Origin of the sequence: Planomonospora sp. ID91781, from assembly GCF_015711595.1 — a bacterium.
In the GTDB taxonomy this organism is placed as follows: Bacteria; Actinomycetota; Actinomycetes; order Streptosporangiales; family Streptosporangiaceae; genus Planomonospora; species Planomonospora parontospora.
The window spans coordinates 1-57013 of record NZ_JABTEY010000004.1; the positions used below are offsets into that span (position 1 = coordinate 1).

54 protein-coding genes (1 of these 54 cut by a window edge) are annotated in these 57013 nt (G+C 71.3%); 29 read left to right on the top strand and 25 right to left on the bottom strand.

The window, feature by feature from the left end; all coding sequences use genetic code 11:
- Positions 1-556 precede the first annotated feature (556 nt).
- A complete protein-coding gene (gene mobF, locus HS048_RS33955; protein WP_196469952.1) occupies positions 557-2089 on the bottom strand; it encodes a MobF family relaxase in 1533 nt (510 codons plus the stop codon).
- A gap of 17 nt (positions 2090-2106) precedes the next feature.
- Positions 2107-2964, bottom strand: coding sequence for a hypothetical protein (locus tag HS048_RS33960; RefSeq protein ID WP_196469953.1), 858 nt, complete (start codon positions 2962-2964; stop codon positions 2107-2109).
- Between the two features lie 849 nt (positions 2965-3813).
- Here HS048_RS33960 and dhbA point away from each other — a divergent pair.
- The 4 genes from dhbA to fxlM all read left to right on the top strand — a co-directional run bounded on the left by dhbA (position 3814) and on the right by fxlM (position 8109).
- Positions 3814-4608: a 2,3-dihydro-2,3-dihydroxybenzoate dehydrogenase gene (dhbA, locus tag HS048_RS33965; protein WP_196469954.1), complete on the top strand. Its 795-nt coding sequence runs from the start codon at positions 3814-3816 to the stop codon at positions 4606-4608.
- An 86-nt stretch (positions 4609-4694) separates the two neighbouring features.
- Positions 4695-5858 (top strand): isochorismate synthase, encoded by a 1164-nt coding sequence (locus HS048_RS33970; protein WP_196469955.1) that lies wholly within the window; start codon positions 4695-4697, stop codon positions 5856-5858.
- Positions 5859-5952: 94 nt separating this feature from the next.
- On the top strand, positions 5953-6594 hold the full coding sequence (locus HS048_RS33975) for an isochorismatase family protein (protein ID WP_196469956.1): 642 nt from the start codon (positions 5953-5955) through the stop codon (positions 6592-6594).
- A gap of 315 nt (positions 6595-6909) precedes the next feature.
- Entirely contained in the window at positions 6910-8109 is a 1200-nt protein-coding gene (fxlM, locus tag HS048_RS33980; RefSeq protein WP_196469957.1) for a methyltransferase, FxLD system, read from the top strand.
- A 136-nt stretch (positions 8110-8245) separates the two neighbouring features.
- Here fxlM and HS048_RS33985 read toward each other — a convergent pair whose 3' ends face one another.
- The 8 genes from HS048_RS33985 to HS048_RS34015 form a co-directional block, all read right to left on the bottom strand.
- On the bottom strand, positions 8246-9400 hold the full coding sequence (locus HS048_RS33985; protein WP_307832758.1) for a cytochrome P450: 1155 nt from the start codon (positions 9398-9400) through the stop codon (positions 8246-8248).
- On the bottom strand, positions 9364-10791 hold the full coding sequence (locus tag HS048_RS37820; RefSeq protein WP_230882568.1) for a cytochrome P450: 1428 nt from the start codon (positions 10789-10791) through the stop codon (positions 9364-9366). Before HS048_RS37820 ends, HS048_RS33985 begins: the two co-directional genes overlap by 37 nt.
- Entirely contained in the window at positions 10788-11399 is a 612-nt protein-coding gene (locus HS048_RS33990; RefSeq protein ID WP_196469959.1) for an ATP/GTP-binding protein, read from the bottom strand. Before HS048_RS33990 ends, HS048_RS37820 begins: the two co-directional genes overlap by 4 nt.
- Positions 11374-11742, bottom strand: a complete 369-nt coding sequence (locus HS048_RS33995) for a DUF742 domain-containing protein (RefSeq protein ID WP_196469960.1) — start codon at positions 11740-11742, stop codon at positions 11374-11376. The genes HS048_RS33990 and HS048_RS33995 overlap by 26 nt, the downstream gene beginning before the upstream one ends.
- The gene (locus tag HS048_RS34000) at positions 11739-12137 is read right to left on the bottom strand and encodes a roadblock/LC7 domain-containing protein (protein ID WP_196469961.1); all 399 of its coding nucleotides are present in this window, start codon (positions 12135-12137) and stop codon (positions 11739-11741) included. The genes HS048_RS33995 and HS048_RS34000 overlap by 4 nt, the downstream gene beginning before the upstream one ends.
- Positions 12134-13375, bottom strand: a complete 1242-nt coding sequence (locus HS048_RS34005; protein ID WP_196469962.1) for an ATP-binding protein — start codon at positions 13373-13375, stop codon at positions 12134-12136. Before HS048_RS34005 ends, HS048_RS34000 begins: the two co-directional genes overlap by 4 nt.
- 963 nt (positions 13376-14338) lie before the next feature.
- Positions 14339-15154 carry a hypothetical protein gene (locus HS048_RS34010; RefSeq protein WP_196469963.1) on the bottom strand — a complete coding sequence of 272 codons (816 nt, stop codon included), beginning with the start codon at positions 15152-15154 and terminating at the stop codon, positions 14339-14341.
- Positions 15155-15170: 16 nt separating this feature from the next.
- Positions 15171-15977, bottom strand: coding sequence for an SAM-dependent methyltransferase (locus HS048_RS34015; protein ID WP_196469964.1), 807 nt, complete (start codon positions 15975-15977; stop codon positions 15171-15173).
- Positions 15978-16159: 182 nt separating this feature from the next.
- On the opposite strand from HS048_RS34015, the gene HS048_RS34020 reads away from it, so the two are divergent.
- From HS048_RS34020 to HS048_RS34030, 3 genes are read left to right on the top strand one after another with little or no spacing between them, the layout of a single operon-like run.
- Positions 16160-16516: a hypothetical protein gene (locus tag HS048_RS34020; protein WP_196469965.1), complete on the top strand. Its 357-nt coding sequence runs from the start codon at positions 16160-16162 to the stop codon at positions 16514-16516.
- Positions 16513-17055, top strand: a complete 543-nt coding sequence (locus HS048_RS34025) for a DUF6879 family protein (protein WP_307832744.1) — start codon at positions 16513-16515, stop codon at positions 17053-17055. The genes HS048_RS34020 and HS048_RS34025 overlap by 4 nt, the downstream gene beginning before the upstream one ends.
- A gap of 37 nt (positions 17056-17092) precedes the next feature.
- Positions 17093-17938, top strand: a complete 846-nt coding sequence (locus tag HS048_RS34030; protein WP_196469966.1) for a helix-turn-helix transcriptional regulator — start codon at positions 17093-17095, stop codon at positions 17936-17938.
- A 187-nt stretch (positions 17939-18125) separates the two neighbouring features.
- Here HS048_RS34030 and HS048_RS34035 read toward each other — a convergent pair whose 3' ends face one another.
- From HS048_RS34035 to HS048_RS34070, 8 genes are all read right to left on the bottom strand, one after another.
- Positions 18126-19226, bottom strand: coding sequence for a methyltransferase (locus tag HS048_RS34035; RefSeq protein ID WP_196469967.1), 1101 nt, complete (start codon positions 19224-19226; stop codon positions 18126-18128).
- Positions 19223-20206, bottom strand: coding sequence for an ABC transporter substrate-binding protein (locus HS048_RS34040; RefSeq protein WP_196469968.1), 984 nt, complete (start codon positions 20204-20206; stop codon positions 19223-19225). The genes HS048_RS34035 and HS048_RS34040 overlap by 4 nt, the downstream gene beginning before the upstream one ends.
- A gap of 332 nt (positions 20207-20538) precedes the next feature.
- Entirely contained in the window at positions 20539-20733 is a 195-nt protein-coding gene (locus tag HS048_RS34045; protein WP_196469969.1) for a hypothetical protein, read from the bottom strand.
- Positions 20734-21399: 666 nt separating this feature from the next.
- The gene (locus HS048_RS34050; RefSeq protein ID WP_196469970.1) at positions 21400-21801 is read right to left on the bottom strand and encodes a hypothetical protein; all 402 of its coding nucleotides are present in this window, start codon (positions 21799-21801) and stop codon (positions 21400-21402) included.
- Positions 21802-21803: 2 nt separating this feature from the next.
- Complete coding sequence (locus HS048_RS34055) at positions 21804-22658, bottom strand: SAM-dependent methyltransferase (protein WP_196469971.1); 855 nt, start codon at positions 22656-22658, stop codon at positions 21804-21806.
- 336 nt (positions 22659-22994) lie between these two features.
- Entirely contained in the window at positions 22995-23858 is an 864-nt protein-coding gene (locus tag HS048_RS34060; RefSeq protein ID WP_196469972.1) for a DUF1932 domain-containing protein, read from the bottom strand.
- Entirely contained in the window at positions 23855-25267 is a 1413-nt protein-coding gene (locus HS048_RS34065; RefSeq protein WP_196469973.1) for a helix-turn-helix transcriptional regulator, read from the bottom strand. The genes HS048_RS34060 and HS048_RS34065 overlap by 4 nt, the downstream gene beginning before the upstream one ends.
- A gap of 254 nt (positions 25268-25521) precedes the next feature.
- The gene (locus HS048_RS34070; RefSeq protein WP_196469974.1) at positions 25522-26238 is read right to left on the bottom strand and encodes a hypothetical protein; all 717 of its coding nucleotides are present in this window, start codon (positions 26236-26238) and stop codon (positions 25522-25524) included.
- Positions 26239-26574: 336 nt separating this feature from the next.
- Here HS048_RS34070 and HS048_RS34075 point away from each other — a divergent pair, with 336 nt between their 5' ends.
- From HS048_RS34075 to HS048_RS34085, 3 genes are all read left to right on the top strand, one after another.
- The gene (locus HS048_RS34075) at positions 26575-26724 is read left to right on the top strand and encodes a hypothetical protein (protein WP_196469975.1); all 150 of its coding nucleotides are present in this window, start codon (positions 26575-26577) and stop codon (positions 26722-26724) included.
- A gap of 225 nt (positions 26725-26949) precedes the next feature.
- Positions 26950-27789, top strand: coding sequence for a hypothetical protein (locus HS048_RS34080; protein WP_196469976.1), 840 nt, complete (start codon positions 26950-26952; stop codon positions 27787-27789).
- A gap of 189 nt (positions 27790-27978) precedes the next feature.
- On the top strand, positions 27979-28806 hold the full coding sequence (locus HS048_RS34085) for a hypothetical protein (protein ID WP_196469977.1): 828 nt from the start codon (positions 27979-27981) through the stop codon (positions 28804-28806).
- Between the two features lie 200 nt (positions 28807-29006).
- On the opposite strand, the gene HS048_RS34090 is transcribed toward HS048_RS34085, so the two are convergent.
- The 4 genes from HS048_RS34090 to HS048_RS34105 all read right to left on the bottom strand — a co-directional run bounded on the left by HS048_RS34090 (position 29007) and on the right by HS048_RS34105 (position 32331).
- Positions 29007-29621, bottom strand: a complete 615-nt coding sequence (locus tag HS048_RS34090; RefSeq protein ID WP_196469978.1) for an NUDIX domain-containing protein — start codon at positions 29619-29621, stop codon at positions 29007-29009.
- A 145-nt stretch (positions 29622-29766) separates the two neighbouring features.
- Positions 29767-30540, bottom strand: a complete 774-nt coding sequence (locus tag HS048_RS34095) for a WbqC family protein (RefSeq protein WP_196469979.1) — start codon at positions 30538-30540, stop codon at positions 29767-29769.
- Between the two features lie 43 nt (positions 30541-30583).
- Positions 30584-31252, bottom strand: coding sequence for a YdcF family protein (locus HS048_RS34100; protein WP_196469980.1), 669 nt, complete (start codon positions 31250-31252; stop codon positions 30584-30586).
- Positions 31249-32331 (bottom strand): helix-turn-helix domain-containing protein, encoded by a 1083-nt coding sequence (locus HS048_RS34105; protein ID WP_230882569.1) that lies wholly within the window; start codon positions 32329-32331, stop codon positions 31249-31251. Before HS048_RS34105 ends, HS048_RS34100 begins: the two co-directional genes overlap by 4 nt.
- A 173-nt stretch (positions 32332-32504) precedes the next feature.
- On the opposite strand from HS048_RS34105, the gene HS048_RS34110 reads away from it, so the two are divergent.
- The 13 genes from HS048_RS34110 (at position 32505) to HS048_RS34170 (ending at position 42372) form a co-directional block, all read left to right on the top strand.
- Entirely contained in the window at positions 32505-32912 is a 408-nt protein-coding gene (locus HS048_RS34110) for a recombinase family protein (protein ID WP_196469982.1), read from the top strand.
- A complete protein-coding gene (locus HS048_RS34115) occupies positions 32909-33511 on the top strand; it encodes an ATP-binding protein (protein WP_196469983.1) in 603 nt (200 codons plus the stop codon). The genes HS048_RS34110 and HS048_RS34115 overlap by 4 nt, the downstream gene beginning before the upstream one ends.
- Positions 33512-33538: 27 nt before the next feature.
- Positions 33539-34021: a 6-carboxytetrahydropterin synthase gene (locus HS048_RS34120; protein WP_196469984.1), complete on the top strand. Its 483-nt coding sequence runs from the start codon at positions 33539-33541 to the stop codon at positions 34019-34021.
- Entirely contained in the window at positions 34018-34743 is a 726-nt protein-coding gene (locus tag HS048_RS34125; protein WP_230882570.1) for a 7-carboxy-7-deazaguanine synthase QueE, read from the top strand. Before HS048_RS34120 ends, HS048_RS34125 begins: the two co-directional genes overlap by 4 nt.
- Positions 34744-34804: 61 nt before the next feature.
- Positions 34805-35425, top strand: coding sequence for a phosphoribosyltransferase (locus HS048_RS34130; protein ID WP_196469985.1), 621 nt, complete (start codon positions 34805-34807; stop codon positions 35423-35425).
- The gene (locus HS048_RS34135; protein WP_196469986.1) at positions 35419-36606 is read left to right on the top strand and encodes a glycosyltransferase; all 1188 of its coding nucleotides are present in this window, start codon (positions 35419-35421) and stop codon (positions 36604-36606) included. The genes HS048_RS34130 and HS048_RS34135 overlap by 7 nt, the downstream gene beginning before the upstream one ends.
- Before the next feature lie 73 nt (positions 36607-36679).
- Complete coding sequence (locus HS048_RS34140) at positions 36680-37378, top strand: PIG-L deacetylase family protein (protein ID WP_196469987.1); 699 nt, start codon at positions 36680-36682, stop codon at positions 37376-37378.
- Between the two features lie 2 nt (positions 37379-37380).
- A complete protein-coding gene (locus tag HS048_RS34145) occupies positions 37381-38205 on the top strand; it encodes a WbqC family protein (RefSeq protein ID WP_230882572.1) in 825 nt (274 codons plus the stop codon).
- Positions 38202-38864: a GTP cyclohydrolase I gene (gene folE / locus HS048_RS34150; protein ID WP_307832745.1), complete on the top strand. Its 663-nt coding sequence runs from the start codon at positions 38202-38204 to the stop codon at positions 38862-38864. The genes HS048_RS34145 and folE overlap by 4 nt, the downstream gene beginning before the upstream one ends.
- Positions 38861-39565 carry a thymidylate kinase gene (locus HS048_RS34155; RefSeq protein WP_196469988.1) on the top strand — a complete coding sequence of 235 codons (705 nt, stop codon included), beginning with the start codon at positions 38861-38863 and terminating at the stop codon, positions 39563-39565. The genes folE and HS048_RS34155 overlap by 4 nt, the downstream gene beginning before the upstream one ends.
- On the top strand, positions 39558-40592 hold the full coding sequence (locus HS048_RS34160) for a radical SAM protein (protein ID WP_196469989.1): 1035 nt from the start codon (positions 39558-39560) through the stop codon (positions 40590-40592). Before HS048_RS34155 ends, HS048_RS34160 begins: the two co-directional genes overlap by 8 nt.
- Positions 40589-41698, top strand: coding sequence for a DegT/DnrJ/EryC1/StrS aminotransferase family protein (locus HS048_RS34165; protein WP_196469990.1), 1110 nt, complete (start codon positions 40589-40591; stop codon positions 41696-41698). The genes HS048_RS34160 and HS048_RS34165 overlap by 4 nt, the downstream gene beginning before the upstream one ends.
- Positions 41677-42372 (top strand): PolC-type DNA polymerase III, encoded by a 696-nt coding sequence (locus tag HS048_RS34170; protein ID WP_196469991.1) that lies wholly within the window; start codon positions 41677-41679, stop codon positions 42370-42372. Before HS048_RS34165 ends, HS048_RS34170 begins: the two co-directional genes overlap by 22 nt.
- Before the next feature lie 87 nt (positions 42373-42459).
- Here HS048_RS34170 and HS048_RS34175 read toward each other — a convergent pair whose 3' ends face one another.
- Positions 42460-42954 carry an NUDIX domain-containing protein gene (locus tag HS048_RS34175; protein WP_196469992.1) on the bottom strand — a complete coding sequence of 165 codons (495 nt, stop codon included), beginning with the start codon at positions 42952-42954 and terminating at the stop codon, positions 42460-42462.
- Positions 42955-43126: 172 nt separating this feature from the next.
- Between HS048_RS34175 and HS048_RS34180 the strand changes: the two genes are divergently transcribed.
- The 5 genes from HS048_RS34180 (at position 43127) to HS048_RS34200 (ending at position 50025) form a co-directional block, all read left to right on the top strand.
- Positions 43127-43948, top strand: coding sequence for a hypothetical protein (locus HS048_RS34180; RefSeq protein WP_196469993.1), 822 nt, complete (start codon positions 43127-43129; stop codon positions 43946-43948).
- Positions 43945-45594 (top strand): PEP/pyruvate-binding domain-containing protein, encoded by a 1650-nt coding sequence (locus tag HS048_RS34185; RefSeq protein WP_196469994.1) that lies wholly within the window; start codon positions 43945-43947, stop codon positions 45592-45594. The genes HS048_RS34180 and HS048_RS34185 overlap by 4 nt, the downstream gene beginning before the upstream one ends.
- Before the next feature lie 417 nt (positions 45595-46011).
- Entirely contained in the window at positions 46012-47934 is a 1923-nt protein-coding gene (locus HS048_RS39015; protein ID WP_196469995.1) for an ABC transporter ATP-binding protein, read from the top strand.
- Complete coding sequence (locus HS048_RS34195) at positions 47931-48626, top strand: bifunctional 2-polyprenyl-6-hydroxyphenol methylase/3-demethylubiquinol 3-O-methyltransferase UbiG (protein ID WP_196469996.1); 696 nt, start codon at positions 47931-47933, stop codon at positions 48624-48626. The genes HS048_RS39015 and HS048_RS34195 overlap by 4 nt, the downstream gene beginning before the upstream one ends.
- Before the next feature lie 133 nt (positions 48627-48759).
- The gene (locus tag HS048_RS34200; RefSeq protein WP_196469997.1) at positions 48760-50025 is read left to right on the top strand and encodes an MFS transporter; all 1266 of its coding nucleotides are present in this window, start codon (positions 48760-48762) and stop codon (positions 50023-50025) included.
- A gap of 375 nt (positions 50026-50400) precedes the next feature.
- Here the strand turns inward: HS048_RS34200 and galE are convergent, their stop codons facing one another.
- Positions 50401-51402, bottom strand: a complete 1002-nt coding sequence (gene galE / locus HS048_RS34205) for a UDP-glucose 4-epimerase GalE (RefSeq protein ID WP_196469998.1) — start codon at positions 51400-51402, stop codon at positions 50401-50403.
- 448 nt (positions 51403-51850) lie between these two features.
- Positions 51851-53503, bottom strand: coding sequence for a competence protein CoiA family protein (locus tag HS048_RS34210; RefSeq protein WP_196469999.1), 1653 nt, complete (start codon positions 53501-53503; stop codon positions 51851-51853).
- 546 nt (positions 53504-54049) lie between these two features.
- On the opposite strand from HS048_RS34210, the gene pglW reads away from it, so the two are divergent.
- Positions 54050-57013: the 5' portion of a BREX system serine/threonine kinase PglW gene (gene pglW / locus HS048_RS34215; RefSeq protein WP_196470000.1), read on the top strand. Its footprint extends 1698 nt past the window's final position; the window shows 2964 of its 4662 coding nt (coding positions 1-2964); the start codon lies at positions 54050-54052; its stop codon lies off the right edge, out of view.

Here is a 57013-nt window from a genome sequence, read left to right on the forward strand (position 1 = left end):
GCTGGACCAACATCGCCGCCGCCACTGATCACTACCGCAGCCATCCCGCGGACGGACTCCAGCTACTCGGTCTCAACACATGAGAACGCTCCGGCCCTGTCACCGCAACACGGGGAAATGGCGCCAGGAGCCGCGCGGCTGAACCGTGTCCGTCGGCGCTTACCGGCGGGCACCGTTGCCCACGGCCAGGGAAAAGGCAGGGCGTACGCGCCGGCGCGTCCATCGCCGGCCGCATCACCGCCCGGGTGCGACGGTCCAGCCGTGAGCGTTGATCTCGTGAGCGGGCAATCAAGCCTTCGACCCCCTCGCCGTAGAGAGCCGCGCACCGCTGCCGGAAAAGTCCGCTTTCAACGGCGGTTCAACATCGAGGTTCAACACCGACTTTGCTCCCTCGGCGGAACCGGTGGTCCGACCGCTGCCAGGGCGGCGACGGCGACCGACGGGTTCTTCATCTGGTGATGTCCGGCACGGGTCACCCCGCGCGCGAGGACTTCGTGCGCGGCTCTGCCGCGGCAGGGGGCGCCGAGCGACCCGCAGGGACTGGCGGCGCCTATGGTCAGAACGCCACCGTATAGCGTTCGTGGTTGGTCAGCGTGCTGACCGCCGCCGTGGGCAGCGCCACCACGCCCGGGCAGTTCACGACCTGCCGGACGAGGTGCTCGGCATCGCTCACCGCCGCCAAGCCGCCGGGCAGCGCATCGATGACCGCCGCAAGGACCTGCGCGCGGCTCCAGATGCTCGGATCGGTGTCGGTATCGGTGTCCAGTGGAGCAGCGAAGACCTGCGCGGCGAGCTGATCGGCCGGTGGCACCGGCGGCGGCGTGCGGGAGCCGGTCAGGCAGGCGGCGACCAGCGCGCGCGGGTCCACGCCGAGGTCGCGGCTCTGCTGCCGCCAGGCCTGGCGCAGCCGGTGCGGCGCCGCGGACGCGGTCAGCTCCTCCACGGTGTGCAGCCGCGCGGCGACCCGCGCGCCGGTGTCCGCCGTGGCGGGATCATGGCCGTGCTCGTTCAGGTAGGCCGCCACCCGATTGCGGCGTTTGGAAAAACGATCACGCAGGTGCGCGGGGATCCGGCTGATCTCCCACGCCCCGGTCACCGGGGCCACCTCCCAGGTGATGCCGCAGCGCTCGATGAGCAACCTGCGCAGGCGGGCTTTGACCACTCGGTCGGCGGCCAGGGCATGCCGGTAGACGTCCCTGCCTCCCGATCCCGGGGCTGACCAACGCCCGTCTTGGCCGCGTACCATGTTGGCGATCACGACCCGGGCATGCAGGTGCGGATCAGGGACCTGCCCGTCGACGGCGTGGGCCGTCTGGCCGAAACGCACCCAGCCCAGCAGGCCGGTGCCGGGCATGCGGCGAGCGCGGTGGCCCTCCCCGTTTTTGCCGCGCAGCCCGTACCCGGCCCAGCCGCTCAACGCCTCGACCGCGTCGTGGACGGCGACCGTGAAGGCCTCAAGAATCTGCTCGGCCAGCGGCGCATCCGCCAGCCAGTAGAGCACGGAGATGCTTTTCGGCAGGTCGAACAGCAGCTCATAGCCGCGGTTGCCGATGCGGACCCGGCGGGTGCGCTCCCGCAGGGCGCAAGCGATCTGCTGGGCGTCATACAGCCGCTCCAGGCCGGTGCCGGCCGCCGCGGCCAGTCGGCGAGCCTCGTCGACGGGCAGCCGGAGGCCGGGACCACGGCGTTCCAGGGCTCGCTGCAGCCGCAGCGCGCGCTGCGCCGCCCACTGGTTGCCGATGAGGCTGTCGGGCACGGTGAGACCCTGGCGTTCGGCGCGCTCGATCAAGACCTGCAGGAGGGGCGCGGCCGGAAGCATCGCATCGGGGTGGGTGCGCATCGCCGGGGCGACCAGCTGCCGGTCGGTACGCGGGTCGCGGCCGCTCATCAGGTCCCGGGCCATGCCGTGCTGGTCCCAGGTCACGGGGGCACCTGCGGTGAGGCCGACCTCGGCCAGGCCGGAGCCGATCCACCACAGGGCGGCACCGCCCAGCGGCACGACGGGAACCGCGGACGCTGCGAGCTCGGCGGGTGCGGCGGGATCGTCCGGGAACTCCCCGGTGCGCAGGCGCTGGTCGATCGCGCTCATCGCCGGTCCCAGGACCGTCACCCACCCCACGACGGTTCCCCGCTGCCGGTGAGCACGGTGGTGCGGGCGGGCGTCGGCCGTACACCCGGTTGACGAGAGTGCGGCGGGCCCGGCCGTTCGCTGCGCGGGCGCACCATGACCGGCGGGGCCGATTCGACCGGCGGCCGCGCGGCCTGCAGTAGCGCCTGCCAATCCCGGCGCTGGGCGTGGATGGCGGCCAGCTGCTCGGCGCGGTGGCGATGGGCGCCCAGCCGCACCGCCGCCTCATCCAGCGAGCAGGTGCTCCGCTTCCAGCCCGCGGGACCTCGGACGGCCAGTTCCGCGGCCGCCAGGGTGCGCAGCGCCTTGGTCGTGGTGCTGCGCGACAGCAGCGCTTGCCGCGCCAGCCGGCTGGAGCCGACGTCGGTGGTCGACAGCGTCTCGTACAGCAGCGCGGCGGATGCGCCGAGGTAGCTCACCGCGGGATGAACGGTTTCGACATGCGTGGAGCGCCACGCCCACGCGCCGAGGTGGTGCTTGTAGGCCTGCGGTGTCCGCAGGCGGTAGCGGTCGCCGTACTTGCCGCGCCCGACGACCGTGCGCACGAGGAGCGGGTCGTCCTCCTGGCGCAGCAGGGCCAGATTCAGGGCGACGGTGGAGGGATGCAGGCCGGTCATCAGCGACAGCGACCGGACGCCGAACGCCGGCGCCATGGTGGTGCCCAGGCGCGCGGCCACGGCGATGGCCCGCAGCAGCACCCGCACACCTGCCGATCCCTTGCCCCAGGCAGCGCGGCGCTCGGGGTCGGACTCGGCGGTCCACACCACGGTGAGCCACCGGGAGGCGCCGCGGCGCGGAGCGGGGTCGGCCTCCTCACGAGGGGGCGGTCCGGGCAAGGCCAGCGGTGGGGCGCAGGCCTGCAATGGGAACGGCGGCAGGGACGCTGCTCGTCGGGGCGCGGGATGAAGGTCCGGGCGCGAGGACGAACTCGCCGCCGTGGGAGGTGCCGACGCCAGGGGCATTGCCATATGTCACCTCAAAGGTCAGGGGCCGGGAGGTGTGCGGAACGTGGTGCGGGGCGGAGGCGGGTGGGCCCGCGCCGTGAGCGTCCCGCCGGGTTCCAACAGCAAGGGGACACCACCTCCAGCGCGATTACTATGCCATATGACACATGTCAGGAAAATAGTAAATATTGGAATGAAGGGGACCCGCATTCCTTCGTCCCCGGCAACGAGGGGATTCGGCCGGTCGGCAGCACGTCCACCCTGCCTGCGCCGCCCTGTCGAGCCGCACCGGCCCCTTCTCGCCGGTGCGACGAATGACCGGCGGCAGATTCCGTACCTTTTCACCAGCATGGCGACCACACCCGGCCCCGCCGACGAGGCCCGCCGCAGGACCTGACAGAACCAGTCAAGGCGACGGTGTCAGGAGTGAAGAATGCCCCGCAGCTTTCAACTCCGCTTTCAGTCGCCCGCTCCGTCCACGTGACGCCTGGCAGACACCTGGCGCGCGGCAGAAGTCAAGGGAGTCGCGATGAGCTGCAGGAATACTCCCGACGTGAGGCTTCTGCATCACCGCCCCACCCTTCATATAACGAACAGATCACGCTATGGAATCGGGGATGTCACGCCCATTCCGCGCACCTCGATCTTGACTCTACATTGACAAGCCTTGTCAATGTGATGGCTGTCCACCACCGAACACCACCACCCCGCGCCACCAGACCCCACCCACGGAGCCACCCCATGCCCACCTCCACCGCCCCCGCCCCCGGTATCGCCGGACAGGTCGCGGTCGTCACCGGCGCCGCCCAGGGCATCGGCGCCGCCGTCTGCACCGCCCTGGCCACCGCAGGCGCAAAAATCGCCGCCCTCGACATCGACGCCCGCCTGCAGCAGCTCGCCGACAGCCTGCCCGGCACCCACCCCTACCATCTCGACGTCCGCGACGGCCCGGCCGTCACCGCCACGATCGACGCCATCGAACGGGAGATCGGCCCCATCGGCATCCTGGTCAACGTCGCCGGCGTCCTGCACACCGGCCCCGTCGCCACCATCACCGATGAAGACTGGCACCAGACCTTCGCCGTCAACACCGACGGCGTCCTGCACACCTGCCGCGCCACCGCCCCCCACATGATCACCCGCCGCACCGGAGCGATCGTCACCGTCGCCTCCAACGCCGCCTCGGTACCGCGGATCGGCATGGCCGCCTACGCCGCCTCCAAGGCCGCCAGCGCCGCCTTCACCCGCTGCCTCGGCCTGGAGCTGGCCCCCTACGGCATCCGCTGCAACACCGTCTCCCCCGGCTCCACCGACACCGCCATGCTGCGCGCGCTCGCCGCAGACCGCGATCCCCAGGACGCACGCAACGCCGTCGTCAACGGCGACCCCGCCGCCTTCCGAATCGGCATCCCGCTGGGCCGCATCGCCACCCCCGGCGACATCGCCGACACCGTCCTCTTCCTCGCCTCCGACCAGGCCCGGCACATCACCCTGCAGGAGCTGTTCGTCGACGGCGGCGCCTCCCTGCGCCCCTGACCCGACCCCACCTCACCAGGCACCCCCGCGCTCCGACTCCCGACCCCTTCTCGCCCACCCGCCGCCCCGTCTTCTGGAGCATCCCCATGTCCCCCTCCACCCTGTCCACCCGGCGCCGCTCCACCCCGCCGACCGCCGCACCCGCAGCAGCGCCCACCCTGACCGGCTACCGCCCCGGCACTTCGGTGCTGTTCACCGCGCCCGGCCAGACCCTGCTCACCCAGGGCCGCCGCGACCTCATCACCGCCCCCTTGCCCGACCTACCCGACCACGTCGCCACCGCCCTGGCCGACGCCCCCGCCGGATCGCTCGCGACCGGCGCCATCACCTTCGACGGCGCCACCTCCCACCTCATCGTCCCCGAGCACGTGACCTGGTCCGGCCCCCTGCCCTCGGTCCGGACCCGCCGCTCACCCGCCGCCTGGACCATCACCCCGATGCCCGCCGCCGAGCACTACCTCACCAGCGTCCAGCGCGCCCTGGACCTCATCACCGGCGGCTCCCTCGACAAGGTCGTGCTCGCCCGCGCCCTGGACCTCGTCGCCGACCAGCCCATCGACGTCCGCGACCTGCTCGCGCGCCTGACCGGCCGCGGCCGCCACGTCTTCGCCGTCCCCCTGCCCGACCAGCGCACCCTTCTGGGCGCCAGCCCTGAACTGCTGATCTCACGCCACGGCCGCCAGATCACCACCATGCCCCTGGCCGGCTCAGCCGCCCGCTCGACCGACCCGCTCACCGACCGCCAGCGCGCCCAGCAGCTGCAGCGCTCACTCAAGGACCGCCACGAGCACCGCCTGGTCATCGACGCCATCGCCGACGCCCTCCAGCCGTACTGCACCCACCTGCACGTCCCCTACGAGCCGACGCTACTGCCCACCCCCACCATGTGGCACCTGGCCACCACCATCACCGGCCGCCTGCGCGACGAGGTCCCCAGCCTCACTCTCGCCGCCGCCCTGCACCCCACCCCCGCCATCTGCGGCACCCCCACCACCACCGCCCGCACCGCCCTCACCGACCTCGAACCCCTCGACCGCGGCTTCTACGGCGGACTGGTCGGCTGGACCGACGCAACCGGCGACGGCGAATGGGCCCTGACCATCCGCTGCGCCGAAACCCACGGGCACACGCTGCGGCTGTGGGCCGGAGCCGGCATCGTCACCGGCTCCGACCCCGAACACGAGCTCGCCGAGACCTCCGCCAAGTTCCGCACCCTGCTGCAGGGCCTCGGCGTGACCGCCTTCGTCTGACCCGCCGCTTCACCTTCCGGCGCCCGCCCGGCAGTCCACCCACCCGAGTCGACCGGCGCCACCGCACCCGACCGACCGCACCCAGGAGTCCCCCGTGGCCATCCCCGCCATCACGCCCTACCCCATGCCCACCCACGCCCCGGCCTCCTCCCTGCCCTGGCAGCTGGACCCCCGCCGCGCCGCCCTGCTCATCCACGACATGCAGACCTACTTCCTGACCCCCTACCAGGGCCGCTCCCCCGCCCCGGACCTGCTCGCCAACGTCCTGCGGCTCCGCGAGCACTGCACCGACCTGCACATCCCGGTCATCTACTCCGCCCAGCCCGCCAACCAGACCCGCACCCAGCGCGGCCTGCTGCAGGATCTGTGGGGGCCCGGCATCCGCACCGCCGCCGAGGCCGACATCACCGGCGCGCTGGCACCTCGCGACGGCGACATCGTGATCACCAAGTGGCGCTACAGCGCCTTCCAGCGCACGCCCCTGGCCGAACTCCTGATCGAACGCGGTTGCGACCAGCTGATCGTCTGCGGCGTCTACGGCCACATCGGCATCGCGGCCACCGCGACCGAGGCGTTCATGCGCGACGTGCAGCCGTTCCTGGCCGCCGACGCAATCGCCGACTTCACCGCCGCCGACCACGAACAGACTCTGCGACATGCCGCCGCCCGCTGCGCCGCCACCCTGACCACCGGCGACATCGTGCACGCGCTGACCGCGGCCGAGCTGCTGCTGTAGGGGCACCGATGCCGATGTTGATCTTTCTATGGGGAGTGGTTCTAATTCAGGTCACGCCCTTTACGATGTAGATTCACTATCGAGAGGGTGATCGCTTCTGGACGTCCACCCCGGAAGGCCCGCCGCAGGAAACCCCGCACACCCCTCCCACCGGCTGGGCCGTTCGCCCGGCCGGTGACAACGAACGCGGACCCGGACCCGCGGACACCGGCTCCCCTGCGATCCTCGGCTCGAGATGACCACCACTCCCCCACCCCGGCTCCCGCAGACGCCGTTCGCCTCCGAACTTCATGATCACGAAAATAGGATGAGGCGATGAGCGCCGACACCGTCTCTGACGCGTCCTTGCTGCGCACCACCATGGTCGAGCGGCTGCAGCAGCAGCGGGCGATCCTGCGTCAGGAGGTCGCCGCGGCCTTCGCCGCCGTACCCCGGCACCTGTTCGCCCCTGAGGCGACCCTGGAAGAGGCCTACGATCCCGAGCAGGTCATCTGCACGAAGTGGAACCCGCAGGGCAGAGCGATCAGCTCGGTATCGGCCGCGCAGATCCAGGCGCGCATGATCGAGCAGGCCGGGATCCGGCCGGGCATGCGGGTCCTGGAGATCGGTTCCGGAGGCTACAACGCCGCGGTGCTGGCCGAGATCGTCGGCCCGGCCGGCCAGGTGACCACCCTCGACATCGACCCCGAGGTGAGCGACCGGGCCCGCCGCCTGCTGGACGAGGCCGGATACCCGCACGTCACCGTGGTGCGAGGTGACGGCGAGCTGGGCTGCGCCGAGCACGCTCCCTTCGACGCGATCATGGTGACGGTGGAGGCCGCTGACGTCCCGCCGGCGTGGGTGGAGCAGCTCGTCGACGGCGGGACACTCACGGTGCCGTTGCGGATCCGCGGCCTGACCCGTTCCCTGGGGTTCACGCGGACGGGTGATCGTCTGGTGAGCACATCGAAGGAGCTGTGCGGCTTCGTCCCGATGCAGGGGGCCGGGCAGCGGCTCCAGCAGCCGGTGGTGCTGCGCGGCGGCGAGGTCACCTTGCGGTTCGACGAGGAGCCCTGCCCGGTCGGCGCCGAGGTGCTCGAGGCCGCGTTCGCCGCCGGCCAGGCGCAGGCATGGACGGGTGTCACGGCCAGGCGTGTCGACACGCTCCAGGTCTGGCTGTCGACCACCGTGGGCGGCGCCTGCCTTCTCGGGGTGGACAAGGAACGCGACAGCGGCCTGCTGAGCCCGGCCACCTCCGTCATGACCAACGCGGCCGTCGACGGCAGCGGCTTCGTCTATCTGGCCACGCGCAAGGTGGATGCGGACACGGTCGAGCTCGGCGCGCACGCGTTCGGGCCGGATGCCTGCGCGCTCGCCGACCGGTTCGCCGCTCGGGTACGGCAGTGGGACCGCGTGCACCGCGACGGGCCGGGCCCGCGGTACACGATCACCTGGGCGGGTGCCGATGCCGCGGGAGAGGCCGGTGGGCCGGTGGTCGCGAAAAAGCATGTGCGGATATCCCTGGATTGGCCATAGCCCGCGGCGCGAGTGCCTGGCGGACCGGGTGCCGCGCCCGCAGGAGCGGCCCCGCCCGCCCGGCACCCGGTCCGGGCCTGTCGCACTCGGCGATCAGGCCCGCATCCCGCTCACTGCTGAGCGGCAGGTGGTCCGCTCAGCCGGCCTGGGCCGGGCGCAGGATGACCGGCAGGGTGCGGGGACCGTTGGCGATGAAGGAGTCCAGCGGTTGCAGGTCCTCGGGACGGATGGCCAGGGTGAGGTCGGGGAAGCGGTCGAACAGTGCTTCCAGGCCGGTGCCGGCCTCCAGTTGGGCCAGGGACGCGCCCAGGCAGTAGTGCACGCCGTAGCCGAACGCCAGGTGTTCGGCGCGGGTGGCGCGGGTGAGGTCGAAGACCTCGGCGGTCTCGCCGTGCTGGGCCGTATCCCGGCCGGCGGCGGCGTACCCGGCGAGGATCGGTTCTCCCTTGCCGATCGTGATGCCGTGCTCCGGCAGGACGATGTCCTCGACCGCGTACCGCAGGGGCAGGCTGGCCACGGGTGCCTGCCAGCGCAGGGTTTCCTCGATCGCGTCCGTCCAGGAGGCGCGGCCGGTGCGGACGGCCTCCAGCTGGTCGGGGTGGGTGAGCAGGGCGAGGAGGGTGTTGGCGATGAGGTTGACGGTGGTCTCGTGCCCGGCGGCGATCATGAGGAACAGGGTGTCGACGAGTTCGGCCTCGCTGAGCCGCGAATCGCCGTCCTCATCGCGGGCGGCGATCAGGTCGCTGGTCATGTCGTCGCCGGGCTTGTCCCGTTTGGCGGCGATCAGGCCGGTCAGCAGGGTGTAGGCGTCGCGCTGGGTGGCGAGGATCTCCTCGGGGTCGGCGCTGGTGTGAAAGACGCTGTCGACGACGCGGCGGATGTCGTCACGGGAGGATTCGGGCAGGCCGAACAGCTCGGCGATCACCTGCATGGGCAGCTGGTAGGCGAAGGACTCTCGCAGGTCCACGGTCTGGCCGGGCGGGACGGCGGCCAGAGTGTCGAGCAGGCCGGTGGTGATCTGCTCGACGCGGGGGCGCAGCGCTTGGATGCGGCGTGGGGTGAACGCCGGGGAGATCAGGCGGCGCAGCCGTCGGTGCTCGGGGCCGTAGGCGGTGAACATGTTGGTGACGGCGACCCAGGTGTACAGGGGCCAGTCCTGCGGGATCTCACCGGCGGCGAAGGCGGGCCAGTGCCGGCGCGGGTCCTTGGAGACGCGGGGGTCGGCCAGCAGGGTGCGCAGCAGCTTGGAGTCGGTTACCGCCCATGCCTGGATGCCGCCCGGAAGTTCCACCAGCGTCGCCGGGCCGGCGGCGCGGAGGCGGGCGGCCTCGCCGTGGATGTCGGCGCCGGTGGCGTCGATGCGGTAGGGGCAGGCGGGGGCGGTGTCCATGCGGGCTCTCCAATGACAGGCGGGCGGGTGGGGGTGAAGTGCACGGGCAGGGCGGTCAGGGCGCGGTGGAACGGGCCCTGGCGCCATTGCAGGTCGGCGGCGGCCACGGCCGATCGCACGTCGGGCAGGCGGTCCAGGAGCCGTTCGATGGCGACGGTGGCGATCAGACGGGAGGGGTCTTTGGCGGGGCAGGCGTGCGGGCCTGCGGAGAACGCCAGGTGGGCGCGGTTGCCGACCCGGCTGGTGGTGGCGTTCAGTTTCGGGTCGGTGTTGGCGGCGGCCAGGCTGACGACGACCGGGTCACCGGCGCGCAGGGTCACCCCGCGCAGAGCGACGTCGTGCCGGGGGTAGTGGACGGCGTAGTTGGCCATGGGCGGGTCCAGCCACAGCACCTCTTCCAGGGCCGCGTCGACGGGGGTGGTGCCGCCGGACAGGTTGCCGGCGAAGCGGTCATCGGCCAGCAGCAGCCACAGGGCGTTGCCGATGAGGTTTTGCACCGGTTCGGTGCCGGCCGCGATCAGCAACGTGCACTGGTGGATCATCTCCTCGTCGCTCAGCCGGGCCGGGTGGGCCATCAGCCAGGACGTCACGTCCGGGCCCGGCTGGGCGCGTTTGGCGCCGATCAGGTCGACCATGTACTGGGTGAACAGCGCGTCGCCTTCGATGGCGCCGTCGCCGCCCTCGAACATCTTGGCCAACGCGGCCAGCAACCGGGTGCCGGCGTCGTCGGCCTGGCCGAACAGGGCGTTGATGGTGAGCACCGGTAGCACCGCGGCGTAGTCGCCCAACAGGTCGGCCTGGCCTCGGGGGGCGAAGGCGTCGATGAGCCGGTCGGCGGTGCGGGTGACGGAGCCGTGCAGGACGTGCGGGTCGACGCGGGCCAGGCTGTCGGTGATCGCCTGGCGGTAGCGGCCGTGGGCCGGTTGATCGGAGAACAAGGCGTTGGGCCGGTAGCCCATCATCGGGATGACGGAGCTGTCGGCGGGAACCTCACCGCAGGCCAGGGCGCGCCAGTTGCGGGGGTCCTTGGAGTACAAGTGGGGACTGCGCAAGACCTCCAGCGCGGCGTAGTAGTCGAGCACCAGCCAGGCGTACACGCCGGGGGCGAGTTCGACCGGGGCGACGGGCCCGCGGAATCGGCGCAGCCGGTCGTAGACGTCGTGGGGGTCGGCGGCGAATTCCGGTCCGTACAGCGGCGTGATCGGTGGGTGGCCGACGTCGCGGGCGGTCGGGGGGTCGCTGCCGGTCGGCGGGGCGGCGGGGTGCGGGATGCGGTGGCGGGCGGAGGTCATACGGGCTCCTTGGTGGCACGGGTCAGCAGGTACTGCACGAGGGTGATCAGCGCCTGGGCCGCGGAGGCGCGGTGCCGGGCGTCGCAGACGACCAGAGGGGTCTCCTCCAGCAGGTCCAAGGCACCGCGCAGAGCCGCCAGGTCGACGGCGGGGGCGTCGTCGAACTGGTTGACGGCCACGGCGTAGGGCAGGCCGTGCTCTTCGACCATGTCCATCACGGGGAAGGAGGCCTCCAGGCGGCGCGGGTCGGCCAGGACCAGCGCGCCGAGCGCTCCATAGGCCAGGTCGCGCCACAGGGGGTGGAAGCGTTGCTGTCCGGGGGCGCCGAACAGGTACAGCACCAGGCTGCGGTTGAGGCTCAGCCGGCCGAAGTCCATCGCCACGGTGGTGGTGTTCTTGCTGCTCGCTGCGGCCAGGTCGTCGACGGCGGCGCCGGCCTGCGTCATGATCTCTTCGGTGCGCAGCGGTTCGATCTCCGATATGGCGCCCACCAGGGTGGTCTTGCCGACGCCGAAGTTGCCCGCGATGAGGATCTTCACCGAGCGTTCCACTCCGGCGCCGAGATAAGCCGTCTCGCGGCGCTCAGACGACCAGGGCGCGAAGCCCATCTAATACCTCCTGCAGCAGTTGGATGTCGGGGCCCTGGGCGGTGGACGCGGGCGGGCGGGTGGCCACGAGCCCGGCGTCGACCAGGTCCCCGAGCAGGACCTTGGTGATGCTGACGGGCAACGCCAGGTGAGCGGCGATCTCGGCCACCGACAGGGCGCCGCCGCGGCACAGGGCCAGCATCCGGCGCTTTTCCGGACCGATGGCCGGGTCGCCTCTGCTGGCGGGGGCATCGGCGACGGTCACCACCAGCGTCACCAGGTCGAAGGGGATACGGGGGTGCGCGCGGCCGCCGGTCACCACATACGGCCGCACCAGGTCGCTGTCGCGGCGGGCCCCGGTCATGGGCGGGCGGTGCCGTTGCGGGGCGGACTGGTCATCTCCCGGCCCAGCCGGTCGACGAGCTGGTGCAGGCGGTGACTGATCATCGGCAGGTCCACGTCGCTTGTGCAGGAGACCGCCAGGTAGGAGCCCGTCCCGGCCGCCGTGGTGAGCAGGTAGCCGGTGTCGAACTCGACCAGGGTCTGCCGCCAGGGGGCGTGCGGGCTGTCGGCGCAGAATTCCGCGGTGCTGCGGCTGAGGGACTGCAGGCCCGCCAGGGCCGCGGCGAACTTGTCGGCCGCGTCCCGGGTGATGCCGGCCGAGTGGACGTCCACCAGGCCGTCGGCGGTCAGCACGATCGCGTGCCGGACGCCGGGCAGGTTCACGAGATCGTTGAGCATCCAGGCAGGGGTGGTCATGATGGCGGGTTTCCTTCTCGATCAGGCGAGGGGGTGGTGCGGGCGGCGCGTGGGGCCTGCTGGAAGGCGGCCGCGACCGCGGCGGCCTGTTCCGGGCTGCGCGGCGGCGCATCTGCCGCGGCGGGTTGGGGCTGCTGCAGCGCCGGATCGGCGGCCCGGCGGCGCCGCTGAGGGTAGAGCCCCGCAGGCGGTGCCTGAGCGGGGGCGGGGACCGATGGTGGAGGCAGGGTGGGGGCGTCCTGGGCACTCGGGTGGGCCAGCAGCGCGGTGGGCAGCAAGATGACGGCGCGCACGCCCCCGTAGGGCGATTGGGAGTCCACCGTGACCTGGAAGCCGTAGCGGCGGGCGAGTGCCCCGATGACGGGAAACCCGATCTTCGGAGGATCACCGAGCCGGGTGACGTCCACCGGCTGGGCTCCGGACAGGATCTCGGTGGCCTTCTGCTTGTCCTGCTCGTGCATGCCGATGCCACCGTCGTCGATCACGATGGCCGCGCCGTTGTGCACCCACTTGATGCTCACCTCGACGGCGGTGGTGGGCGGCGAGTGGCGGGTGGCGTTGTCCAGCAGCTCGGCCACGGCCAGCACCACCGGTTCGACCACTCGGCCGACCACCAGCTGGTCGGTTTGCGCAGCGGTCTGCACCCGCAGGAAGTCACGGACGCGTGAGATGGCGCCTCGCACGACGTCCTCCAGCGCGACATCGCCGCGCTGCTGCCCCGGCCAGGCGCCGCACAGCACCGCGACCGCCTGAGCCCGCCGGCTGATCTGGGCGTTCATGTGATCGATCCCCAGCAGCGCGTCCAGGATGCCCGGATGGTCGTAGCGGGTTTGCATGTCGGAGATGGCGCGCCGCTGCTCGCTGGTCAGGCCCTGCAGTCCTCGCATCGTGGCCTGCAGGGTGGCGCGGGCCGCCTGGTCGGCGCGGGCCAGCGCGGCGCGGACGTGGTGGTCCAGCTGTCCCATCGCCGCCTGCATGCTGTGGCCGTATCCGGTGGTGGCCAGGTGTGCGTGCAGCGGTCCGGGCACCGGTACCGAAGGCTGGAACAGGGACTCGGCCAGCGCGGGAAGCCGGACCTCCACCAGGTGGCGGGCTTCCTCATCACGGGCACGCAGTTCACCGACCAGAGCGGCGTGCTGGCGGTGTAAGGCGGCGGCCATGCGCCACTGGCGCACCGCGACCGCCACGGCGGCTACTAGGCACAGCGCGAGGAGCACCTCGAGCAGGGGATGCGGCATGGCAGGTCCTCAGGGGGTCGGGGGCGGCAGGCGCGTCATGAATGTTCCGGCAAGGGCAATCCCCGCTGCTCCGGGTTGCGCGGGCCGGTCGGCACCATGGGAGATGACGACCGGCCCGCACGCGCACACCCTGAGAGCCGATCCTGTCGGGGGTGTGCGGGTAAAGGGAGCGCGGTGGCCTGCGCCGCGCTGATCGATGGGCTCAGTTCGCCGCCGTGCAGCAGGCGAGCTGAAGGGGTCTTCTCGGGATGGCTCGGGGCCGCCACGACTCTGGCCTTCCCTGACCTGGGGAAACGGAAGCAGATCTCGATCAGGTGATCCCCCGCCGTCCGATACGCGGGGAATCGGCCGGGAGTCGTGGGCGTCAGATCGCATCCGAGGGAGATTTCCGGCACATTCCGGTCAAACACGCGTTTACTGCTATCTGGACACGGGACGGGGGTTTACTTTTCGAATGCGCGGTCGCCATTGAAGGCCTCTATTGCGTCAGGGAGAGAAGTCAAAGACATAGAAGGGATGCCTCTCAGGGCCTGCAGCACGAACACACGGCGGCCAATGTGACTGACTGCATCCAATGGAACACGCCAGGACACTGGGGTGCACTAGCGGGGAGAAGTCATCGTCACCGGCACCCGGCTGCGCCCAGGGAGGCTCCGCCGCTCCGGCATCTTCTCCTGCCGTGCCCATCGGGCCTGCAGGCGCACGCTTCGACGTGCTGCAAGATGATTCATGCGAGCTTCTCCCATACTTGCGCGCAGGTGATCATGCTGTCCAGGTAGCGATTATGGACCATAAGCAAACCCATATGAAAGACGAATGCACAACAAATATCAGAAAGATCGCGACATATCTTCTCGACATGTGGTCCGGTGAGCTTCTGTCAACCGGTCACGTACTGCGGCAACCGCTCTAATCGCCGGCGCAGGATCGACTTCGCCCGGATGGGCGCATCTAGTCAATAGCCTAGTCAACCCGACATGTGATGCCGCGTACGGGCAGGTGACCGAAGGCGGTGTCCACAGGCCGCAGGTCACGCGGCGACGGTGACGGCAGCGGTGGAGGGCCCTGCTCGCTGAGGGCACCGAGACAGGCACGACAGGCGCGTTCCAGACCGGCAACGAACGGTGGGGACCAGTCGCCGATCAGGACGGCGGCCGCGCGAACACCGCAGGCGGTGCTGACCTGACCTCGGCCGGGCGCGGCGGGGACGGCGGCGGCGTGCCGTACGCCGTCGCCGGTCAGGGCGGTGCCGTACTTAGGCGCGGGCGCGGGGGCAGGATCAACCATGGTGATGGCCAGGTCGGCTCTGTGGAAGACGAGCCGGTGCACCAGGCCGACGCCCGCGATGCGGACCTCTTCGTCCATCAGCACAAGGACGTGGGAGCCGTTGCGACCAAGCGCCATGATCACTCCGGTGCAGCCGATGAGCTGGTCATGGGCGCAGATGTCGCTGTGGCTGAGCAACAGCTGCTGGACTCTGACACGATCGCCAGGACGGGGCTCGGTGCGGGGCGTGATTGCCGCGGGTGCGACGAGCTCCAGGTCGAGAGCGTGGAGGGTCCACTTGGTGCGACGGCCGGCGGCGGTGGGTAGGCCGGTCACGTCGATGGTGATCTCGACGTGGCCGCCGGTGGCCAGCAGCGCGCTCACCCGACCGATGCGCCCGATAAGCCAGGTGGCGTGACGGCTGTCCACGTGGCTGCGATCCAGGCCGCGGATGCGGACGGTGTCTCCGACGGCCAGAGCCCGGCCCGACAACGGGGAGAACGGGGCGCTCACCGGAATGCTCCTGCGGTCATGGCCGCTCCCCGAGGAAGCCGACGCCACCGAGCAGGATGCCACCAGAAGGCGGGAATGCGCGCGGGGCCGGGCCCCAGCCGGCGACCGGGATCAGGCCGTAGCGGTCGAGCCGGAAGTCGGTGAAGAACGCCTCGATGTCGGCGCGGTCGCGCAGATGGAGCGGAGTGGGGGTCGTGTCGTAGGCCTGGACCAGCGCCTCGGCGGGGGCGGGCGGCAGGTCGCTGGTGCAGATGTGGGAGAGGGCCAAGCCGCTTCCCGCGGCGAGCATCCGGCCCAGCGTCCTGGTGATCTCATACGCGGTGTCGTCAGGGACGAAGTCCAGCACGTGGGCGGCGAGGATCCCGGTCCGGCGCCGCAGGTCCAGCACGCCGTCGAAGGCCAGGCGCTCCAGGACGTTCCCGATGTCGGCGACGTCGGCTCTGATGATGTGCACGCCGGGGCCCTGCAGGTGCGCGCGGGCGTGCAGGGCGACGACCTCGTCGATGTCCACGTAGACGACGCGCGCACCCGGGTTGGCCTGGCGGACGACCTCGTGGACGTGTGGAGCGTCGGGGAACCCGCAGCCGAGCTCGATGATCTGATCGATCCCGCCGGCGGTGAAATGGCGGGCGGCTTGGCGCAGGAAGGCGCGGTTGGCGCGCATCTCCTCGCCGATGCGGGGGATCGCACGCCCGAGGCGAAGCGCCGCTTCCTTGTCCAGCAGCGCGTTGTCCTTGCCGCCGAGCAGGACGTCGTAGATGCGCGCGCCGTTGGGGGCTCCGAAGTGCAAAGCGCCCGGGTGCGCGGGAGAGGATGAGCGCATGCGGTGACGGTAGGAGAGTGCTGACCTGCGGATCAAGGAGTTTGAGCGGCTTTGCATGCCGCCGCTCGCCAGCGGCGGCCCGGCGATCTCTTCGCGCAAAGTCGCGCAAACTCCTTGAGGTGGTGGCGCACACCGCGCAAACTCGGCCGGGTAGTCATCCGCTCCCCCGATCGGAGAAGCTCATGGCGCTGCGTTTCCTCGGCAAGGACACCGTCGACGGCGGCTCCCCCACGCTGTTCGATGACGGTGACCGCTACGTCCTGCAAGGGTGGAGGGTCACCGACCCCGCCGTGCTCGCTCGGCTCGACCTGCCAGTCGGCAGCACGCTGGTGGAGGTGCCCAAGGAGCTGATGGCGTTCCTGCCGCCTGGCACCCCTATCCCGGCTGGCGGTCCGATGGTGATGGAGCGCACCGCGTCCTACGTCTTTTGCGGGCCGCCGATCACCGATCCGGCGGTGCTCGCTCAGCTGGACCTGCCCGGCCACGAGACGGTGATCGAGATCCCGAAGGCCGCGATGCCCGCGCTGGAGGACGCGTGAGCTGGAGGCCCGGGGCGCCGACATTCGACGAGTGGGCGCAGCTGCTGGGCTCGTGCGAGCGCTCGGCGGTCCACCTGGAGATGCGCGACGGCTACGCCGTGGCGGCGGAGAACCCGATGCTGGCCGCGTGGCGGGCCGGGCACCGCTATGACCTGAGCGATGAGGGCTCCTGGTGGCGGCCGTGGCTGAGCCTGATCCGGGACACCACCCGCCGCGGCGTCGCGGTGCGGCGGGCCCGGATCGTCTCCGAGCCGGTGAGTGAGTACATCCGCTTCGAGTACGACATCTCCACCACCAACATCATCGCCGGTGAGCAGGGCCGGTGGTTGCCCCGGCGTCGCGCCTCGGCCATCGCGCTGCCCGGTAACGATTTTTGGCTGCTGGATGGGCGGCGGGTGCAGTTCAACCACTTCACCGGCGACGGCGACTGGGCCGGAGTCGAGGAGTGCGACGATCCCGCCGTGGTGCAATTGTGCACGGCGGCGTTCGAGGCGGTGTGGGCGGCCGGAATCGACCACGACGCCTACACGCCCGCCTGACCCCCGCCCGTCCGCCTCGCCCAGTAAGAGTTCTCCGGTGTCCTCGCCCTCCCCCGCCGTCAGCCAGGCCAAGCAGGACCTCGGCGCCCGCCTGCGCGTCATCCGTGAGGCCGCGGGCCTGACCGGGCGAGACCTCGCAGCCCGGGCGGGCTGGCATTCGTCGAAGGTCTCCCGGATCGAGCACGGCCGCCAGCTGCCGTCCGAGGCCGACATCACCGCCTGGTGCTTCCACTGCGGCGCGCGCGAGCAGGCTGCCGACCTGGTGGCGTCGCTGCGCACCATCGACGAGATGTACGTGGAGTGGCGGCGCCTGCAGCGCACCGGCCTGCAACGCCTGCAAAAGGCCGCAATCCCACTGTATGAGCGCACCAGCTACCTGCGTATCTACGAGCCGTCGCTGATCCCGGGCCTGTTTCAGACCCGCGAGTACGCGCTGGCGCTGATGCAGGCGGTGGTGGCCTTCCGCGGCATCCCCGACGACAGCGCCCAAGCGGTGGAGGCGCGGCTGCACCGGCAGACGATCTTCCATGCCGGTGGGCGCCGCTGCGCGGTCATCGTGGAGGAGGCGGCGCTGCGCAACCGGATCGGCGGGGTGGAGACGATGGCCGGCCAGCTCGGCCACCTGCTGACCGCGGCCTCGCGCTCCAACGTCAGCCTCGGCGTCATCCCGATCCGGGACCGCGTCATGTGGCCGACCAACGGATTTTGGATCTTCGACGAGGAGCGGGTCCTGGTCGAGACGCTCTCGGCGGAGCTGACGATCACCCCGCCGCAGGAGATCGCCCTGTACGCCAAGGCCTTCGCCGAGCTGGCGCAGCTGGCGGTGTACGGGGCGGCGGCCCGGGCGTTGATCACGGCGGCCATCGCCGCGCTGGACACCTGATGCGTCGCTCCGGCCGGCCCGGCGCATGTTGATCCGGCGCTCACCAAATGATCGAGAAGCTCGGTCAATCGCCCATCGGTGCTCTGTAATTCCCCGGCCGGTCTGGGGACGATGCGGGAGGGCGGGATGTGCGCCGGTCTTTGCCGGTGCGGGCCCGGCCATCACGAGCGGCCAGGCCCGTACCTGATCACTGCCGGACGGGTTGCGCAATGATCAGGCTCGGCCCGGCGGTCAGCGGCACGATCTTGGCAGTCGTGAATCCGGCACCGCTGAGCAGTTCGCGGTAGGCGGTGCGGGTGCGCTCTTTCCCCCCGGGGAACAGGGAGAGCATCTTGATGTCCGCGGCGAGCGCAGGGTGACGCATGCCGTTGTCGGGCAGGATCCAGTCGACGCACCACAAGACGCTTTGGGGGGTGGGCGCCATCGCGACGTGCACCTGCTTCAAGATGGCGTGTGCCCGCTCATCGTCGTAGTTGTGCAGGATGCTGGCCAGCAGGTAAAGGTCGCCTTCGGTGGGGATGCCGGTGAAGAAGTCGCCGGCCACGAAGGCGCACCGGTCCTGGAGGCCGGCTTTGCCGAGGAACTCCTCGGCGGCTTGGACGACGTCATCGCGTTCCAGCAGCGTGCCCATGCAGTGCGGGTTGTCCCGTAGCAGCGCGGCCAGGATCGTGCCGCGCCCACCCCCGACGTCGACGATGTGCTGGACCTTCGACAGGTCCTGTTCGACGAGCGATTGCCCGATGGCGGTGGAGCGGGCCGTCATGAACTCCTGAAACAGCGCTCGCTTCTCCGGCCGTTCAGCGAGATAGTCGTACGGAGCGCCGTGTTCGGCCACAGCGGCCGGGCGACCGGTGCGAACGGTGGCGGGCAGCATGCGGGCAGCGTCCACCCACAGCGGGAAGGCACGGGTCAGGACCGCAGGCCGCATCGAGCCGGGGACGCCACTACGCATCGTCTGCCCGACCAGCTCCAGGTGGTAGAGGCCGTCGGTGGGATCCCGGCGGACGAATCCTCGCGGGATGAGGATGCGCAGGATGCGCTCCAGCCTGGCTGGATCGACCGCGCAACGCTCGGCGAGATCCTGCAGCGGCAAAGGGCCGCCGGCGAGATGGTCGGCGACCTTGAACTCGGCGAAGACCGTCAGTGCAGCCAGCACCATTTCACTGTCCAGGAGCTCTTGGACGGTCTCGGCCGGGTCGAACCTCAGCACTGAGGCCGCGATCTGGCTCGGGACGGTCCGGGTGCGCTGCGGCAGCTCGGGCCCGCTGGTGGTCGCGGTGTCGGTCATGGTGTTCCTCCGGTCGAGGTCGCGGCGGGCACGAGCATCTCGCTCACGTCGACGGGCTCGTCCAGGTAGTCGTATTCCTTCATCGTGTCGGCGACGCGCTGCAGCCGCCGTCGCTCCAAGGTGGTCGGGAACCGGCCGAGGGTGATGACCTTGGCGGTCTCTTCGTCGATCTTCGTGTAGGTCGGCAGGATCGCGGTGACCGCTTCGCGGTTGGAGGCCGCCAGGTGCTGGGCCTTGGCCATGGCGCGCTGGAAGGCCGCGATGGTTTTGGGGTGCTTGGCGGCGAACGTCGCGGTGGTGCCCCAGCCCGCGATGGGGAAGTCGGCGGTCGGGCCGCTCATGACGTCGTAGATCTTGCGGGCGCCGAGGTTCGTTCCCGCGGCGGTGATGAACGGCTCGGTCATCCACAGTGCGTCCACGGTGCCGGCCTTCAGCGCCGCGGGCATGTTCGGCAGCGGGATCTCCACCAGCTTCACGTCCCCGGCGCTCAGGCCGTGGACCTTCAAGGCGACCTCGACGGTGAGGGTGCCGATGCTGCGGAGGGTGGCGACCGCGATGGTCTTGCCGCGCAGGTCCGCCGGAGACTGGACGGGCGAGTCCTTGGCGACCATCAGCACGAACGTCCCGGGAGCGGCTTGGTAGCTGTCGGCGAGCAGCGCGAGTTTCATATCTTCGCTGTGCGCCTTGATCGCGGTGATGTAGTTGAGGATCGCCACGTCCATGCTGCCGCCGACGAGTTTCGGAATGGCGTATCCGCCGCCCTGGACGGTTTCGATCTCGACCGTCAGCCCTTCAGCGGCGAAGAATCCGCTGCGCAGGGCGATCTGCAAAGGCGCGGCGTCAGGGATCGGCATGCTGCCGATCACGAGGTGGGTCTTTTCTGGTGCCTCAGGGTCGGTCTTCGTTCCGGGCGGTGATTGGCCGCATCCGGCTATCGCCGCGAAAAGTAGTAATACTGCGACGGTCAGTAACCGTGGCATGGCAGGCTCCTTCAGAAGGGGGATAGAGCTGGGGAGTCCCGTCACCGCGGGGCCGCTCCACGAGGAATCGGGGTGACGGTCTGGCGGCGGTTGCCCGACCGCCAGCGATCGGGGTGCGGGACGGTCACCCGCCCCGCACCCCACCCGGTCCGCGAACCCGGTTTCACGGACCGGAGGCGCGCCTCAGCGCGCGGCGGTGGCGGCCTCTCCGGCGCATGGAGTGCGCCGCAGTTGCGGTGTCACCGCATCGCACAGGCCCCGGAACTGCGCCGGGGAACCGCGCGAGCGTGGAGAGGTCATCACGACCTTCGGGCGGCATCGGGAAGAGGCCGTCATGACTGCTCCAGCCGGCCGATGCCGCCGATGATCCGAGGTACGTCACTGGCGGCCAGGGGCGGTGCGGTGCCCTCCAGAAAACCCTGGTGGGCCTCCATGATGTTCAGCCGGGAAGAGTGCTGGCGTTGCCTGTCGCACGGAAGGGCCGCGCCGCGAGCCGGGATGGGTGTAGGCGCCTCGCCGCTGATCATCGTTCTCCTTCGTGAAGTGGAGCGGACCGGCGGCCGCCGTGGAGAGCAGCCGGCCGGTCCGCGGCGCACGCTCGGGAGAGCCGGTAAGCCGAGCGTGCGGGCAGAAGTGGCGCGGCGGCCGCACCAGACGCCATGGGGCGCCCACCGCCGCGCCGGTCTTGTGTCACCGCCCCTCAGCGGGTCCGCGAAGGCACGCGTACCGGCCGCGAGCAGCGATTCCGGCGTGAAAGAGGGCCGCCAGGAGCCGACAGCGACGCCGTATGGCGGCCGGGTCACAGGCAGGTCCTGTCAGCGGGACGCGCCGGTACGAAAAGAGCGTGAAGCCGGTTCCTCCTGCCGTTCCGGGTCGAACGGCCGCGAACGGTCCAGCGCCATACGCCGTGCCATGACCCTGCGGAACCGGCGGGGTAGCAGGCGGCTGAGGAACGACCGGCGTGTGATGGGCGTCGTCACGAAACCGGGTTGCGCTGCTTGGCCTGGACGCGCTCAACGAGATCAGCCATCCGCGCGAACGCGGCTTCGCTCTCGGGAACGACGGGGGTCTGGTCCGGCCATCGCCGCCCGGAACTGGGCGTGGTGGATTCAGCCGGAGGAGGAGGATCTGACGGAGAAGCGGAGGAAGGACAGGTGCTCATGTCGCCTCTTTTGCGTGGAAGGAGCGGTCGATCAGACAGGGACGCACGTTGCCGCGGCCGCCGAGACGCCCCCCTCGCGGGGCAGCCGGCTCGCGTCGAGCTGCGCCAGGCGCAGCCGTGTCACCTGGTCGGAGATCCGCCGAGCGGCAGCGTCCACGTCCGCCGCGGGCCAGAAGGACACCAGCTCGCGCTCGGGTCGACGGCTGCGGGGGCTGACCGGACGGCCGATGGGCCAGAAGTAGCGTGCACCGCCCGGATCGGTGCAGACCGCCAGCGGCAGATCCTCGATCAGCAGGTGTGGGCCACCGTCGGCGTCGGTGACGAGCTCTGGGGCCAGGTGGTAGGAGTGCAGCGCGATGCGCAAGCGCCGGAGCGCGGCTATGGCTGCAGATGTAGGGGACGCGTGGTGCTGCTCGGCGGTAGTGGCCGTCATGGTCAGTGGGCCAGCCAGCCGAGGCCTCCGACGAAGTGGCCTCCCGTGGGCGTCTGTTCGTCGTCGTCGATTTCCGGCCGCCAGAGCCCCACGGGGACGATGCCCTCCTCCGACAGTTGGAAGCCCTTGAACAGGCGCGCGACCTCTTCCGGGGAGCGCAGGAACATCTGCAGGTTCGCCTGCTGGTAGAGGGCCAGGGCCTTTTCCACGTCCTCAGGGCTCATCGTCCCGGGCGTGGCGTGGCTGATCACCAGGTAGCTGCCCGGCGGCATCCATTCCCGCAGCGCGGTGATGATCTGCGCGGGCACCATGCCGGGCATGAAGTGGAACAGGGCGACCGCGGTGACGGCGATCGGCTTGCTCCTGTCCAGTGCAGCCAGCTCGGGACGGCTGAGCAGGTCCTCGATGCGGCGGACGTCAGCCTCCACGGCCTGCACCAACCCGTCGGGGTCCGTGGCCAGGAGCGCGCGGGCGTGCGCGATGGTGACCGGGTCCATATCGACGTACACAACCCGGGCGTCCGGGGCCACACGGTGCACGACCTCATGCACGTTGTCCTGAGTGGGGAGGCCAGAGCCGAGATCGACGAACTGGCGAACACCGGCCCGGGCCAAATCGTGGACACTGCGACGCAGGAACAGCCGGTTGAGGCGCGCATGCCGTTTCAGACCGGGAATGAGCTCGATCAGCCGGTCTGCTGCGGCTCGGTCAGCAGGGAAGTTGTCTTTACCGTCCAGCAGGTAGCCGTAGATGCGAGCGGCGTTCGGAACAGACGGGTCAAAGATCGGGCCCCTGGGCGAGGAAGGAAGCTCGCCGCCGGCCTCGGCGGAGGGTGGGGGAAGGGATGCGCCGGTCATCAGAAGGTCTTTCAGCTTGACGGAACAGAAGGAGCGCCGCGCCGCGATGGGCGGTCTCGGCCGGGAGCTGATGCGGTAAAGCGGTAGCGCGAGGTCCGCGCAGAGAGGGCCTCTCTCCTCAGGAGAGAGCCGGTGATGATCTAGCGCGCGGGGGCACAGCCGGCTCCTTCCTGCATGGGTCGCGTGAGGTCCGCACCCGGTCTCGGCGCGTGACGGGCCTTCATGGAAGGACACAACGACCATGCAGAGGAATGGCCAGAGCATGCCGACTACAGAATGGGTGGGAGCCAGGAAATGCTGCGGCGGCGCGGCATGCAGAATACGCGCCGGCGATTACTACTCGTCCGGTGCGTCCTTGAGTGACCGGTAGATAGCGTTCAGGTTCGGGGTGGCGTCTTTGAAAGGCGCCAGCGTGTCGAACAGTGCTGCGGCGTCAGTGATGAGATCGCTGGGAAGGCCCGCCTCGGCGAGCTCAGCTGCGGCATCACGTAGCTCATCGCCCCATCGCCAGGCCCGGTTGGCGACGCCGGGAAAGTCGGCGGGGTTGGCCGCGGGGTTCGGCCACCGGCGCACCTCGCGGGCCAGATGTTCCGACAGGCCGTAGCGGTCGGCCAGCGCGTGACCGAGTAGTGCCAGAGCACGACCGGCTTTTTGCACCGTGCTTTGGGAGAGCTTCAGTGCCGATGCCTGCCCAATGGTGAGCCCCAGCTCGGCTACGCGCAGCCAGCCGGTTTGCTCCAGTAGCGTGCGGGCGGTGGCAAGGCCGGGTTCCGGCCCGGAGAGATAGACCCGGGTCGGGTCGGCGGCCGTCGGGGTGGGCGGCGGTCCCATGATGCAGGCGTCCACGAGCTGGCCGTCGGCGGCATGCACCCGCGTGGCCAGAGCCTGCATCTGTCCGGGACGCACGGCGTTGGCCTCGATCAGCAGTCCGGTGAACCCTGCGGTCAGCAGTTCGTCGGCGACGCGCTCAGCGGCGTGTGGCGCAACGATCGAGATCGCGATGTCAGCCTGCGCGGCCAGCTTGTCCATGGGCAGGTCGGTCAGGCCCGCGGCTTCGGCGCGGTGCCGGGTCGGCGCCGAGCGGCCTTGGGTGCAGCCCACCAGGTGGTGGCCCGGTGCTGCCAGAGCGCGGGCCAGGGCTACCCCCATCGCACCCGGGTGCAGCACGGCGATCGTGTACGGGCCGGCGGCGGGAGTCATTCGGCGATCGGCAGCACCGGGACCTCATCGGCCAGTGGCGGGGCGATGGTGTGGACGGCGGTGATCTGGGTGAGCACCCGCTGCGCCAGGCCACTGTCAGGGACCTGGGCGCTGACCAGTTGACCGAGATCGTCCATGCGGCGCACGACGCTTTCCACATAGCGCTGGCGCAGCGTGTCGGTTACGGCGCTGACCTCTTGTTCGGCGCCTTCGGGGTGGCCTTGTCGCCAGCGGGCCGCGGCCAGGTCCAGGCGGGCATGACACAGCTCACCGATGCGCTGCTGACCGGCGGGCGCGGTCAGATACAGCCGGATCGACTCCTCGGCCGCGCGATGTGCCGCGCGCAGCCGGTCCGGCCCCTCGAGATGCAGGTGGGTGTTGGCCTGCCAGTACAGCTGTTTGGCCAGTGGATAGTCAGCCATACCGCCAGGATCATCCAGCGTGCTGGCGGCGTGTCGTACCCGCTCGCGAGCGCTGTCGGTCCGGGCCAGGGCCTGATCGGCCTCATGGGCGCGGCCCAGCCGGGCCAACGCCCTGGCGTAGATCGCGTGGGCACGGACCTCGGCTGTGCCGTGCTCGGTCGGCCGCTCCAGCACGGGCTCGACGATGGAGACGGCCTCGCGTGGCCGCCCATCCCAAAAGGCCATCAGCGCCTGCAAACCTCGGACCCATACCTGCACGCCACGGTGCTCGCATAGATCACCGAAATGCAGTGCGGTGCGCGCGTGCACGCCCGCGGGGTGTACCGCGCCCAGATCGAAGCTGGCATTGGCCAAGATCGCGCAGCTCCATGCAGTGACCAGGTACAGGTCGCGGGTGTAGGACGGACGGCGGGACTGGCTGGCCAGCTCATAGGCACGATCACGCAGGGCGCGAGCGGCCAAGAGCGAGTCCACCGGAGAGCTGTAGGGGTAGACGGCGGCGAGGCGTCGCAGTTCTCCGACTACCTCTTCCACCGTGTACGCGCTGAAAGGGGTGTTGTCCACGTACTCACCCAGCCGAGCCGATTCCCTCGCTGACACCGCCACGATAGCCGCCACATCGACCGTCGGGGCACCCGAGGGGGAAACAGCCATATGCCGCGGCGGCGAAGACGGCATACGGCGTTCCTGCCGGGCGGCCTGGGCCGCCTTCGCGGCCTGGGACATCACATCGACCGGCAGGCCGAAGACGGTAGCCAGGTGCTGGCGCCAGTACGGACTCGGGATGCGGTGCTCGCCCTCCCAGCGGGAGATGTGATCTTGGGTGGCACCGGAGTTGCCCGACTGCTCGACCAGGCGGGCCGCCAGAGCGGCCTGACTCCAGCCGCGTTGCTCACGCAGCCACGCGATCAGCCGACCGATAGTGGTCGGCTGGACGGGGTTGAGCGGAGCGGAGGCCACGTGTCGGCGGGACGGGAGCTTATCCACGGCCGGGTCCTTCCTGCACGATCGGGCGCCTATCTCTTGCTTGATCTACAGGACCATAACTTGTGCGCAGGACGCTACCCAAATGCACAAAAAAGGGCGCGGAATCAAAAAAGGACCCCTGTGCCCGAATTGGGGCGCGCTCTGTCACCTGTTGATTTCCTCTGCGCGTGGTGCGAGTGACCAGAACAGGAGAAACCAAGGCCCCCTCTTCCCTGAATGCTTTCATCACATGGGCATCGATCTCGTCGATGCGTTTATGCCTCGCCGCGCCGGGCCGCCAGCTCGTCACCGGCCGCCTCTACCCGCTCCACCCGGGTGCGGACCTCGCCGAGTTCCTCGCGTAGCTGCCGCAGCGCGTCGGTCTGGGCAGTGGAAGGCAGGACGTGCACGCTCGCGGCGGGGCGCCGGCCGACTCCGCGAAACGCCAGCACCGACAGCAGCCCCCAGTACATGACGGTGATCCCCGCGGCCAGCCATCGCCCGCCGACCGGGCTGGCGGCGTACACCATCGCGACCGTGGCGATCCCGTACAGCACCCACGCCAGGCGCGCCCCCCAGGAACGGGCCAGCCAGCACAGCAGCCACAAAACCGGGCCGGCCAGTTGCCAGGCCGCCCAGATCGTCTCGCCGTCGGTGGGCAGGCCGACGGCGTGCGCGGTGATGTAGGCGTGCACGGGCGTGGTGACGACCTCGGTCAAGGACCAGTCTGCGATCCGTCCCAGTCCTGCCGACAGACCCGTGGCCAGGCCCGTCGCCATTCCTTCCCCGATGCCTCCGACCAGCGCGGTGAGCGCGCCGACGGCCAGCCACAGCACCGTGATGACCGCCGTGGCCGCTGCCACGATGAAGGTGATCCGACCGGCCAGGATCACGATGTCGGCTTGGGAGGTACCAGAGCCGAACCGCTCCTCGGCCCAGGTCGTGAACTCATCGTAGCGATCGGTGGCCCAATCAGCGATCTTCACGAGCATGTGCGGCTCCTTCGCGAGGGGGACGGGGAGGGCACGAACGACAACCTGCCTTCGATCGTCTCTCGCGGCCGGGCAAAGTGCTCCGCCAACCGGAGGAAAGGCCGCAAGCGGCCACCTGCGGGCCGGCCTCCCCCGCCCGCCCTACTGGACGGGCGATGATGTCCACGCGATTGTCCTCGCGGGCGACCGGGCGTTGATCAGTTGATGCCGTCTCAGCACCCTGCGGTGGATGAGATCATGCCCAGCGACGTTGGAGCCAGCCGATCGTCGCTCGCCGCGAGCACTCACGTCGGTCGCGTAGATGCGAGTAGGTGCCAATCCCGGAAGAAAGGCCGTGTGGGTCCAGCAACTGGCCAATGCGACAAGGAACCCATCGTCTGGGACGAGCTCGGGCAGACGGTGCGGGGCGTGTCGTTCACCGGCCGAGTGCGAGAGCTTCCCTCGGCCGGCATCGAGGAGCAGATCAGCGCGTTCATCGCCCGCTGACCGGCTGCGGCGGATGCACTGGACCCGGCCAGGCGTGCGACTCGTCAGAGTCCAACCCGCCTGTATGAGGTGACGACCACCGGGTGGGTGCTGTTCGATAAGGAGAATTTCCCTGATCGGCCGCGCCAGGACATCCCCGTCCGACCTTTCGAAGGAGAGACTTTGGGCATCGTCATCGAACACGCGTTCACCCCTAAAGGTGCTGGTCACGGCGAAGACCGGCTCTTGGTAGTCGAAGACCAGGACGGCGTCCACACCATCGCGGTCATCGACGGCGTTACCGACAAGTCGGGGCGCAGCTACGACGGGATGACCGGAGGAGCCCGGGCCGCGGAATGCATCGCGGCGACCCTGGAGCGGCTCGGCCCCGGCGGGGCTCCCGCCGGGGCCGTGGCGGCGGTCACCGCGGACCTGGTGCGGCTGCGCCGCAGGTGGGGGGTCGCCGATGATGATCCCATGGCGCCGGCGGCTGTGGCGGCGGTCCTGTGGCCCCGGCACAACCTGGCCTGGCGGGTCGGTGACGTTCACGTGGCCGTGAAACGCTCCGGCCGCTGGGAGCACCACCCCGGCGATTCCCCGCTGGATCGGGTGATGGCCGGGGTGCGGGCAGCGTACCTGCAGTGCCTGCTGGCCGAGGGGCACTCCCCCGCCGAGCTGGCCGCCCAAGACCCCGGACGGCACATGCTGCTGCCGCTGCTGAAGAAGCAGAGCCGGCTGGCGCTACGCGAGGGCCCCTACGGATACGGGGTCCTGGACGGCCGACCGGTACCGCCCACCTTCATCGAGACGTTCTCCTTGGAGGAGGTCACCGAGGTCGTCCTGGCCTCCGACGGCTACCTGTCGGCCGCTCCGGACCTGGCCGCCGCCGAACGCCAGCTCGCCCAGTCCCTGGCCGCGGACCCGCTGCGGATCGGCGATCACCCCTCGACCAAGCCGATCGCACCCGGCGCGTCCAGTTTCGATGACCGCACGTATGTCCGGGTCGCCCTTCACGGGCTCGCCGTCCCGGCCGTGCGTCTGCCCGTCGTCACCGGCGCTGATGAACCCGTAGCAGAAATATCCTGACCTGCCCAGACGGTGATCACCAAGTGGAGGAGGAAATCCTGTGGTGTGGCAGCAGCATGCCGAACGTCTGGCCGCAAAGATCGTACCCACCGGATCCCGGTGGCACGAGCCCCTCGCCACCGTCGCGCGCCACCGGTTCATCTCGCGCTGGTGGACTCCTCCCGGCGGGCTGCCTAGGGCTGCTGGCAGGTGCGCGTCGGCGCTGACGATGAAGCGGCGTGGCTGGCCGTGGCCTACCGCAACGCCTCCCTCGTCACCGAGGTCAACCGCCGCCACGCCGACCACGCCCAGCCCGGCACGATCACGGCAGGGACACTGACGTCGTCGTCGGTGATGCCGAGCCTGGCGGTACGGATGCTGCGCCACGGGCAGGTCTACCCGGGCGACGACCTGCTGGTCGCCACCGGTTCCGGCTACAGCACCGCCCTGGCGACCCGGCTGCTGGGCGACACCTGCGGCACCAGCATCGACATCGACCCCTACCTGACCGATGTCGCCACCGAGCGCTTGGCCGCGATCGGCCTGCGCGTCCGAGTGCTGTGCGCTGACGGCACCGGCCCGCTGCCGGGCACCTACGACCGGATCGTCTCCATGACCGCGGTCCGGCCGATCCCACCGAGCTGGCTGGCCGCGCTACGACCCGGCGGTCGGCTCGTCACCGTCATCTCCGGCACCAACCTGCTGCTGACGGCGACCGCGACCGGCGACGGCGGCGCCGAAGGGAAGATCGAGTGGGAGCGGGCAACGTTCATACCCACCCTCCCCGCAGAGATGCTGCCCCCCGACCAGCAGACGCTGATCGTCGCTGTCCGCGACCACGAAGGCGAGGAGGTTGCTCGGGGCCGCTACCCGGTCGGGCGGATCATCCCCTTCGGGGAAGTCACCTCGATGCTCGAGGTAGTGGTGCCCGGGATCGCCCACCACTACGAAGAAGATGGTGACGGCGTGCGGACCGCGTGGATGGCGCCCCCCGACGGCTCCTGGGCGCGGCCCAGCCGGGCCAACGCCTTGGCGTAGATCGCGTGGGCACGGACCTTGGCTGTACCGTGCTCGGTCGGCCGCTCCAGCACGGGCTCGACTACGCAGACGGCGGCGAGGCGTCGCAGTTCTTCCGAGGAGCTACAGGATAAGGACGGCCTGCACAATCCGATCACTCAGTGAAGATGGCAGTGCTGCCTGGCCCGTAATCTTCAGGCTTTGCGGGTCCGGCGGAAAACTCATCGATGACGCGGATTCGGGAACAGGGCAGATTGATGGGATCGAGCCGTCAGTTTGCCGATGAAGCGCGCCATCTCCGGGTCGAAGCCGTCTTCGGCCCAGACGGCAGGATTGTCGATCGGCAGCCACTCCATGGACCGGAACTCTCGGGTGTCCGGGGTGAGCGGCGCGAAGCGGTTCGCGGAAAAGCAGAACCACAGCGTCACGTCCTGATGCGTGCCGGGTGGTCGCGTCCACGTCACCGTCAAAAAGAGCGGGGCGTCGCCGAACGCCGGGTGGAAAGGGGGCATGATTCCCAATTCCTCGGTGACCTCCCGGATGATGCCGTCTCGGGGGTCCTCATCAGGGTCCGCGTGGCCGCCGGGTAGAAGGAAGAGGCCGGCGTTGATGTGGTCGACGAGCAGGATCCGTCGGTGGGTCTCATCCACCAGTGCCGCGTACATGACCAGGTGTTGCGGCGGGGTCGCCGGCTTCGCGGTGCGAAACAGCGGGGCACCGGAGTCGATCCAGTCGAGCGTCCGTGCCTGATCGGCGGCTTCTCGCTCATCGTGTGGTGAGATGCCGGCGACGAGGTCACGCACTGTCGCGCGTGACCGATCAGCGGTCAGGACCATGCTGGGTTTCCTCCTGGTCGTCTCGGGTGGCGGTGCGGTCATCAGGTGCCCCAGGTGCCGCGCTGGAGCCTCCGCATCCGGTGGACAGGTCGGCGGTCGGGGTCTGAGGTGAGGGCATCGCGGGGCTTTACGCGGCGGTGGTGGGTCACGATGCGGCTGGTGAGGCCGTCCCTGGTGGTGTGCAGGAAAGGCGTGTCTTCGCTGGCGTGAGTCGCTCACGCGGGGCGGGCGCCGAAGCGTGCATGCCCTGCGCCGACGCGGACAGGGTGTGCAGAGCGGCGGCGAGCGTGTCCGGTCCCAGCAGCATCAATGCCCTCAGCGCGCTGATCTGGCGCCCGTACTGCCATAGGCCTGCGGTGGGGGTACGAAACGGGTGAACGGTGATGCCGTGGCCGGTGAAGGGGGCCGGGTCCAGGTAGGTCATGCCGCCGGTCCCGCACAGGTACGCTCCCGCGCCGGCCGCTGCGGCGAGGTCGGCCAGGCGCTGGGAGCGGCCGGGGCGGGAGGGCAGGTCGCTGCTGCGCAGGATCTTCCCCTGCCAGCCGAGCAGGTCCAGCAGGATCCGGGTGGAGGCCTCGGTGATGACGGCGGTGCGGTCGGTGACGGCGAACAGCTCCAGGACGGGGGCCAGGGCGTGGCACAGGAGCGGCCAGTGCGGGCTGGCCCGGTAGTTGTCATGGAGCAGGTGGGCGGTGCGGCGGCGGCACCGGTGCGGTTCGGTGATGCGGGCCTGGCGGATGAGGGTGGATCGGCCGTAGGGCAGGTGGGTGGAGATCGTCAGCCACTGCCGCCGGCTCGGATCGTCGAGGGCGGCCAGACGGGTGCGGTGCTGGTAGTCGCGGCGGGCGAACTGCACGTCGTCCAGGACGATCCAGACGTCGGACGCGAAGAGTTTGGCCAGGGTGGTCAGCCGCGGCAACAGGTTCGGCTGGTGGATGGCGCACCGCAGCGGCGGGGGCGGGTCAGGGAGCCAGGAGCCTGCTGTCGAAACCGGCGCGAAGGAGAGCCTCGTAGGCGGCATGCACGACCTCCGGGACGTCTTGGGGGATGGCGAAGCCGAGCTTGGGGTATTCGATGATGCGCTGCAGGTCGCCGACGAGCATGTCGATGACGAGTTTGTCGTCGCCGATGGCCTTGACGTAGTCGTCGAGCGCCAGCGGCTCGGAGGCGCACACGATCTCGACGTCGGGCCACAGCCGGCGGGCGGTGGCGAACGAGCGGCGCTCCATGTACGGCTTGGAGATCAGCAGCACCGAGGCCGGGTGGATTCCGGCGTCGGCCAGCAGCTCGCGGGACAGGGTGATGTTGGCGCCGGTGTTGGAGGCGTGGGGCTCCAGCAGGATCGCCGTGTCCGGCACGCCGAGACTCAGGGCGTGCTCGCGAAAGTGCACGGCCTCGCCGCGGGGGAAGCGGGCCGCGGTGGTGGGGCTGTTGCCGCCGGTGAAGACCAGGTGCGGGAACAGGCCGTCGTGGTACAGCTGGGCGGCGAACGCGGCCACGCCGAGGTCGTGGCTGCCCAGGCCGATCGCCGCATCGCACGGCCGCAGGGTGTGGCGCATCTGGTGGTAGTCCCAGATGAGCTTGGCCTGGCGCCACTGCTCGTCGGTGATGGCCTGCTGGGTGTCGGTCATGCTCGCTCCTTGGTCGCCGTCTGCCGGATGTCCTCGATGCTGCGCAGCTGGTGCACCAGACCGTACTTCGTGGCCGCGTCGGCGGCGTGATCGAGGACGGTCAGTCCATCATTGGCGGTGGCCGGGTCCGACAGCAGGATGTGCCCGTAGGCGGTCTCCAGGCGTACCCGCTGCATGGGGGCGTCGGTGGCGGCGGTGGTGCGGGCGATGTCGATGAGCTGCAGCGCTTTGGTCAGCTCGCCGGCGCCGCGGTGGGCCAGGGCGAGTTTCTGGTGGGCGACCGACCAGTCCTCGGCCTCGCCGAGCTGGTCGAATTCACGGATCGCGGCGGTCATGACGCGCAGGGCGTAGTCGTGGTGGCCGTGCTTGCTCAGCGCGGTTCCCACCCATAGCCGGGCGCGGGCCCGGTCCCGGCCGCTGAGCCGGTCGTCGACGGCGAGGGTTTCGTAGTGGTGAGCGGCGGCGTCGAGTTCGCTGGACATCTCGGCGACCACGGCCAGGGACAGGTCCAGTTGGGCGACGCGGCGGGGAATGTCGAGCTGGGTGAATATCGAGCGGGCGCCCGCGTAGGAACGGCGGGCCGATAGCGGTCCGAAAATAATGCCCTGATCGCGCTGCAGGTCACCGAGCAGAGCGGTGGACCGCGCGAAAAGGTATAAGCCTTTGTCGTCCAATTCGCCGGGTTTCCACCGCGCCAGCCACCGGTGCAGCAGGTGGGAGGCGAAAGGGAAGTCCTGGCGGCTGAGGGCGGCCACGGTCCGCTCGAGGTCGTCGGTCCAGCTCTCGTAGTCCCACATGCGCGGGCTGGCGGCCGCCAGGCCGCCGGCGGCGGCGGGTCGGCCGGTTTCGGACAGCAGGGTCTCGAAGCGCAGGTGGACGCTGGCGTCGGAGCGGGCGAGCGCGGTGTCCAAGATGGCCTGGGTGTCGGGCCGGGGCTGGGTGCCGGCCCCCAGGCGCTCCCATTTGGACACGGTGGCGACCGCGACGCCGAGATGACCGGCGAAGGCGCGGACGCTCATGCGCAGCGCCTGGCGCAACGCACGGGCTTCCAGGCCGCTCCATTGCTGCACGGTCGCCACGTCTTGCTCCTTTCCGCGCATTCATCGAAGCACGCCGGCCGCGGGCGGGAGAACGAAAGTGCAACGGAAGTACAACACCGGCCCATTTCCCGGTACTGCGATCCCGGTCAGGCTCAAAGACGTACGCGAACGGCTTTCTCCGCTGTTGTGGATTCCGTAGGGCGGTTATGATCATGGATTTCCTGACCGAGCAGCTCCCGGTGCCCGGCCCGGTCGTCTACGGCTATCTGCGGCCGATGCATGCCTCGATCGTCCGGGTACGCGCGTTGCGCGAGGCGCTGGCCGAGTACTGCCACCAGCATGAGCTGTCGCTGGCCGGGGTGTTCACCGAGCGAAGTCCCGCCTCACCGGCGTTCACCGGCCTGCTGGACGCGCTGGCGCTGCCTGGCAGCTACGGGGTGGTCGTGCCGGCCCTGTCCCATCTGGGGCCGCGAGCGACCGCTCAGGAGCGGCGCAAGGAGATCGTCCAGCGGGGGGCGCGGCTGCTGCTGGTTCGCGGTGCCGACCGCTCCGCCGGAACGCACGGCGGCCGGCTGCTCCGCCGCATCGAACCGGCCGCCGCCGCGGAAGTCGACGCATGAGGGCGTACGCGGTGCATCCGGTCACGCGAGACTTCCCCGCCGTACCCGAATCGGCGCCGGAGGCCCGGCGTTTTGTCACCGCCGTGCTCACCGGGTGGGGCCTGGCGGCCGAAAGCGTTGAGGACGCCGCGGTGTGCGTCACGGAACTGGCGGCCAACGCGCTGACCCACGGCCATGTCCCCGGGCACGGTTTCGCGGTGACGGCCGCCGTTGGTGACGGTTTCGCCCAGGTCGCGGTGCACGACCACAGCCCGCGCCGCCCGCGGCTGCGCCGCCCGGCCGACACCGACTCCTGCGGGCGCGGCCTGCTGATCGTGGAGGAGCTGTCCGAGCAGTGGGGCCTGGACGACCTCGGCCAGGACGGCAAGGCCGTGTGGGTGCGGTTCAAGTTCCCCGCGGCGGTGGGCGCCGGTCAGCTCATGGCCTTGCCCGAGCTGCAGGAGGAAGACCGGCGGGTAGCGGCCGAGTGGACGGGCGACGCTGCGCGGCTGCCGGTCACCGGCCCGGTCGCCGCCGGTGCGCACCGGCGCGTGCCGCGCGCCCAGCAGCGGCAGCGATGCATTCGGACCGGGACCGGCGCATGCCCGGCGAGCGTGTGATCCCCCCTTGTGACAGCGAAGGAGACGATGACCGTGCTCGACACCAGCACCGATCAGCCGACCGGGCCGAGATCCTCCGGTCCTCAGCCCCTGCTCGGGCCGGAGCGCCCCGACCAGGCTACGAGCGGCTTCCAGCTCGAGATCAGCAAATGGTTCGGCTTCGAGGCCGGCCACCGCCTCAACGGGCTGCCCGACGGCCACAAGTGCGGCCGCGCCCACGGGCACAGCTACCAGGTGGAGGTGCGGCTGACCGCGCAGGCGCTGACCGGGCCGGGGTTCGTCACCGACTTCGGTGAGCTGGAGCCGTTCGCCACCTACATCGCCGACCACCTCGACCACCGCGACCTGAACGCGGTGCTGGCGGTGGAGCCGACCTCGGAGCTGCTGGCGGTGCACCTGGCGCGCTGGTTCCTGGAGCACGTGGAGCCGGCCGTCCCGGGCCGCTTGGTCGCGGTCACGGTCAAGGAGACCGCCAAGACGTCGGCGACCTGCACGGTGATGCGGCCATGACCGGCCTGATGACGGCCCCGGGCACCGCGGGACGGCAGACCCTGCTGGTCGCCGAGCGGTTCGGCCCCACCCTTCAAGGTGAGGGGCCAAGCAGCGGGGTGCCTGCGGTGTTCGTGCGGCTGTCGCGGTGCAACCTGTCGTGCGGTTTCTGCGACACCCCGTTCACCTGGGACACCTCCCGGTTCGACCTGCGGGCCGAGACCATGCGCATGACGGTCGACGACGTCACCGCCTGGGCGCTGGACAGCGGCGTGGGCCTGGTCGTCATCACCGGCGGGGAGCCGCTGCTCCAGCAGGAGGAACTGGTCCCGCTGGTGGGGACGCTGACAGGGGCCGGACGCCGGGTGGAGATCGAGACCAACGGCACCGTGCTGCCGCATCCGCGGCTGCTGGTCGACGGGGTGGGATTCAACGTCTCGCCCAAGCTCACCAACGCGCACCTGCCGGAGGGCAAACGCATCGTCGCCGAGGCGCTGGAGGTGTTGGCGGCCAGCGGGCGGGCGGTGTTCAAGTTCGTCGCCGCCGCGGTGAGCGACCTGGAGGAGATCGAGCAGCTGCAGCGGCGATTCGGCCTGGGCGAGGTGTGGGTGATGCCGGAGGGCACCACCGGCGAGCAGGTCATCACCCGGGCCCGGCTCCTGGCCGAGGAGGTGATCGCCCGCGGATGGTCGCTGTCGCTGCGCACCCACGTCGTGTTGTGGGGAGACGAACGCGGCCGGTGACCGCCCCTTGTATGTCTTCGCGTTCTCGTGGTTTCGTCCGTCCTCAGAAGGGATTGCCACCGTGCCCGCCACTCCCCCCACCAGCCCTCTCGCGTCTGTCCGTGGTGCTGCGGCGCCGCCGGTCCGGCAGCGCGTCTTCGATCATGAGCGCATCTGGCGGCTGGAGCCGGAGGCCTTCGCCGCCGCTGCCCGGCTGCTGGCCGAACACGAGCGACCGCACCGGCCCACCGTCGTGGTCGCCATCGCCCGCGGGGGCGTGCCGCTCGGCCAGGCGCTGGGCCGCCTGCTGGGCGTCCCCGTGGTCACCATCACCCTGCGCCACAACCACGACGACGGCCTGAAGGTCGAGGCCACCGGGTGCGTCGACATCGTCGAATGCGCCGGGCTGCAGCAGGTGGCCTCGGGCAGCCGGGTGCTGGTGGCCGACGACATCTGCGGCACCGGCGCGACGCTGGACGTCCTGGCGCCGTTGCTGCGGCAGCACCTCCGCCCGGCCGGCGTGCGCACCGTGGTGCTGTGCCGCAACGCCGCCAGCTGTGACCTGCAGGAGGGGGCGGGACCGGACGCGTGGGTGTTCGACACCCGCGACTGGGTGGTCTTCCCGTGGAACGACCCCGCCGGTGCCGCCACCGAGCCGCTGACGGCACCGGCCGGCGTGCGGACGAGGCAGCGCGCATGCTGAGCCAGGGCCGTCCCTTGACGATCGCGTTCTGCCTGCTGAGTTTCCGGCCTGATCACCCCTCCGGTATCGAGCGCAGTCTGGCCGCCCTCATCGAGGGCGTGCGCCAGCTCGGTCATGAGGCGCTGGTGCTGGCGGCCGGTCCGGCGCAGGCCGGTGACGCCGCCGAGCCGGGCCTGATCCGCCTGGCCTCGGTGCAGCTGCCGCGACCGGCGACCAACAACGACGTGCTCGCCGCGCTGGCCGATCCGGCTCCGGTGGTCACCGAGGTCGCCGCGCTGCTCACCGAGCACGCGGTCGACCTGGTCTGCTGGGGCGACACGCTGTGGGGGCTGGGATATCTGGACGCCGCCCCGCCGGGGGTGCGCAGCGCGCTCATGGTGCACAAGGTCCGGCCCGCCCGGGACGAGCGCTGGCATCGGGCGCTGGCCGCCGCCAGTGTCGTCTGCCCGGCCAGTACCTACCTGGCGCAGGAAGGCGTCGAGGCGGGGTGGGACACCACCCGCTGGCGCACGGTGCCCAATGCGCTGCTGATGACGCCGCGCCCGGTGCCGAGCGCGGGACGGGAGATGCTGCGCCGCGACGGGCCGGTGCGCGTCGTCTCCCGCGTCGAACCCGCCAAGGGACTGGCCGAGCTCGTCGACGCGATCCCCCCTGACTGGAACCGCCCGATCGAGCTCGTGTTGGCCGAGGCTGATTTCGAGTTCTGGCCGGGCATGCAGGCCGACGTCATCGCCGCGTGCCGGGCCGCGGCCGCGCGCCGGCCCGGCCTGGTCACGATCCGGCCGGCGCTGGGCTGGCGGCAGGTCCCCGGGTATCTGGCCGGAGCCGCGGTGACGATCATCTCCTCGATCGAACCGGAGACGTTCTGCTTCACCGCCGCCGAAGCCCTGTCGGTCGGCACCCCGGTGATCTCCTTCGATTTCGGCAACGTCCCGCTGCTGGCCGGCCCGGCCGGCCGCATGGTGCCGCTGCCCCACGGCGCGGAGGCGCTGTGGGAGGCCACGGATGCGCTGCTGAAGGACGCCCGCGCCTACCACGCGGCGGCAACGGCCGCCCCCGGCCAGGTCGCCGCCTACACCCCGGCCGCGGCGGCCGAGGCGCTGCTGGCCGCCGCCGCGAGCGCCCCGCCGCGCCCCGGCCGCCCGGCCGAGGGCGCCCTGCCGGTTCCCCCGCCCCGCTGAACGATCGCATCTGTCGTGGGGAAACGTCCCCCGGCCCCGTCGTCCCTTCCACGGACAAGAGGAGGGCACCACCATGTTCGGCCTGTCCCCTGGTGACCGCGCACTCGTCGTCGCGGTCCACCCCGATGACGAAAGCTTCGGGCCCGGCGGCACCATCGCCGCCCTGGCCGACGCCGGCGTCACCGTCGACGTGCTGGCCATCACCTGCACCAGTCTGCCCATGTACGGCGGCACCTCCGATGCCCGGGTGCGGGCCGCGGAGTTCACCGACGCCTGCGACGCGCTCGGCGTGCGCGGCCGGGCGATCGCCTGGACCGACACCGATCACGCCCGCAACCCGGGTGCGTTCCTTCCCGACCTGATCACGCTGATCGAATCCGGTGCGGGCCCGTCGCTGCGCACCAGCGCCCCGGACGCGTTGCTGCTGCCCGCGCACGGCGCCCACCATCAAGACCACCAGGCGGTGCACCGGGCGGCGCTGGCCGCGGCCCGGCCCGGGGACCGGCGGCTGCGGCCCGTCCCGCGGATCGTGCTCGGCTACGACGGCCCCGAGGACCGGGCCTGGCAGGCGGCCGATCACCGGCCGCTGCTGGTGGACACCACCGCCGCCTGGGCGGTCAAGGAGAAAGCGCTGCGGTGCCACGCCAGCCAGGTCCGCGACGCCCCGCATCCGCGCAGCGTGGCCAAGATCCGCGCGCTGGACGAGGCGGCCGGCGCCGCCTGCGGGGTCGGCACCGCCGAACGGTTCGCGATCTACCGGATGGAAGTGTGAGCATGGCCGTCTCCGACCTGCCCGTCTCCGGCCCGCCGGTCCCCTCCCCCGCCGCGGCGGCTCCGATGGCCCCGGCCGCCCTGGCCGCACCGGCCCGTTCCGACGTCCTGGTCGCGCACCAGCCCGCGTTCCTGCCCTGGATGGGATACCTGTCGCGCCTGACCGACGTCACGCGCCTGGTGGTGCTGGACCAGGTGCAGTTCACCAAGGGCGGCTGGCAGAACCGCAACTACATCCGCGGCCCGCACGGCAGCGCGCACCTGCTGACCGTTCCGGTCCGCCACGACTTCGGCCAGTCCCTGCACCAGGTGCACCTCACCCAAGACGCCTGGCGGGCCCGGCACTGGCGCGCCCTGACCGAGCGCTACGGCCGCGCCCCGTACTGGCCGGACTGGAGGGACCGCCTGCAGGAGGTCTACGCCCGGCGCTGGGAGTACCTCATCGACATCGACGAGGCGCTGCTGCGGCTGCTGCTGGACGGGTTCGGCCTGCCGGTGACGCTGGTGCGCGCCAGCACGTTGCCGGTGGCCGGGCGCAAGACCGCGCTGCTGACCGACCTGTGCCGGCAGACCGGTGCCCGGGTGCTGCGCGTCGGGACCGGTGGCACCTCCTACCTGGACGCCGCCCTCCTGAAGGACGCCGACATCCGCGTGGAGGTCGCCACCTACCAGCCACCTCCGACGAGCGGAGGCTCGGCGATCAACCCCCGCACCGGCCGGGCCGTGCCGCTGTCGGCGCTGGACGCGCTGCTGCACCACGGCCCCGGCGCCCGCGACCTGCTGTTGTCCGGAGCCCGCCTGCACACCTGGCCGGAGGTGCACCCGTGAGCGTCAACGGGATCCACCCGCCCCCACCGGCCGATCCCCCCGATCCCCCCGATCCCGCGGGCGCGCTGCCCACGCCGCTGACGCCTCCGCGGCCGCCGGTCGATCTGGCCGCCGTCGAAGCGCACACGCGCCACCTGCTGGTGCTGCTGGGCGAAGACCCCGACCGCGAGGGCCTTCAAGAGACGCCGCGCCGGGTGGCCGCCTGGTGGCGTGAGTTCCTCGACTATGACCCCGGCCGGATCGCGACCGTCTTCGGCCACGAGGCGCGCGGGGAGCAGTACGTGCTGGTGCGGGGCCTGACGGCGTGGTCGCTGTGCGAGCACCACCTGCTGCCGTTTCGGGTGGAGGCCGCCGTCGCCGTCATCCCGCACGGCCAGGTCCTGGGGTTGTCGAAACTCGGGCGGATCCTTCAGCTGCACGCCCACCGGCTGCAGCTGCAGGAACGCCTGACCAGCCAGGTCGCGGCGACGGTCGCCGAGGTGTGCGGCAGCGCCGACGTCGGCGTCTGGATGACCGGCGAGCACCTGTGCATGAGCATGCGCGGGGTGCGCGACGACGGCGCCCGCACCGACACCCTGTGCCTGCTCGGCCGCCTGCGCACCGACACGGCGCTGGCCGAGCGGCTGCACACCGCGGTACACGCCGGGAGAACCCGGTGACGGCCGCGTGGGTGAGCGTCGAAGGGCCCAACGGCGTCGGTAAGACCCACCTGGCCCGGCAGGTGGCCGCCGCGCTGGGCGAGCGGTGCGTGCCGCTGGTCGAGCTGCCCGACGCCCCGCCCGAGGCCCTGCCCGGCCGTATCATCGCCGCCCTGCACCAGGGCGGCGACCTGTTCCTGCGCACCGGCCGGCCGCGCACCGAGACGCTGCTGCTGATGGCCTTGCAGGTCCACCGGCACGAGCACCTCGGCGACATCGGGCCCGGCCGGCTCGTGCTGGAAGACCGCGGCCCGCACACCGTCGCCCTCTACCAGGCGGCGATCTTGACGCCGGACGGCGACGACGAGCGCGCCCTGCGCCTCGCCGGCGACCTGCTGGGCATGATCGGCGCCTGGCGGCCGCTGCCGGACGTGACCGTGCTGCTGGCCGACGACCCGGCCCGCTGCCTGGCCCGGTTCGAGCAGCGGATCGGCCGGCCGGCGCGCACCGACGAGCGCACCCTGATGCGGCGCGCGGCCCGGCTGTATGAGCACTTCGCCGCCGCCCACTCGCAGCAGATCCTGCTGCTGGACCGGCGCGACCACGCCGAGGCCGACCTGGTCGCGATGATCATTGAGGCGTGCCGCACCGTCATCGACATCCGTACCGGCGCCGTCGCGCTCACCGCGGCGGAGGTGAAGGAGACGATCCCGCATGCGTGAGGTGACCCTGCTGTGGGGGCTGCGCAGCCCCTGTAACCTCGGCTGCCGCTACTGCTACTTCGGCACGGTCGAAGAGCACCGGACGCTGCCGCCCGCCGCGGCCGGTGCGCTGTCGCACCTGTCGCGCAGCGACCTGCCGCTCGAGCAGATCCTCGCCTTCACCGCCACCTTGAAGGACTCGCCCGTGCAGCGGGTGTTCCTGGCCGGCGGGGAGCCGCTGATCTGGCCGCCGATCCTGGACGTGATCGCGGCCGTCAAGAACACCGGCGTCCAGGTGGTCGTCTGCACCAACGGGATCCCGCTGAACCGCCCCGACCTCGTCGCCGGCCTGCTGGAGCGGGGCGTCGATGCGGTGTCGGTGTCGCTGGACTCCGCCGACCCCGTCTACAACGACACCTGGCGGCCCGCCCGCAACGGCCGCGACGGCTGGCGGCAGGTCATCGACGGGGTCACGGCGCTGCTGGCCGCCCGGGCGGCCTGCGGCGCGGCCGGGCCCAAGGTCGGCCTCTACAGCGTCATCACCCGCCGGAACCTGCCCGACATCACCGCGGTGCCGGCCCTGGCCGCCGAGCTCGGCTGCGACTACGCCGTCCCCCAGCCAATCGCCCTGAGCGGCGATCACGCCCTGCACGGCGAGCTGTCGCTGAACGGTGCGCATGCGGCCGAGCTCACCGAACGCTTCACCGCCCTGTACGGCGCCCGCCTGCCGCTGCGGCTGCCGCCGGCCTCCTACCCCGGGCGCGTCGCCGCCGCGGTGAGGCAGCCGACCGGGCGAGTGAAACGCTGCTTCGGCGGCACCACCCTGTTCTTCGTCGAACCGGACGGATCGGTGTGGGACTGCCCGTCCTCGCTGAAGATCACCGCCACCCCGGCCGAGCGGCGGCGCAGCATCGTCGACGCCACCGCCACCGACCTGTTCACCCCCACCGGGTGCGCAGCCGACTGCGGCCTGTTCTCCGTCGACTGCGTGAACATGTGGCCGCTGATGGGCTTCGACCGCCTCCTCACCCCGACGGGTGCCGCATGATCCCGCCCCCACCACCGCCGGTGGACGCCGCGGTGCTGCAGCCGGTGCTGGAGCGGATGCCCGACCCGGCCGCCCAGGCCGAGACGGCCGCACTGGAGGGCGAACTGGCGGCCGCGTTCGGAGCGGCGCACGCGGTCGCGGTCAGCTCCGGAACCGCCGCCCTGCACACCGCCCTGGTCGCCTGCGGTATCGGCGCCGGTGACGAGGTGCTCCTCCCTGCGGCCACCGTGATGATGACGGTCGCCGCGATCGTAGAAGCGGGCGCGCATCCGGTGTTCGTCGACGCCGCTGTCGGCGGCGGCCTCGACCTGGCCGACCTGTCCGCCAAGGTCTCTGCGCGCAGCCGGGCGATCGTGCCGGTGCACCTGTACGGCCGCTGCGACGGTCTCGGTGAGCTGGTCGCGCTGGCCCGCCACCACCGGCTGATGGTGATCGAGGACGCCTGCCAGGCCCAGGGCAGTGTCCATCACGGGCAGGCGGCCGGGACCGTCGGCGACGTCGGCTGCTTCAGCCTCAAGGACGGCAAACTCTACGCCGCCGGTGAGGGCGGCTACCTGCTCACCGGCGATCCGATCATCGCCGCCCGAGCGGCGGCCTACCGCACCCACTGGGCCGTCGGCGCGCCCGGGATGCCCGCGCGCAGCCGTCTGGGCCGCAACTACCGGCTGCCGGAGCTGTCGGCCGCCGTGGCCCGCCACCAGCTGCCCGGCTTTCCGGCGGCGCTGGCCCGCCGCCGCGCCCAGTCCGCCGCCCTGATCGAATGCGTCGGTGACCTGCCCGGCCTGGACGTGATCGGCCCCGGGCCGGGGGAGGAGCCCAACGGCTACAGCCCGCTGTGGTCCATCACCCTGCCCGAACCCCGCGCGTTCGCCCGCCGCCTGGCCGATGCTGGAGTGCCCAACAGCGTCGGCACGTTCGGGCTGTGCGCCGCCCCGCTCCACCCGGCCTGCCGGCTGCTGGACCCGGCGCCCTGCCCGGCCGCCGCCGACCGGCTCGACCGGCTGCTCGCCGTGGTGGTGGGCGCCAAGGACACCGAAGCCGATCTGCGCGCCTACGCGCGGATCATCCAGAAAGAGGCCCTGGCATGGACCGAGCAGAGCACCTGACCCCGCCGGGCGGGGCGGGGCTGGCCGCCGATCCGGATTTTGCCCGCCACACCTACCTGGTCATCGACTTCGAGGCGCTGACCCCGGCCGGTCGCCCGCCGGCACCGACCGAGGTCGCGGCCCTGGCGTTGGAGGCCAAGAACGGCGAACTGGTGGAGGTCTGGCGGTTTCAGGCGCTGATCCGGCCGCCGCGCGAGGTGCCGGTGACCGACTTCGATGTGCGCCAGACCGGCATCACCGCCGCCATGCTGGCGCAGGCGACCGGACCCGAGCACGTCATGGCCGCCCTGGACGCCCTGCTGACCGCGCCGCCGTACCGGCTCATCGCCCACCACGCCGCGACCGAAGCCGGGCTGATCGCCCACCAGGGCGCGTACTGCCCGGCGCTGGCGGCCGTCCCGCTGCTGGACACCGTCCGCCTAGCCCGCCTCATCTACCCGGAGCTGTCCTCCCACAGTCTGGACGCGCTGCTGCGCTACCTGCGCATCCCGATCCCGGCCGACCGGCACCGGGCGATGCCCGACGTGGAGGCCACCGCGCAGGTGCTGCGGCGCATGCTGGCCGAGAACACCACCGCGCGCCGGTGGACCACCCTGCACGCGATGGACGCCGCCGCCGGCCTGCCGCCCAAACGGCTGCCCGCCGCCGAAGGCGCCCAGGAAGGACTCTTCTGATCCCGCGGCCCTCACCCACGGGAGGCCTCCCCCCTCGATGGCGGGCCGCCTGCGGGTGAGGACGGCGGGGATCGGGACGCGCACCCCCTACTGCGGGAGGACCACGTGACCGGAGGCGATCAGCTCGAGCACTTCCTTGGCCTGCAGCCGCGAGTCCTCGGCGACGGCGTCGGCCTCACCGAGCCCGCTGCGGGTGAACCAGCGCACCCGGTGGTCGGCCTCCTGCACCGGCGTACTGTCCGCGGCCCAGGCCAGGAACACGTTGTCGACGTGGACGTGCGGGACGGCGGTGTGATTGTCGGGTCCGGCGTTCATCTCCACGATCCACCAGGGCGCCGCCACCGCGGTGTGCGGGAAGCCCGCGGGCAGCGCGACGGCCGGCGCAGGGATCAGCTGCGTCACCAGGCCGGTCTCCTCCCGGATCTCCCGGAGCGCGGCCTCGGCCGGGTTCTCCTCGGCCTCCACATGCCCACCGGCGGCCATCCACTCCTCCATCCGCGGATGCCACACCAGCGCGATCTCCACCTCCCCGCGCTCGGTACGGCGCAGCACGAACGCGCTCGCGGTGGCCTCTTTGATCATCTGCGCTCTCTCCTTCGTCTCGGCTCGCACCCCTCACATGAGGCCCACCGGCCCCAGACGTCCGAGCCTGACACACCGCTCCCCGGGCCGACCGGCGATGCGGCGAAACCGGTCCCTGCCTGCCCTGTCCGCCCCCATCCCGCGAGCACGACCCCGCCGGAAGGACACCCGTATGGACGAGATCTGGAACGGCACCCGCACCGCTGACTACGAACACACCCGCCCCACCGGCACGCTCCTGGAATGGGAGCTGTACACGCGCTCCCTGATCGCCTGGCCCCAGGCCCTGATGGACGAGCCGGCCCCCTACGGGCGGCTGCGCCGCCCCGGCATCGTGGACATCGACGAGACCGTCCACCAGCACCTGGTCGGCGCCTGGCACGCCCGCCTGAATGATCCGGTCTACGCCGCCGACCTGATCACCCGCACCGAAGGGGCCCGCGCCCGCACCGCCACCGCCCTGCACGGACTGGAGGCGGCGCTGGAGGCCGGTGACCCGACCGCGGCATCGGCGGCGCTGACCGAGGCCACCGGCCACCTGCTGGAGGTGATGTCGACCCACATCGTCAACTGGCTGCTGCCCGAGACCGCCTGGCAGAACCTCCTGACCGACCTGCTAGGCGGCCCGGCCGCAGCGTCGGCGTGCGGCTCGGCCCTGATGACGCCGACCGCTCCCGGGCGGCTGCTGACCACCCACCTGTCCCCCGGCCCCACACCGTCCGCGACCGAGGCGCCCGCCGCCCGCCAGCGGGCCCTACAGGCCGCCGACGCCTGGGCACTGGCCCTGACCTTGGCCGCCGCCGGAGACGCCTCCCGCCTCACCGCGGCCCGGCTCGTGATCACCCTCAGCCGGTGGGCCGCCGACAGCGAGGAACGCCGCGCCGAGCTGCGTGACCGCTACCTGGCCGCCGTCCCCCGGTGGGCCGCCCTGACCGGCACCGATCCCACCCGGCTGACCGTGGCCGACCTGACCTGCAGCGGAGCCGCCCGATGACCACCCCTCCCGCCGCCTGCCCCCTCATCGCCCTGGCCGACGCCGACGACCCGGCCTCCTGCGGCGGCAAGGCCGCCGCCCTGGCCCGCCTGCGCCACGCGGGCCTGCCGGTCCCGGACGGCGTCATCCTTCCCACCTCTACAAGCACCGGTGACCTTCCCGACGTACTCGCCGCGATCCTGTCCTGGGCGGCCGGGCGCGCGCCGTACGGGCTGATCGCCCGCTCCTCGGCCCCGCACGAAGACGGGACGCTCGCCTCCTTCGCCGGCCTGCACACCTCCGTCTTCACCCCCGCCGAACCCGCACCGCTCCTGGCCGCCCTGCACCGGGTCCGTACCTCCGCCGCAGGCGCAGCCGCCTACGCCCGCGCCCGCGGCGTCGCCTGCTCACAGGCGATGGCCGTGCTCGTCCAGCCCGCGCTACGCCCGTACGCCTCCGGCGTCCTGGCCATCGAACGAGATGACGCCCCGGCGCGCTGGCGCGTCGAAGCCGTCCACGGCCTGGCCGAACCGCTGGTCAGCGGACGGCAGACCGGGGAGATCCACACCGGCCCGCCCCCGGCCCCGCCCCGCCCGTGCGGGCAGAGCGTGATCGCGCTGCCCGGCACGGCCGCAGAACTCCGGCTTCCCCCCGGAGAGTGGACCACTCTGCACGACGCCGACGGCGCCCTCCACCGGGCCAAGGTGCACCTGTCCGGCGACGGCCTCGTCCACCTGCACCGGCCGGCCGCATGGGCCGACCGGCCGGTCCTGACCGCCGAGCAGGTCCACACCCTGATCACGGTCGGCTCCCGTGCTGCCGCGGCGCTGGGCTGGGATCGCATCGACGTCGAATGGGCGCTGACCCGCGGCGGCCTGCACCTGGTCCAAGCCCGCCCGCTGACCGCCCCGCTGCCGCCCGCCCCCGGCCAGACGTCCGGCATCGGGCCGGGCTGGGAGGGGATCGCGGCCGTGCCGGGCACCGGCACCGGCCCGGCGCTGCACCTGGAACCGGCCGCCGCCCACGCCTTGGACCCGCAGGCCGTCACCGGCGCGGTCCTCATCTGCCAGGCACTCGGCCCCCAGACCGTGCACCTGCTGCACCATGGGCCCAGCGCGATCGTCGCCGCCACCGGCGGCCCGCTGTCCCACACCGCGATCCTGGCCCGCGAGTTCGGCATCCCCTGCGTCACCGCCGTCACCGATGCCCTGGCCACCATCGGCCCGGGAACCCGCCTCCTTGTCGATGGCACCGCGGGAACCGTCACCCCGGCCACCTCCGGCACGACCCCGGCCGCTGACGGCACCGACCTGCGCGACAGCGCCGTCCTGGTCACCTCCCCACCGGCCACCCCACCCGGCGACGGCCGGGCCGCGACCCTGCTGCTGTGCGAGCCCACCACGGCGGATGTCGCCCGCCTGCCGGCCTGGTTCACCGAGCCGGCGGCCACGCCCGGGGCGGCCCCGGCCGGGCTGCTGCGCCTGGGATCCGACACACCGCTGCCCGGCCTGCCGGAGGGATACCGCGACATCTCCCTGCCCGGGATGGGCCGGTTGGCCTGGCCGCGGGACGCACCACTGCCTGCCCGCGTCGTGGTCCTCGGCCCGGACGGCACGGTCCTGCTGGGCCGCGCCACCGATCCACCCCCCGGGGAGACACCCCGATGACCCGCACACCTGAACCCTCTGGTAGCGGTCCGGCCCGCTCCTGCGCCCGCCACGATGATCGGCGCCCTGCCCCGGCACGCCCGCGCACACCGTGCTTCTGGCAGCCGGGAAGACCGCGAGCGGCGCAGCCACCGGACCGGTTCGCAGGAACCGGTCGCGCCCGGTGGCGTAACTGTCAGTGGCGTCTGGGATCGTCACGGAAAGCTCACAAGTGAAAGCCGTCCGTCACATCGGGGGGAGGTGGCGCGCCACGTACGCCGACCGGGCACCGCCAGGACGTCGGCCGCTTCCCTCCGCCGGCTCCTGCCCCGCGCCAGGCACCACACGCTTCCAGCTTCTCCCCTCGATCAGGACGCCTCGCCCCGCCCGCCGAGCCGACACGCGAGGTGTCCCCGGCCTTGAACAGGAGCCGCCGACGTGGCTGACCAGACCGCCGTCACCGACACCGACGCCACCCCCCGACCGCACAGCGAAGAGCTGGAGTTCGTCTACAACGGCGGCGACAGCGCCGAGCTGGCCCGGCACCTGACCTGGCGCAGCTTGATCAGCCGCCTGCCCAAACTGGTGCGCCGCTCCTTCGCCCTGGCCTGGGCCGTGGACCGGCGCTCGACGATCGCCCTGCTGGCCTGCCAGGTGATCTCCGGCCTGCTGGAGGCACTCGGCCTGTTCGCCACCACCGCGGCGCTCAGCGCGCTGATCCAGTCCGCCAGCGATCCCGCGCACCTGACTACGGCCCTGCCGTCCGTGCTGATGCTGGCCGGAGCAGCCGGGCTGCGCGCGATCCTGGGCATCGCGATCCAGGGGTTGTCGAACCGGCTGGGGCCGCGGATCGCCCGGGAGGCCGAATACCGCATGCTGCATGCGGCCACCGGCGCGGAGATGGCCGCCTACGACCACCCCGGATTCGATGACCGCTACGACAAGGCCGACCGGGGCGTCGAGGTCAGCCGGGACATGATCGGCGAGTCGCAGAACCTGGTCTCCTCGGCGGCCACGCTGATCGCCGCGGCCGTGGTCGTCGGTGCGCTGGCGCCGGTCCTGCTGCCGCTGCTGGTGCTGACCGCCCTGCCGCAGGCAATGGCGTCCGTCGCGGGCGAGCGCGTCACCTACCTGGCGACGCTGCGCACGTTCCGCGACCGGCGGATGCTGAACATGCTGCGCTGGTACCTGTCCCACAAGGACCAGGCCGACCAGATCCGCACCGACACCCTGGCCTCCTACCTGCTGGACAAGTACCGGGCCAGCGGCGTCCGGGTGGACCGCACCGTCGATGAGGCCACCTGGCAGCGCGCCAAGATCAGCGTTGTTGGCTCGGCCGTCAGCGGTCTGGCCGCCGCCCTGATGTGGGCCGGGGTGATGGTGCTGCTGGGCACCGGGCACATCGGCGCGGCCGCCGCCGGCACGCTGGTGTTCGCGCTGCGCTCGGCCTCCGGCGGCCTGCACGGCATCGTCGGCTACGGCGCCGACCTGATGCGCACCGGCCGCTACATGGACGACTGGGAGTCCTTCATCGACGAGGCCGCCGGGCAGCGCCTGGACCGCGGCGCCCTCACCCCGGACCGGCCCCGGCAGGTCGCCCTGCACCAGGTCACCTACCGCTACCCCGAGGCCGAGTCCGACACCTTGCGCGAGGTGGACTTCGAGGTCCGCCAGGGCGAGATCGTCGCCGTGGTCGGCGAGAACGGCTCCGGCAAGACCACCCTGATGAAACTTTTGTGCGGCCTCAACCTGCCCACGGCCGGGGTGGTCACCTGGGACGGGATCAGCACCCGGGATCTGGACCCGTACGCGCTGTGGAAGGAGTGCGCGGTCGTGCCACAGGAGTTCGCCCGCTGGCCGATGACCGCCCGGGAGAACATCACCCTCGGCCAGCCCCAACCGGACGGGGATGCGGCCGTGCACCGCGCGGCGGCCGCCAGCGGCGCGGATGCGGTGATCACGGTGCTGCGCAGCGGCCTGGGCACGCTGCTGGCGCGGGAATGGTGGAACGGCCAGGCCCTGTCCTCGGGTCAGTGGCAGCGCATCGCGGTCGCCCGCGCGATCCACCGCGACGCCGGTCTGCTGGTGATGGACGAGCCGACCTCCGACCTCGACGCGCGCGCCGAGCACCTGATCTTCACCGGGCTGCGCACGCTCGCGAAAGACCGGGCGGTCGTGCTGGTCACCCACAACCTGGCCAACACCGCGGTCGCCGACCGGATCGTCGTCATGGAGGGCGGCCGCGTCACCGCGCAGGGGACGTTCACCGAGCTGACGGCCCGGCCGGGGCTGTTCCGCGACCTGTGGCTCCTGCAGCAAGATCGCATGACGCCCGCGGCGCAGGAGGACGCGGCGCGATGAGTGAACCTCGAGTGGCCAACGGCCGAGCGTGGGACCGCTACGGCCGCCATCACCTGGCCCAGAGGACGGCCGTACCGGTCCCGGACACCATCGCCTGGGGCTTCGGCAACCCCGGGCCCGGCACCGCGGTACTCGGGCCGCTGACCGGCCGCCGAGTACTGGAGGTGGGCTGCGGCACCGGCCGCTACGCCGCCCACCTGGCCCGCGACCATCACGCCTGCGTCACCGGCGTCGAGAGCTCACCGAGCCAGTACGAGCGCGCCGTCGCCGCCTACGGCACGCTCCTCGGGTTGACGCTGGTGCACGCCGATGCCGTCGACTACCTGCAGCATGCCGGGGACTTCGACGTGATCGTCAGCGTGCACGGGGCGCTCTGCTTCACCTCACCGGATCTCCTGCTTCCAGCCGTCTTCGCGGCGCTGCGGCCGGGCGGCCTGCTGGTGGCCTCGGTGCTGCACACCAACTACCTCGGCGACGGGCCGTCACAGGTGGTGGAGCCGTCACCGCAGCGGCTGCAGCTCGGCGGCGGTGAACCGGAGACGGTGTACCGGTGGGTGCTCGCACCCCAGCTGTGGCGGCGCCTGCTCGCCGAGCACGGCTTCACCGGCATCGTCATCGACCGCCTCGACAGCCAGACCGACGGCGATCCGACCTCCTGCTGTCTGATCCGCGCCACCCGGGAGCCGCGATGACCGCACACACCGTCGCACCCGCGGCGGACCACCGGCCGGTGCGGTCGCCGCACGGCCCCGCTGGGTCGGCTGCCGTCCTTGTAGCCCACCGGCGCGGTGCGGCGGGCCGTTCACTCCGGTCGTGGAGGAGCGCGTGATCCCCCGGCGTCTGGCCAGTTCGGTGGAGCTGCTGCGCAGCAACGCGCCCTACCGCCGCTACGCCGCGGCCCGCCTGTCGTCGACCTTGGGCACGACGGTCGCCCCGCTCGGGCTGGCTTTCGCGGTGATCGCCGGAGGGGGCGGCGCCGGAGCTCTCAGCTGTGTCCTGCTGGCCGAACTCCTGGCGTTCCTCGCGGTGACACCGGTGGCCGGGGTGCTGGCCGACCGGCTGCCCCGCAAGAGGATCATCATCGCGGCGCAGGTCGCCAACGCCTGCCTGCAGACGGTGGCGGCGGTGCTGGTGGCCACCGGGACCGCCACGGTGGCGGCGCTGGCCGGACTGGGAGTGATCGCGGGCGCCACCGCGGCCTGTTTCCAGCCGGCGATGAAGAGCGTGCTGGCCAGCCTGGTGGCCCCCGAGGCGCTGGTCGAGGCGAACGCCCTGATCCAGATCGGCAGCAACCTGGTCGCCATCGGCGGGCCCGCCCTGGCCGGGCTCGTGATCGCGGTCGGCGGGGCGCACTGGGTGCTGGCCTGGGACGCCTTCACGTATGCCGTCGCCGCCGTGGTGTTTCGCACGCTACGGCTTCCTCCCATTGACCGTGCACGGCGTCGGCGGTTCTGGACGGACCTGACCGAGGGCTGGACGGCGTTCACCAGCCGCCGCTGGCTGTGGGTGCTCACCATGCTGAGCATGATCACCTCGGCGTGCTGGGCCGCCCTGACGGTGCTGGGGCCGATCTACACCGTGCAGTATCTGGACGGCGCCATCAGCTGGGGGCTGATCAACTCCTCAATCGGGCTCGGACTGATCACCGGCTCGGTGACCGCGCTGCTGGCGCGCCCGGCCCGGGTCGGCGTCGTCGTCTGCGCGGCCGCGATCCCCGAAGGGCTGCTGCTGGTGAGTCTGGCCGCCGGGGCGCCGCTGCCGGTGATCGCGGCGGCCGCCGGAGCGACCGGCGCCGCCGGGACGATCCAACTCGTGACCTGGACGAGTTTCCTCCAGCGGACGATCCCCGACGTTCAACTGAGCCGGATCCTCGCCACCACGGCGGCGCTCGGCACCCTGCTCACGCCGGTCAGCTACGCCCTCGCCGGCCCGTTATCGGAGCTGGCCGGAGTGCGGCCGGTGCTGTGGGGCTGCGCCGCCCTGGCCCTGAGCGGGGCCGCCGTCGCCGCCTGCGTCCGCGACGTACGGCACGCGACCCCCGGCTCCGGCCCGGCCTCGGCCACATCCCCCTGTCCGGTTCCCCTCGATTAGGAGATGATCGTTTCAGGTGCCGCGACCATGACCGTGATGAGCCAGAACGCGCGCTACGGGGCGAGCCGGCCGCCTGCGGGTCCGGCTCCCCCGGTCTACGCCTCGCCAAGCGGTTGGGCGTAGACGGGGTGGCGCCGTCTCAGCGCATTGCGGCGGGTGAGGTCATGCCCAGCGGCGTTGGAGCCAGCCGATCGTCGCCTGCCGGGAGTACTCGCGGCGGTCGCGCAGATGCGGGGCGTGCGCTAGTCCCGGAAGGGCGGCCGTGTGGGTCCAGTAACTGGCCAGCGCGACAAGGAATCCGTCGCCACCTAGCCATCGGCACGCTGCGCAGGCCGAAGCGGAGGCGGTGCCGACGACGCGATCAGGGGCAAGCCGTCATGGCTGATCGCCGAGCAGCTCGTCGCGGACCTTCGCCCACCGCAGCGAATCGCGGATCCCGTCGGCGATCGAGTACTGCGTCTTCCAGCCGAGCAGCCGGGCGGCGCGGTCGCTGCGGGTGTAGGCACCGACCACGTCGCCGGGACGGCGCGGCGCCTCGACGACCGCGACCGGAGGGGCGACCACGGCGTTGAAGGCGTCGGCCAGCTCGGTCACGGTGGTGCCCGTGCCGGTGCCCAGGTTGATCACATGGTGCCGCCTCTGCCCGGACAGGACCTCATCGAAGGCGCGCAGCGCAGCGACGTGCGCGGCGGCCAGGTCCCAGACGTGGATGTAGTCGCGGATGCCCGAGCCGTCACGGGTGGGATAGTCGGTCCCGGTGACGCGGAAGGCCGCTCCCGTCTCGTGCGCTTCGATCAGCTTGCCGAGCGCGTGGCTGGGGCGGCGCAGTTGCAGGCCGGTGCGCAGGGCAGGGTCGGCGCCGATCGGGTTGAAGTAGCGCAGCGACAGCACCCGCAGGGACGTGGCGGCGGCGATGTCGGCGAACATGGCCTCGCAGACGGCCTTGGTGCGCGCGTACGGGCTCTGCGGGGCGATGGCCGAGTCCTCATCGACGCTGAAATCCGCACCCGGCTCGTAGATCGACCCGGACGAGCTGAAGATCATCCGCTGGCAGCCGTTGCGCAGCAGGTGGGAGACGAAGTCGAGACTCGCGGCGACGTTGGCCCGGTAGTAGCCGACCGGGTCGGCGACCGAGTCGGGCACGACGATCAGCGCGGCGCAGTGCACGACCGCGGCGATGTCGGGGTGCTCGGTGAAGACGCGGTCGATCAGCGCGCCGTCGGCGATGTCGCCCTCGTAGAAGGCGCGGCCGGCGGTGAACTCCCGGCGGCCGGTGATGAGGTTGTCGACGACGACGGGGGTGATCCCGTCGTCCAGGCAGGCCGAGGCGATGGTGCTGCCGATGTACCCGGCGCCGCCGGAGATCAGTACCTTCATCGCAGTCGTTCCCTTCCGCCCGCCGGATGGCCGGGTCTCACCATGGGTGATGTCATCTGTAGCACGCGCGTGCCGCCGGTGACCGGTCATCGCGCGCTCCCGCCGTACGGCGCGCCGCGGGCGCGGTCCCGGGGGGTGGAGGCCGGCGCGCGCCACCCGGGCCGGTGCGACCGTCTGCGCGGCGGCCGCCCCCGAAGAGCTGCTGCTGATCACCATGGCCGCTGGTCCTACTGGCCGCCATGATGACCGGAGCGGCCGGCCGCGCGCACCAGCCGTACCATCTCAGGATCTGAAGCTCGGATTACATCGGTGCGTGAATCCCCGCCGTCGTCCGTGGACGCAACCCGGAGCCGTTGTCTGATCCGCGGATTAAGAAGTTCCATGTCAGAGTCGAGTGAGGACGCAGAACTCGTTGTCCTCCGGGAATGATCGGCATCCCCACCGGCGGTTAGAGCTTCTCCTTCCTCTTGCTCGGGCGTCCTCCGCCGAGGAGCCGCTGCTTGTACCCTGCGAAGCGGTCGTGTTCCGCCTGGTAGCCCTCTGCGGGGAGTCCGGCCATGAAGCGTTCCAACGCCTGACACAACTTTCTGGCCTCTCTGACGCTGCCCTGGCTGACAGCGCGATCGATCATCCTGAAGACGATCATGACCTGATTTCTGTGCACCTCCGCCGCGTTGGCCTGCTTCCTGGGCTGCTTGCTCGCTGCAGGCGCGAAAACGCGCGGCTTTCCTTTCGGTGTCTTCTTGGCGGACACCGGTGTGGCTGCACGGACTGTCTCGCGGCGCCCGCTGATCCGCCGGCGGGCCTGCTTCAACTGCCGCTCGGTCAAGTGCGGCATCAGACTTTCCGCTTCCGTGTAGAGCCGGGCCGATGCCTCGGTATCACCCGAGTCCCGTGCCTGTGACAGGTCCCGCAGGATCGCCTCCATCCTGAGCCAGACCGACGGCTCGGCACCGGATGTGTCTGCGACCGCCGCAGGGCTCTCCCCCGTCGCTTCGGGCTCGTCGAGGAGGAACGGCTGTAACGCCTGGGCGTGGATCGTCCAGGTCATCGCCGTCTGGCCGGGCGATGACTCCATAGTGATGAGGGCCGGGCCGACAACGTGATGGGGGTGGCCGACGCTCAGGTCAACCGGCGGTTCCGCGAGTCTGACTCGGATGTTCTCCGCGGGAAGCTTGACGATCTCGCTCTCCACCTCCGCCTCTACGATCCGGCCGTCTACCGCTCGAGGCACGACGGTCAGCAGGTTCACACTGAGCGGGAACCCCGCGGGCACCTCATCGTGAACCAGTTCTTGTGGCATCTCTCGAGGTTCGGCGACGGCCGGCCGATCTTGCGCGGGCTGCGCGGAGGGCTGGACCCGTTCATGTGTTTGCGGGCGACGGACCTCGGCCAGCTGCGGGGTCCAGAGCCGTCCCTGCTCGTCGATCTTGCAGTCTTCAAGGTTGGCCCAGAGCGGGATTTTGCCGCCGCTCTTGCTTCCGATCCGGACGGTACGGCGAAGCCCGTCGCTCTCGCAACCGACCACGAATGCATGACCCTCGCGCTTGGTCATGTGCTTGACCATCGGCACCGGCGGCGCGAAGAGCCACTCCACCCTCTTGTGCGAGCGCCGGAGCACGGCATCACGCTGGGGCCAGACACGGTCGGAGTCCTTACGGAGATCGTTCCGTAGCGCGATTGCGATCATGAGGCCTTTCGTGGTCTCGATCGTCATGCCCGTGCAGATGCCGCCCTGCTGCGGCACGGTGCCCTCCAGAACGATCTCCTTGACCTGGTGCCCCTGCTGCTTCAGCCACTCGGTGAGTGCCTGCCGGATGTACAGGTGGTCGGCGCTCTGCGCGTCGTTGCTGGAACGGCGGCAGTTCACCGGTCTGCCGGTGTCCTCCGGATGGTGGGCGAAGTGCGGCACTTTCACCGGTCCGATACGGGTGTAGAGCTCCTTGCCGCAGCCGCCTAGCCACTCGCCGCAGTAGAAGCCGCGGGCACCGAAGCGTCCGCGCAGCCGCTCCGCCTCGATCCGCTCGAACGGCATCAGGATCGGGTCATGTGAATCCGGCGACCCCAGTACGGCGGTCTGGACTTTGCGCGTGTCTCTCATGGGCGTTCAGACCTCGATTTCCGAGCCCGGACGGAAACGCTCTCCACGGTGGAGCACAGGGTATCCATCAAGTTTTGGACTCTGGACAGGGGCGGAACGACATCCTCAACCGCACGGCGGTGCTCGATGGACTACGGCTGATCCTGTGAATCATGAGAGCCGGTCCAAGACTGCGACCAGCAGGATCTGACAGCGGCAGCCAACCGCGCGCTTAACGTAGCGGGAGGGACGCGCACGGTATCGTTCCAGGGGTGATCGCGTGTTCCGTCGCGCCGCCCCGCTTGTGGCTCTCCGGATCGAAGGCGTGCGGTGGGCCGTCCCGCGGACCCCGGCTCCGACGGCGGGCCCGCTGGTTCTTCTCCGGGATCGTCGCGGAGATCCGCCGACACCCCGGGCCGGTGGATCGCAGCCGTCGCGGTCTGCCCCTCTCCTGGCGTTCTTGGTCATCAGTGCACCAAACGTTATGACTCGCCTATAGCATCTGACCTTGGGTTCGGCTTCGGTTCAGCAGCCGGCGAGAGACAACGTCGACAGCGGAGTGGGCGCATGCTCGAAGGCCGGTGGGCCACCGTCACCGAGTCCGAGTTCGACCATGAGCATCGCGGCCTGGAGGCCATCCGCGAGCGGCTCCCGGACGCCGAGCCGTGGCGGGCCTGGTCGAACTTCACCTTCACCGCGCACGCCGGTCACGTGCGGGAGGTCGACCTGCTGGTCGTCACCCCCGGCGGCGTGTGCATGGTCGAGCTCAAGGACTGGCGCGGCAGCCTCACCACCGAGAACGGCACCTGGGTGCAGACCACCCGCGACGGCCGCCGGATCCCCCACGGCAACCCGCTGCACCTGGTGAACAAGAAGGCCAAGGAACTGGCCGCCCTGCTGGGGCAGTACGGCAAGCGCGTGTGGGTGTCCGCGGCGGTCTGCTTCACCGACTCCTCGCTCAGAGTCCGCCTTCCCGCCCACGACCAGAACGGCGTCCACACGGTCGACGAGCTCGTGGAGATGCTGCGGCGACCGGCGAGCGACGACCGGCAGCGCATCACCGCGACCGACTCCCGGGAGATCAAGGCCGCGCTGGAGCGGGTGGGCATCCGCCGCAGCGACGCCGAGTACAAGGTCGGCCCCTACCTGCTGGAGCGCAAGTCCTTCGACACCGGCCCGACCTGGGCCGACTACCTGGCCCGCCACAGCGAACTGCCCGAACTGGCCCGGGTCCGTATCTACCTGCGCGAGCGCGGCTCGGACACCTCAATCCGGGCGTCGGTGGAGAACGCCGCCCGGCGCGAGGCCGCCGTGCTGCGCCGTTTCCGTCACCCTGGCGTCGTCCAGCTCAAGCAGTACGACCCGTCCGGGCACTCGGCCGGCCCCGCCCTGATCTTCGACTACCATCCGCACACCCTGCGCCTGGACGAGTACCTGGTCCAGTACGGCGACAAGCTCGACATCCTCGGCCGGATGGCCCTGGTCCGGCAGCTCGCCGAGACGATGCGCTCGGCCCACTCCAGCCGCATCCACCACCGTGCGCTGGCCGCCCGCTCCGTGCACGTGATCCCCCGCAACCGGGGCCGCGAGGGCAAGGCCATCGGGGAGGAGGCCGCCTGGCTCTCCCCGCACCTGCAGATCTCCGACTGGCAGATCGCCACGCAGCGCAGCGGCAGCGGACCGTCGCAGGGCATGACGCGGTTCGCGCCGACGGCCCTGTCGGCGATCCACCTGGCCGAGGGCTCCGACCCCTACCTCGCTCCCGAGCTGACCGCGGTGAGCCCCGACCCGATCGCCCTCGACGTGTACGGGCTCGGCGTGCTCACCTACCTGCTGGCCACCGGCCGGGCCCCGGCGGCGAGCCAGGCCGAGCTGCTGGCCCGGCTGGAGGCCGGGGAGGGACTGCGGCCCAGCGCGATCGTGGACGGCTTGTCCGAAGACATCGACGAGCTGGTGCAGGCCGCGACCGCCTATCGGCCGGTGCAGCGGCTCGCCACGGTCGATGAGTTCCTGGAGATGCTGGAGTGCGTCGAGGACGCGCTGACCACCCCCGCTTCCGGCACGGCCGACACCGGTGCGGCGCCGGTCCCGGCGGCACAGGCTCCGCAGAAGGATCCCCTGGAGGCCGTCGCGGGTGACGTGCTGGCCGGCCGCTGGGAGGTACGGCGCCGTCTGGGCACCGGCTCGACGAGTCGCGCCTTCCTTGTCCGGGACCTGCACGCCGATCCGGCCGCCAAGGGTGCCCGTGCGCTCGCGGTGCTGAAGGTGGCCCTGTCCGACAGCCGCGGCGAGGTCCTGGCCCGCGAGGCCGAAGTCATGGGGCAGCTCCGGCCCGACTCGCGCATCATCCGGTTGGTCGAGCCGGAGCCGCTGGTCATCGGCGGACGTACGGTCCTCGTCTTGGAGTACGTCGGCGACGAGCGCGACCCGGACGGCAGCGGCGAGCCTGCGGGCGGGACGCGCCGCCGCGAGGAGACCGTGGCGCGGCAGCTGCGTGAGAGCGGCCGGCTCCAGGTCGACCAGCTGGAGGCGTACGGCGACTACCTGTTCGGCGCGGTCGACTTCCTGGAGGGCGAGGGAGTCTGGCACCGCGACATCAAGCCGGACAACATCGCGATCCGGGTTCGCCCCAACCGCACCCGCGAACTGGTGCTGATCGACTTCTCGCTGGCCGGATACCCCGTCCAGGAGACCGACGCCGGCACCGACGGCTACCTCGATCCGTTCATCGGGACGCTGACGCGTTCGGTGTACGACGCCCACGCCGAGCGGTACGCCCTCGCCGTCACCCTGCACGAGATGGCCTCCGGTGAGCTGCCCAAGTGGGGCGACGGGAAGGTCTCGCCCCGCCAGACCAACCCGGAGCAGTGGCCGGTCCCGGCGATCGCCGCCGACGCGTTCGACCCCGCGGTCCGCGACGGGCTGGTGGCCTTCTTCCGCACGGCCCTCCACCGGGACGCCGCGCGGCGTTTCAAGGACCTCAAGCCGATGCGGGACGCCTGGAAGAAGCTCTTCCTGGACATGGCGGAGACGACGCCGTCCGGCCCCCGCGCCTCCCGCCACCCGGTACCCGCGGGGGCCGGGCCGGCGGACACGGAAGAGAGCGCCCCGGTGATCGCCGCCGCCGAGCCGACCTCCGCCGAGCAGCAGCGCGACCGGCTCGCCGCCGAGGTCACCCGCGACACCCACCTGTCGGCCGCCGGCCTGACCCCGGCCGCCGAGTCGTTCCTGTACGGCCTCGGCGTGACGACGGTGGGCGGGCTGCTGGACTACAGCCAGCGCAACCTCGTCAACGCCCCCGGCCTGGGCGCCAAGACCCGGGGCGAGGTCCAGCGCCGCCAGCGCGAGTGGGGCGAGCGCCTGCGCCAGACGCCCGTCTCCCCGCTCACCCCCGAGGGCCGCCGCGCCGCCACCGAGGAGCTGGAGCAGCTCAACGCCACCGAACCCGCCCAGCTAGACACCCTCACCGCCGCCGAGGCCTCCGACGACTCCTCCCAGCGCGCGCTGCGCTCCGTCAGCCTCGACACCCTC

What these genes read in the sequence shown, in the direction of transcription:
- HS048_RS34125 (WP_230882570.1), top strand. Translation starts at nt 34,018, where the DNA reads ATGACCGGCCTGATGACGGCCCCGGGCACCGCGGGACGGCAGACCCTG.
- HS048_RS33990 (WP_196469959.1), bottom strand. Translation starts at nt 11,399, where the DNA reads ATGGGCTTCGCGCCCTGGTCGTCTGAGCGCCGCGAGACGGCTTATCTC.
- HS048_RS34210 (WP_196469999.1), bottom strand. Translation starts at nt 53,503, where the DNA reads ATGAGAGACACGCGCAAAGTCCAGACCGCCGTACTGGGGTCGCCGGAT.
- HS048_RS34005 (WP_196469962.1), bottom strand. Translation starts at nt 13,375, where the DNA reads ATGCCGCATCCCCTGCTCGAGGTGCTCCTCGCGCTGTGCCTAGTAGCC.
- galE (WP_196469998.1), bottom strand. Translation starts at nt 51,402, where the DNA reads ATGAAGGTACTGATCTCCGGCGGCGCCGGGTACATCGGCAGCACCATC.
- HS048_RS34035 (WP_196469967.1), bottom strand. Translation starts at nt 19,226, where the DNA reads ATGACCGACACCGCGACCACCAGCGGGCCCGAGCTGCCGCAGCGCACC.
- HS048_RS34050 (WP_196469970.1), bottom strand. Translation starts at nt 21,801, where the DNA reads ATGACGGCCACTACCGCCGAGCAGCACCACGCGTCCCCTACATCTGCA.
- dhbA (WP_196469954.1), top strand. Translation starts at nt 3,814, where the DNA reads ATGCCCACCTCCACCGCCCCCGCCCCCGGTATCGCCGGACAGGTCGCG.
- HS048_RS33970 (WP_196469955.1), top strand. Translation starts at nt 4,695, where the DNA reads ATGTCCCCCTCCACCCTGTCCACCCGGCGCCGCTCCACCCCGCCGACC.
- HS048_RS34160 (WP_196469989.1), top strand. Translation starts at nt 39,558, where the DNA reads ATGCGTGAGGTGACCCTGCTGTGGGGGCTGCGCAGCCCCTGTAACCTC.
- HS048_RS34185 (WP_196469994.1), top strand. Translation starts at nt 43,945, where the DNA reads ATGACCACCCCTCCCGCCGCCTGCCCCCTCATCGCCCTGGCCGACGCC.
- HS048_RS34110 (WP_196469982.1), top strand. Translation starts at nt 32,505, where the DNA reads ATGGATTTCCTGACCGAGCAGCTCCCGGTGCCCGGCCCGGTCGTCTAC.
- mobF (WP_196469952.1), bottom strand. Translation starts at nt 2,089, where the DNA reads ATGAGCGCGATCGACCAGCGCCTGCGCACCGGGGAGTTCCCGGACGAT.
- HS048_RS34175 (WP_196469992.1), bottom strand. Translation starts at nt 42,954, where the DNA reads ATGATCAAAGAGGCCACCGCGAGCGCGTTCGTGCTGCGCCGTACCGAG.
- HS048_RS34120 (WP_196469984.1), top strand. Translation starts at nt 33,539, where the DNA reads ATGACCGTGCTCGACACCAGCACCGATCAGCCGACCGGGCCGAGATCC.
- HS048_RS34170 (WP_196469991.1), top strand. Translation starts at nt 41,677, where the DNA reads ATGGACCGAGCAGAGCACCTGACCCCGCCGGGCGGGGCGGGGCTGGCC.
- HS048_RS34055 (WP_196469971.1), bottom strand. Translation starts at nt 22,658, where the DNA reads ATGACCGGCGCATCCCTTCCCCCACCCTCCGCCGAGGCCGGCGGCGAG.
- HS048_RS34045 (WP_196469969.1), bottom strand. Translation starts at nt 20,733, where the DNA reads ATGATCAGCGGCGAGGCGCCTACACCCATCCCGGCTCGCGGCGCGGCC.
- HS048_RS34040 (WP_196469968.1), bottom strand. Translation starts at nt 20,206, where the DNA reads ATGCCACGGTTACTGACCGTCGCAGTATTACTACTTTTCGCGGCGATA.
- HS048_RS34165 (WP_196469990.1), top strand. Translation starts at nt 40,589, where the DNA reads ATGATCCCGCCCCCACCACCGCCGGTGGACGCCGCGGTGCTGCAGCCG.
- HS048_RS34000 (WP_196469961.1), bottom strand. Translation starts at nt 12,137, where the DNA reads ATGACCACCCCTGCCTGGATGCTCAACGATCTCGTGAACCTGCCCGGC.
- HS048_RS34020 (WP_196469965.1), top strand. Translation starts at nt 16,160, where the DNA reads ATGGCGCTGCGTTTCCTCGGCAAGGACACCGTCGACGGCGGCTCCCCC.
- HS048_RS33995 (WP_196469960.1), bottom strand. Translation starts at nt 11,742, where the DNA reads ATGACCGGGGCCCGCCGCGACAGCGACCTGGTGCGGCCGTATGTGGTG.
- HS048_RS34090 (WP_196469978.1), bottom strand. Translation starts at nt 29,621, where the DNA reads ATGGTCCTGACCGCTGATCGGTCACGCGCGACAGTGCGTGACCTCGTC.
- HS048_RS34140 (WP_196469987.1), top strand. Translation starts at nt 36,680, where the DNA reads ATGTTCGGCCTGTCCCCTGGTGACCGCGCACTCGTCGTCGCGGTCCAC.
- HS048_RS34060 (WP_196469972.1), bottom strand. Translation starts at nt 23,858, where the DNA reads ATGACTCCCGCCGCCGGCCCGTACACGATCGCCGTGCTGCACCCGGGT.
- HS048_RS34100 (WP_196469980.1), bottom strand. Translation starts at nt 31,252, where the DNA reads ATGACCGACACCCAGCAGGCCATCACCGACGAGCAGTGGCGCCAGGCC.
- HS048_RS34135 (WP_196469986.1), top strand. Translation starts at nt 35,419, where the DNA reads ATGCTGAGCCAGGGCCGTCCCTTGACGATCGCGTTCTGCCTGCTGAGT.
- HS048_RS34070 (WP_196469974.1), bottom strand. Translation starts at nt 26,238, where the DNA reads ATGCTCGTGAAGATCGCTGATTGGGCCACCGATCGCTACGATGAGTTC.
- fxlM (WP_196469957.1), top strand. Translation starts at nt 6,910, where the DNA reads ATGAGCGCCGACACCGTCTCTGACGCGTCCTTGCTGCGCACCACCATG.
- HS048_RS34015 (WP_196469964.1), bottom strand. Translation starts at nt 15,977, where the DNA reads ATGCGCTCATCCTCTCCCGCGCACCCGGGCGCTTTGCACTTCGGAGCC.
- HS048_RS37820 (WP_230882568.1), bottom strand. Translation starts at nt 10,791, where the DNA reads ATGACCTCCGCCCGCCACCGCATCCCGCACCCCGCCGCCCCGCCGACC.
- HS048_RS34115 (WP_196469983.1), top strand. Translation starts at nt 32,909, where the DNA reads ATGAGGGCGTACGCGGTGCATCCGGTCACGCGAGACTTCCCCGCCGTA.
- HS048_RS34145 (WP_230882572.1), top strand. Translation starts at nt 37,381, where the DNA reads ATGGCCGTCTCCGACCTGCCCGTCTCCGGCCCGCCGGTCCCCTCCCCC.
- HS048_RS34195 (WP_196469996.1), top strand. Translation starts at nt 47,931, where the DNA reads ATGAGTGAACCTCGAGTGGCCAACGGCCGAGCGTGGGACCGCTACGGC.
- HS048_RS34180 (WP_196469993.1), top strand. Translation starts at nt 43,127, where the DNA reads ATGGACGAGATCTGGAACGGCACCCGCACCGCTGACTACGAACACACC.